At 52.8% G+C, this 57,671-nt stretch carries 53 protein-coding genes, 3 tRNA genes and 1 pseudogene (2 of these 57 only partly in view); 33 read left to right on the top strand and 24 right to left on the bottom strand.

Translation table 11 applies throughout. The features are described from left to right. Window positions 1-924 carry the 5' portion of a thymidine phosphorylase gene (deoA, locus tag E6P06_RS07365; protein WP_003845626.1) on the bottom strand. The gene continues 399 nt to the left of window position 1, outside the view, so only the first 924 of its 1,323 coding nucleotides appear in the window; its start codon is at window positions 922-924; its stop codon lies off the left edge, out of view. A gap of 112 nt (window positions 925-1,036) precedes the next feature. Continuing rightward, window positions 1,037-1,816, bottom strand: a complete 780-nt coding sequence (deoC, locus tag E6P06_RS07360; RefSeq protein WP_003019042.1) for a deoxyribose-phosphate aldolase — start codon at window positions 1,814-1,816, stop codon at window positions 1,037-1,039. Window positions 1,817-2,077: 261 nt separating this feature from the next. Here deoC and E6P06_RS07355 point away from each other — a divergent pair, with 261 nt between their 5' ends. Next, on the top strand, window positions 2,078-3,628 hold the full coding sequence (locus tag E6P06_RS07355; RefSeq protein ID WP_139935083.1) for a YjjI family glycine radical enzyme: 1,551 nt from the start codon (window positions 2,078-2,080) through the stop codon (window positions 3,626-3,628). Then, window positions 3,600-4,463 (top strand): YjjW family glycine radical enzyme activase, encoded by an 864-nt coding sequence (locus E6P06_RS07350; protein WP_139935082.1) that lies wholly within the window; start codon window positions 3,600-3,602, stop codon window positions 4,461-4,463. Before E6P06_RS07355 ends, E6P06_RS07350 begins: the two co-directional genes overlap by 29 nt. A 36-nt stretch (window positions 4,464-4,499) precedes the next feature. On the opposite strand, the gene E6P06_RS07345 is transcribed toward E6P06_RS07350, so the two are convergent. The 8 genes from E6P06_RS07345 to holD form a co-directional block, all read right to left on the bottom strand. After that, on the bottom strand, window positions 4,500-5,276 hold the full coding sequence (locus tag E6P06_RS07345) for a metal-dependent hydrolase (protein WP_139935081.1): 777 nt from the start codon (window positions 5,274-5,276) through the stop codon (window positions 4,500-4,502). Beyond that, window positions 5,273-6,346 carry a patatin family protein gene (locus E6P06_RS07340; protein ID WP_003019052.1) on the bottom strand — a complete coding sequence of 358 codons (1,074 nt, stop codon included), beginning with the start codon at window positions 6,344-6,346 and terminating at the stop codon, window positions 5,273-5,275. The genes E6P06_RS07345 and E6P06_RS07340 overlap by 4 nt, the downstream gene beginning before the upstream one ends. Before the next feature lie 121 nt (window positions 6,347-6,467). Then, on the bottom strand, window positions 6,468-6,629 hold the full coding sequence (locus E6P06_RS07335; protein ID WP_003019081.1) for a DUF1328 domain-containing protein: 162 nt from the start codon (window positions 6,627-6,629) through the stop codon (window positions 6,468-6,470). 127 nt (window positions 6,630-6,756) lie between these two features. Continuing rightward, complete coding sequence (gene osmY / locus E6P06_RS07330; RefSeq protein ID WP_003837258.1) at window positions 6,757-7,374, bottom strand: molecular chaperone OsmY; 618 nt, start codon at window positions 7,372-7,374, stop codon at window positions 6,757-6,759. 308 nt (window positions 7,375-7,682) lie between these two features. Beyond that, a complete protein-coding gene (prfC, locus tag E6P06_RS07325) occupies window positions 7,683-9,272 on the bottom strand; it encodes a peptide chain release factor 3 (protein ID WP_139935080.1) in 1,590 nt (529 codons plus the stop codon). A gap of 92 nt (window positions 9,273-9,364) precedes the next feature. Next, window positions 9,365-10,045, bottom strand: coding sequence for a pyrimidine 5'-nucleotidase (yjjG, locus tag E6P06_RS07320; protein WP_003019088.1), 681 nt, complete (start codon window positions 10,043-10,045; stop codon window positions 9,365-9,367). Between the two features lie 14 nt (window positions 10,046-10,059). Beyond that, the gene (rimI, locus tag E6P06_RS07315; RefSeq protein ID WP_003019092.1) at window positions 10,060-10,506 is read right to left on the bottom strand and encodes a ribosomal protein S18-alanine N-acetyltransferase; all 447 of its coding nucleotides are present in this window, start codon (window positions 10,504-10,506) and stop codon (window positions 10,060-10,062) included. Further along, the gene (holD, locus tag E6P06_RS07310; protein ID WP_003837254.1) at window positions 10,475-10,888 is read right to left on the bottom strand and encodes a DNA polymerase III subunit psi; all 414 of its coding nucleotides are present in this window, start codon (window positions 10,886-10,888) and stop codon (window positions 10,475-10,477) included. The genes rimI and holD overlap by 32 nt, the downstream gene beginning before the upstream one ends. Window positions 10,889-10,991: 103 nt before the next feature. Here holD and rsmC point away from each other — a divergent pair, with 103 nt between their 5' ends. The 4 genes from rsmC (at window position 10,992) to E6P06_RS07290 (ending at window position 12,563) form a co-directional block, all read left to right on the top strand. After that, on the top strand, window positions 10,992-12,023 hold the full coding sequence (gene rsmC / locus E6P06_RS07305; RefSeq protein WP_139935079.1) for a 16S rRNA (guanine(1207)-N(2))-methyltransferase RsmC: 1,032 nt from the start codon (window positions 10,992-10,994) through the stop codon (window positions 12,021-12,023). 221 nt (window positions 12,024-12,244) lie between these two features. Next, window positions 12,245-12,331 (top strand) — tRNA-Leu (locus E6P06_RS07300). Window positions 12,332-12,359: 28 nt separating this feature from the next. Then, window positions 12,360-12,445 (top strand) — tRNA-Leu (locus E6P06_RS07295). A gap of 32 nt (window positions 12,446-12,477) precedes the next feature. Beyond that, window positions 12,478-12,563: transfer RNA gene (locus tag E6P06_RS07290), tRNA-Leu, on the top strand. A 40-nt stretch (window positions 12,564-12,603) separates the two neighbouring features. Here E6P06_RS07290 and E6P06_RS07285 read toward each other — a convergent pair. Continuing rightward, window positions 12,604-12,840 carry a DUF1435 domain-containing protein gene (locus E6P06_RS07285; protein ID WP_003845617.1) on the bottom strand — a complete coding sequence of 79 codons (237 nt, stop codon included), beginning with the start codon at window positions 12,838-12,840 and terminating at the stop codon, window positions 12,604-12,606. A 255-nt stretch (window positions 12,841-13,095) separates the two neighbouring features. Here E6P06_RS07285 and E6P06_RS07280 point away from each other — a divergent pair, with 255 nt between their 5' ends. Both E6P06_RS07280 and fhuF read left to right on the top strand, forming a co-directional pair. After that, window positions 13,096-14,172, top strand: coding sequence for a diguanylate cyclase (locus E6P06_RS07280; RefSeq protein WP_003845616.1), 1,077 nt, complete (start codon window positions 13,096-13,098; stop codon window positions 14,170-14,172). 108 nt (window positions 14,173-14,280) lie between these two features. Then, complete coding sequence (gene fhuF / locus E6P06_RS07275) at window positions 14,281-15,069, top strand: siderophore-iron reductase FhuF (RefSeq protein ID WP_139935078.1); 789 nt, start codon at window positions 14,281-14,283, stop codon at window positions 15,067-15,069. Between the two features lie 29 nt (window positions 15,070-15,098). Here the strand turns inward: fhuF and E6P06_RS07270 are convergent, their stop codons facing one another. Continuing rightward, window positions 15,099-16,442: a PTS cellobiose transporter subunit IIC gene (locus E6P06_RS07270; protein WP_003829998.1), complete on the bottom strand. Its 1,344-nt coding sequence runs from the start codon at window positions 16,440-16,442 to the stop codon at window positions 15,099-15,101. 366 nt (window positions 16,443-16,808) lie between these two features. Between E6P06_RS07270 and E6P06_RS07265 the strand changes: the two genes are divergently transcribed. Further along, window positions 16,809-17,267 carry a YbaK/EbsC family protein gene (locus E6P06_RS07265; protein ID WP_003019114.1) on the top strand — a complete coding sequence of 153 codons (459 nt, stop codon included), beginning with the start codon at window positions 16,809-16,811 and terminating at the stop codon, window positions 17,265-17,267. Between the two features lie 57 nt (window positions 17,268-17,324). Here E6P06_RS07265 and bglJ read toward each other — a convergent pair whose 3' ends face one another. Both bglJ and E6P06_RS07255 read right to left on the bottom strand, forming a co-directional pair. Further along, window positions 17,325-18,002, bottom strand: coding sequence for a DNA-binding transcriptional activator BglJ (gene bglJ, locus E6P06_RS07260; RefSeq protein WP_048216856.1), 678 nt, complete (start codon window positions 18,000-18,002; stop codon window positions 17,325-17,327). Continuing rightward, the gene (locus E6P06_RS07255) at window positions 17,963-18,688 is read right to left on the bottom strand and encodes a response regulator transcription factor (RefSeq protein WP_003837239.1); all 726 of its coding nucleotides are present in this window, start codon (window positions 18,686-18,688) and stop codon (window positions 17,963-17,965) included. The genes bglJ and E6P06_RS07255 overlap by 40 nt, the downstream gene beginning before the upstream one ends. Before the next feature lie 462 nt (window positions 18,689-19,150). Here E6P06_RS07255 and E6P06_RS07250 point away from each other — a divergent pair, with 462 nt between their 5' ends. The 6 genes from E6P06_RS07250 (at window position 19,151) to opgB (ending at window position 24,879) form a co-directional block, all read left to right on the top strand. Next, window positions 19,151-19,927 (top strand): threonine/serine exporter ThrE family protein, encoded by a 777-nt coding sequence (locus E6P06_RS07250; RefSeq protein WP_103849259.1) that lies wholly within the window; start codon window positions 19,151-19,153, stop codon window positions 19,925-19,927. Continuing rightward, entirely contained in the window at window positions 19,918-20,391 is a 474-nt protein-coding gene (locus E6P06_RS07245) for a threonine/serine exporter (protein WP_003019127.1), read from the top strand. Before E6P06_RS07250 ends, E6P06_RS07245 begins: the two co-directional genes overlap by 10 nt. A gap of 123 nt (window positions 20,392-20,514) precedes the next feature. Further along, window positions 20,515-21,054, top strand: coding sequence for a primosomal protein DnaT (dnaT, locus tag E6P06_RS07240; RefSeq protein WP_003019130.1), 540 nt, complete (start codon window positions 20,515-20,517; stop codon window positions 21,052-21,054). Window positions 21,055-21,056: 2 nt separating this feature from the next. After that, entirely contained in the window at window positions 21,057-21,794 is a 738-nt protein-coding gene (gene dnaC / locus E6P06_RS07235; protein WP_003019133.1) for a DNA replication protein DnaC, read from the top strand. A 70-nt stretch (window positions 21,795-21,864) separates the two neighbouring features. Further along, complete coding sequence (locus E6P06_RS07230; protein ID WP_049016543.1) at window positions 21,865-22,356, top strand: DUF2501 domain-containing protein; 492 nt, start codon at window positions 21,865-21,867, stop codon at window positions 22,354-22,356. 231 nt (window positions 22,357-22,587) lie between these two features. Further along, window positions 22,588-24,879: a phosphatidylglycerol--membrane-oligosaccharide glycerophosphotransferase gene (gene opgB / locus E6P06_RS07225; RefSeq protein ID WP_139935077.1), complete on the top strand. Its 2,292-nt coding sequence runs from the start codon at window positions 22,588-22,590 to the stop codon at window positions 24,877-24,879. A 43-nt stretch (window positions 24,880-24,922) separates the two neighbouring features. On the opposite strand, the gene E6P06_RS07220 is transcribed toward opgB, so the two are convergent. Further along, window positions 24,923-26,368, bottom strand: a complete 1,446-nt coding sequence (locus tag E6P06_RS07220; RefSeq protein ID WP_139935076.1) for a tagaturonate reductase — start codon at window positions 26,366-26,368, stop codon at window positions 24,923-24,925. Between the two features lie 13 nt (window positions 26,369-26,381). Beyond that, window positions 26,382-27,404 (bottom strand): zinc-binding alcohol dehydrogenase family protein, encoded by a 1,023-nt coding sequence (locus E6P06_RS07215; protein ID WP_003837229.1) that lies wholly within the window; start codon window positions 27,402-27,404, stop codon window positions 26,382-26,384. A gap of 136 nt (window positions 27,405-27,540) precedes the next feature. Here E6P06_RS07215 and E6P06_RS07210 point away from each other — a divergent pair, with 136 nt between their 5' ends. From E6P06_RS07210 to E6P06_RS07200, 3 genes are all read left to right on the top strand, one after another. Continuing rightward, a complete protein-coding gene (locus E6P06_RS07210) occupies window positions 27,541-28,455 on the top strand; it encodes a GntR family transcriptional regulator (RefSeq protein ID WP_003019148.1) in 915 nt (304 codons plus the stop codon). A gap of 213 nt (window positions 28,456-28,668) precedes the next feature. Then, a complete protein-coding gene (locus E6P06_RS07205; RefSeq protein WP_046670879.1) occupies window positions 28,669-30,030 on the top strand; it encodes an MFS transporter in 1,362 nt (453 codons plus the stop codon). Window positions 30,031-30,082: 52 nt separating this feature from the next. Next, window positions 30,083-30,598: a GNAT family N-acetyltransferase gene (locus E6P06_RS07200; protein WP_046670877.1), complete on the top strand. Its 516-nt coding sequence runs from the start codon at window positions 30,083-30,085 to the stop codon at window positions 30,596-30,598. Between the two features lie 85 nt (window positions 30,599-30,683). Here E6P06_RS07200 and tsr read toward each other — a convergent pair whose 3' ends face one another. Further along, entirely contained in the window at window positions 30,684-32,345 is a 1,662-nt protein-coding gene (tsr, locus tag E6P06_RS07195) for a methyl-accepting chemotaxis protein (RefSeq protein ID WP_003837223.1), read from the bottom strand. A 248-nt stretch (window positions 32,346-32,593) separates the two neighbouring features. Between tsr and E6P06_RS07190 the strand changes: the two genes are divergently transcribed. The 9 genes from E6P06_RS07190 (at window position 32,594) to symE (ending at window position 44,551) form a co-directional block, all read left to right on the top strand. Then, window positions 32,594-33,142 (top strand): hypothetical protein, encoded by a 549-nt coding sequence (locus E6P06_RS07190; RefSeq protein WP_003845610.1) that lies wholly within the window; start codon window positions 32,594-32,596, stop codon window positions 33,140-33,142. A gap of 242 nt (window positions 33,143-33,384) precedes the next feature. Next, the gene (gene btsT / locus E6P06_RS07185) at window positions 33,385-35,535 is read left to right on the top strand and encodes a pyruvate/proton symporter BtsT (protein ID WP_003845609.1); all 2,151 of its coding nucleotides are present in this window, start codon (window positions 33,385-33,387) and stop codon (window positions 35,533-35,535) included. A gap of 110 nt (window positions 35,536-35,645) precedes the next feature. After that, on the top strand, window positions 35,646-35,840 hold the full coding sequence (locus E6P06_RS07180) for a YbdD/YjiX family protein (protein ID WP_003830038.1): 195 nt from the start codon (window positions 35,646-35,648) through the stop codon (window positions 35,838-35,840). A 12-nt stretch (window positions 35,841-35,852) separates the two neighbouring features. Then, window positions 35,853-36,809 (top strand): GTPase, encoded by a 957-nt coding sequence (yjiA, locus tag E6P06_RS07175; RefSeq protein WP_049016539.1) that lies wholly within the window; start codon window positions 35,853-35,855, stop codon window positions 36,807-36,809. Between the two features lie 183 nt (window positions 36,810-36,992). Further along, window positions 36,993-38,159, top strand: coding sequence for a restriction endonuclease (locus tag E6P06_RS07170; protein ID WP_139935075.1), 1,167 nt, complete (start codon window positions 36,993-36,995; stop codon window positions 38,157-38,159). Between the two features lie 95 nt (window positions 38,160-38,254). Then, entirely contained in the window at window positions 38,255-40,684 is a 2,430-nt protein-coding gene (hsdR, locus tag E6P06_RS07165) for an EcoAI/FtnUII family type I restriction enzme subunit R (RefSeq protein ID WP_139935074.1), read from the top strand. A 74-nt stretch (window positions 40,685-40,758) separates the two neighbouring features. Then, complete coding sequence (locus E6P06_RS07160; RefSeq protein ID WP_139935073.1) at window positions 40,759-42,228, top strand: type I restriction-modification system subunit M; 1,470 nt, start codon at window positions 40,759-40,761, stop codon at window positions 42,226-42,228. Next, entirely contained in the window at window positions 42,228-43,991 is a 1,764-nt protein-coding gene (locus E6P06_RS07155; RefSeq protein ID WP_139935072.1) for a restriction endonuclease subunit S, read from the top strand. Before E6P06_RS07160 ends, E6P06_RS07155 begins: the two co-directional genes overlap by 1 nt. A 215-nt stretch (window positions 43,992-44,206) precedes the next feature. Then, a complete protein-coding gene (gene symE / locus E6P06_RS07150; protein WP_139935071.1) occupies window positions 44,207-44,551 on the top strand; it encodes an endoribonuclease SymE in 345 nt (114 codons plus the stop codon). An 86-nt stretch (window positions 44,552-44,637) separates the two neighbouring features. On the opposite strand, the gene E6P06_RS07145 is transcribed toward symE, so the two are convergent. The 4 genes from E6P06_RS07145 to E6P06_RS07130 all read right to left on the bottom strand — a co-directional run bounded on the left by E6P06_RS07145 (window position 44,638) and on the right by E6P06_RS07130 (window position 47,540). Beyond that, complete coding sequence (locus E6P06_RS07145) at window positions 44,638-45,702, bottom strand: DUF2955 domain-containing protein (RefSeq protein WP_102190663.1); 1,065 nt, start codon at window positions 45,700-45,702, stop codon at window positions 44,638-44,640. Continuing rightward, entirely contained in the window at window positions 45,692-46,759 is a 1,068-nt protein-coding gene (locus tag E6P06_RS07140; RefSeq protein ID WP_003837201.1) for an HlyD family secretion protein, read from the bottom strand. The genes E6P06_RS07145 and E6P06_RS07140 overlap by 11 nt, the downstream gene beginning before the upstream one ends. A 6-nt stretch (window positions 46,760-46,765) precedes the next feature. Then, a complete protein-coding gene (locus E6P06_RS07135; RefSeq protein ID WP_003019178.1) occupies window positions 46,766-47,230 on the bottom strand; it encodes a MarR family winged helix-turn-helix transcriptional regulator in 465 nt (154 codons plus the stop codon). A 145-nt stretch (window positions 47,231-47,375) separates the two neighbouring features. After that, a complete protein-coding gene (locus tag E6P06_RS07130; protein ID WP_003019180.1) occupies window positions 47,376-47,540 on the bottom strand; it encodes a DUF1127 domain-containing protein in 165 nt (54 codons plus the stop codon). A gap of 177 nt (window positions 47,541-47,717) precedes the next feature. Here E6P06_RS07130 and E6P06_RS07125 point away from each other — a divergent pair, with 177 nt between their 5' ends. Beyond that, window positions 47,718-49,130, top strand: a complete 1,413-nt coding sequence (locus E6P06_RS07125; protein WP_003019183.1) for a PLP-dependent aminotransferase family protein — start codon at window positions 47,718-47,720, stop codon at window positions 49,128-49,130. Window positions 49,131-49,181: 51 nt separating this feature from the next. Here E6P06_RS07125 and E6P06_RS07120 read toward each other — a convergent pair. After that, a pseudogene (locus tag E6P06_RS07120) lies at window positions 49,182-49,583 on the bottom strand (ISNCY family transposase); the annotation flags it as partial. 185 nt (window positions 49,584-49,768) lie between these two features. Here E6P06_RS07120 and E6P06_RS07110 point away from each other — a divergent pair. The 3 genes from E6P06_RS07110 to mdtM all read left to right on the top strand — a co-directional run bounded on the left by E6P06_RS07110 (window position 49,769) and on the right by mdtM (window position 52,850). Next, window positions 49,769-50,584: an AraC family transcriptional regulator gene (locus tag E6P06_RS07110; protein ID WP_139935070.1), complete on the top strand. Its 816-nt coding sequence runs from the start codon at window positions 49,769-49,771 to the stop codon at window positions 50,582-50,584. Window positions 50,585-50,632: 48 nt separating this feature from the next. Beyond that, window positions 50,633-51,283, top strand: a complete 651-nt coding sequence (locus tag E6P06_RS07105; RefSeq protein WP_054528022.1) for a LysE family translocator — start codon at window positions 50,633-50,635, stop codon at window positions 51,281-51,283. A 325-nt stretch (window positions 51,284-51,608) separates the two neighbouring features. Beyond that, window positions 51,609-52,850, top strand: a complete 1,242-nt coding sequence (gene mdtM / locus E6P06_RS07100; protein ID WP_139935069.1) for a multidrug efflux MFS transporter MdtM — start codon at window positions 51,609-51,611, stop codon at window positions 52,848-52,850. An 80-nt stretch (window positions 52,851-52,930) separates the two neighbouring features. Here mdtM and metC read toward each other — a convergent pair whose 3' ends face one another. After that, on the bottom strand, window positions 52,931-54,121 hold the full coding sequence (gene metC, locus E6P06_RS07095) for a cystathionine beta-lyase (RefSeq protein ID WP_003019195.1): 1,191 nt from the start codon (window positions 54,119-54,121) through the stop codon (window positions 52,931-52,933). A gap of 30 nt (window positions 54,122-54,151) precedes the next feature. Continuing rightward, window positions 54,152-55,384 carry a dicarboxylate/amino acid:cation symporter gene (locus tag E6P06_RS07090; RefSeq protein ID WP_003019196.1) on the bottom strand — a complete coding sequence of 411 codons (1,233 nt, stop codon included), beginning with the start codon at window positions 55,382-55,384 and terminating at the stop codon, window positions 54,152-54,154. A gap of 219 nt (window positions 55,385-55,603) precedes the next feature. Between E6P06_RS07090 and E6P06_RS07085 the strand changes: the two genes are divergently transcribed. Then, window positions 55,604-56,530, top strand: coding sequence for a LysR family transcriptional regulator (locus E6P06_RS07085; protein WP_003845596.1), 927 nt, complete (start codon window positions 55,604-55,606; stop codon window positions 56,528-56,530). A 75-nt stretch (window positions 56,531-56,605) separates the two neighbouring features. Next, on the top strand, window positions 56,606-57,671 hold the 5' portion of the coding sequence (locus E6P06_RS07080; RefSeq protein ID WP_048233973.1) for a DUF445 domain-containing protein. Its footprint extends 215 nt past the window's final position; the window shows 1,066 of its 1,281 coding nt (coding positions 1-1,066); it begins with the start codon at window positions 56,606-56,608; the stop codon falls past the right edge of the window.

The raw sequence follows: 57,671 nt of genomic DNA, 5'->3' as shown, positions 1-57,671 counted from the left end.
TTTACCGTTATCCAGCACCGTCTGCAATTTCGCACGGGCTTCGGCGTCATCTTTCGCCAGGTTGCCGGAGATCAGCATTTCCACGCACAGCGCCATGGTGACGTCTAACAGACGTGGATTGCGGTATTCACCGGTCAGGAACTGCACCGCTTCGCGGACTTCGACCGCGTTACCTGCGCTGGAGGCCAACACCTGGTTCATATCAGTTAACAGCGCGGTGGTACGTACACCCGCACCGTTTGCCACGCCGACAATCGCTTCAGCAAGGGCTTCAGAAAGCTCGTAGGTCGGCATAAAAGCACCGCTGCCCACTTTCACATCCATCACCAGCGCATCCAGCCCTTCCGCCAGTTTTTTCGCCAGAATGGAACCGGTAATCAGCGGGATGGAATCCACCGTCGCGGTAATATCGCGGGTGGCATAAAAACGTTTATCCGCCGGTGCGAGCGAGCTGGTTTGCCCAATAATCGCCACACCCACGTCTTTAATAATTTCACGGAAACGCGCGTCGTCCGGGAAGATGTCAAATCCAGGAATCGCTTCCAGTTTATCGAGCGTACCGCCGGTATGCCCCAGGCCACGCCCGGAGATCATCGGAATATAGCCGCCGCACGCAGCAACCATCGGGCCTAACATCAGTGACGTTACGTCACCTACACCGCCGGTAGAGTGTTTATCCACAATCGGGCCGTTCAACTGCAGGCTTTTCCAGTCCAGCACGGTTCCTGAATCACGCATTGCCATGGTCAGCGAAACACGCTCAGGCATTGTCATATCGTGGAAAAAAATGGTCATCGCCAGGGCGGCGATTTGCCCTTCAGAGATGGTATTGTCGCGAATGCCATTGATAAAAAAACGAATTTCTTCATCGCTCAGCGCATGACCATCACGTTTTTTACGAATAATTTCTTGTGCGAGAAACACGGTAACCCCCAGGGGAAAAGAGTAGAAGGCCGTTGTAAGCCGGGTAAGCAACGCGCCACCCGGCAGTCGTCTTAATGCCGGATGGCGGCTGCGCCTTATCCGGCCTACGGGCTTAGTAGCTGCTTGCGCTCTTGCCGTCGCCGTGACCCAGCGCTTTCAGCAAGCTAGCCAGCAGGCTGGATGCGCCAAAACGGTAGTGACGAGAATCAGCCCAGTCAGCGCCAAACAGTTCATCGGCAATCGCCAGGAACTGCTGTGCATCTTCTGCAGTACGCACGCCGCCAGCCGGTTTGAAACCTACAGTTTTAGAAACCCCCATGTCACGGATCACTTCCATCATGATGCGTGCGCTTTCCGGCGTCGCATTGACCGGCACTTTACCGGTAGACGTTTTGATGAAATCAGCACCGGCTTTGATGGAGATTTCAGACGCTTTGCGAATCAGTGCTTCTTCTTTCAGCTCACCGGTTTCGATGATCACTTTCAGCAGCACGTTTGCCGCCGCACACGCGTCTTTGCAAGCTTTAACCAGATCAAAACCAATCTGCTCGTTACCGGCGATCAGCGCACGGTACGGGAACACCACGTCAACTTCATCGGCACCGTAGGCGATCGCCGCGCGGGTTTCCGCCAGCGCAATCTCGATGTCGTCGTTGCCGTGCGGGAAGTTGGTGACGGTTGCAATGCGGATGTCCGGCGTACCCTGCTCTTTCAGAGTCTTACGCGCAATAGGGATGAAACGCGGATAGATACAGATTGCGGCAGTGTTGCCAACCGGGGTCTTCGCCTGATGACACAGCGCGATCACTTTTTCATTGGTGTCGTCGTCATTCAGGGTGGTCAGGTCCATCAGTTTCAGTGCACGCAGGCTGCTTGCTGTTAAATCGGTCATAACATTCTCCAACGGCATCGCCGTATAAAATTTCACCTTGCGAGTTTGTTAGTATTCTAACATCCGCTCGCTATTACACTTCGATATACATCACAGTTAATGAAAACCACATACAGATTTGCATTACTCTAATGAGATCTACTTCAAATAAATTACCTTTTCTAAAGGGATGCCGTGGCATCAGGCGCATCCGGATCAAAGGTTGTGGCGGCGTTGCTTTCTACAATGGCGTTACACCTTCGGGACAAAAAGGAATCAACGATGCCCACTTCAAGCGAACTCGCGCTGCAACAGCGTTGCCAACAAATCGTGACCAGCCCGGTGCTCAGCCCTGAGCAGAAACGCCACTTTCTGGCGCTGGAAGCTGAAAACGCGCTGCCTTATCCGCAACTACCTGCACAGGCACGTCAGGCGCTGGATGATGGGGTAATCTGCGATATGTACGAAGGTCATGCCCCGTTCAAACCGCGCTACGTTTTACCCGATTACGCGCGTTTTCTGGCCAATGGTTCATCGTGGCTGGAGCTGGAAGGCGCCAGCGATCTTGATGATGCGTTATCCTTACTCACCATCCTGTACCACCACGTTCCGTCAGTGACGTCGATGCCGGTTTATCTCGGCCAGCTCGATGCGCTGCTGCAACCGTATGTTAGAATTCTAACACAAGAAGAGATCGATATTCGAATAAAACGTTTCTGGCGTTATCTCGACAGAACCCTGCCAGACGCGTTTATGCATGCCAATATCGGCCCCGCCGATACTCCAGTTACCCGTGCAATTTTACGCGCAGATGCAGAATTAAAGCAGGTTTCGCCTAATCTGACATTCATTTATGACCCGCAAATCACACCTGACGATCTGCTGCTCAGCGTGGCGAAAAATATCTGCGAGTGCAGTAAGCCACATATTTCCAATGGCCCTGAAAATGATAAAATTTTCACAAAAAGTCAGTATGGCGTCGTCAGCTGTTACAACTCTTTGCCGCTCGCCGGGGGTGGTAGCACGCTGGTCAGGCTTAATCTGAAAGCCATCGCAGAGCGCAGCGCCTCTGTCGATGACTTCTTTACGCGCACCCTACCGCACTATTGCCAACAGCAAATCGCCATCATTGATTCACGATGTGAATTCCTCTATGAAAAATCACATTTCTTTGAGAATAGCTTCCTCGTGCAGGAAGGGTTGATTGATCCCGAACGTTTTGTGCCTATGTTCGGCATGTATGGCCTGGCGGAGGCGGTGAATCTACTGTGCGATAAGGCGGGACAAAATGCGCGCTACGGAAAAGATGAGTTCGCCAATCAGCTTGGCTATCGCATCAGCGCCCAATTGGCGGAGTTTGTCGAAAGCACCCCGGTGAAATATGGCTGGAAGCAGCGCGCGATGCTGCATGCACAGTCGGGGATCAGTTCTGACATCGGCACCACACCGGGTGCACGCCTGCCTTACGGCGATGAACCAGACCCGATCACTCATCTGCAAACCGTCGCGCCACATCACGCGTTTTATCACGCCGGGATCAGCGACATTCTCACGCTGGATGAAACCATCAAACGTAATCCTCAGGCGCTGGTGCAACTGTGCCTCGGCGCATTTAAAGCCGGGATGCGTGAGTTTACCGCCAACGTGAGCGGCAACGATCTGGTTCGCGTTACCGGCTATATGGTGCGTCTGTCGGATCTGGAAAAATATCGCGCCGAAGGTTCTCGCACCAACACCACCTGGCTTGGCGAAGAAGCCGCGCGTAATACGCGCATTCTGCAACGACAACCTCGCGTGATTAGCCATGAACAGCAGATGCGCTTCGGTAAGTAAGATTATCCCTTTCTCCTGCGTCGACGGGCCGGGCAGTCGCCTGGCTCTGTTTCTGCAGGGATGTAATCTGCGCTGTAAAAACTGCCACAATCCGTGGACGATGGGACGCTGCAACGACTGCGGGGAGTGTGTGCTGCATTGCCCGCATGAGGCGCTGAGCCTGAGCGCGGGGAAAGTGTGGTGGCAGTCTGATTTGTGTCAGCAGTGTGACACCTGCCTTCATATGTGCCCCCAGCAGGCCACGCCGATGGCGCAGACCATGAGCGTTGATGAGGTGCTGCAACATATTCGCAAGGCAGCACTGTTTATTGAGGGAATTACGGTCAGCGGTGGCGAAGCGACAACCCAGCTACCGTTTATTGTGGCGCTGTTTCGTGCGATCAAAACCGATCCGCAACTGCAACACCTGACCTGTATGGTCGACAGCAATGGCATGCTGAGCGAAACCGGCTGGCAGAAGCTGCTGCCGGTGTGCGACGGCGTAATGCTGGATTTAAAAGCCTGGGACAGCACGTGTCATCGTCAGTTGACCGGTCGCGATAACACGCTGATTAAACAAAGCATTACCTTTCTGTCCGGGCAAGGGAAACTTGCGGAACTGCGCCTGCTGGTTATCCCTGGTCAGGTGGATTATCTACAGCATATTGATGCGCTGGCGGCATTTATCAGAGGTTCAGGTGACGTGCAGGTACGGCTGAATGCCTTTCATGCGCACGGGGTGTATGGCGAAGCGAAGGACTGGCCGGGCGCCACGCCGGAGGATGTGGAACACCTGGCGCAAAGATTGCGCGAACGCGGAGTGGATAATTTGATTTTCCCGGCGCTGTACCTGTGATGGCCGGATGCGATGCAATAGCGCCGCATCCGGAATTCAAAAATCAAACAACGCCGTGGTATTACGATACAGCGCGTCAGCGATCACGTCCGCAGGTTCCGGGCGCAGTTCGCATAAGACGTCAAAGACTCTGACTACCTGCTCAGGGCGATTAGGCTGCCCCTGAAAGCCGTTGAGCGGCATATCCGGCGCGTCGGTTTCCAGCAACAGCGACTCGAGCGGCAACTGCGCCATTACCTCGCGGGTTTTACTGGCGCGCGGATAGGTAATGGTGCCGCCCACGCCAATTTTGTATCCCAGTTGCACAAAGCGTTCGGCCTGCTGCACGCTCCCGGAAAACCCATGCACCACGCCTGTTCGTGGCAAAGCATGGCGTTTAAGGTACATCGCCAGCTTGTCATGCGTGCGTCGCGAATGCAGGATCACCGGCAGTTCGTACCGCTTCGCCAGCTTAAGTTGCGCTTCCAGCACCCGCTCTTGCTTGTCGAATTGCGGAACGTCGCGATACAGATCCAATCCAATCTCACCTACCGCCACCAGCTTTTGTGGGCGCTTATCCAGCACCTGTTGCAACTGGTCCAGGCAGTCATCACTATGTTGTTCAATAACAATGGGATGTAGACCAAGCGCGGCAAATAATGGAGGATGATTTTCCGCTAACGCCAGTACACGGGAAAAATTCGCCGCCTGGGTGGCCGGAACGATAATGCTTTGTACACCAACCTCCGCCGCGCGCTGAATGCTGGCAGGTTCATCGCCGGTAAACGGCGGGAAATCAAAGTGACAGTGCGTATCGATAAAACGAAAACTCACGCCAAATCCTCATTATTAAACGTTGTATCGTTGGCCTGAGGCGCATTGGCCACCACCGGCGCGTGGGCATCGTTGGCCACCGGCGCGGGAGGAACCACCACCGGTCCCGGCACCACAATCTTCGGCGTCTGACGAGGCAGCGGCACGTTTTTCCCCAGCAGTTTGCCGACGGTAGCGAGGAAGTAACGACCGCACAGGCGTCCGGTTTTGTAATCTTCCCGCAAGGCCGGAATACGGCTTCCCAACGCCATGCTGTGGAGCGGTTTGGGCGGGTAGATCTCAAAGATACGCAGCTTGCCCGGCGGTTTCTCAATAAAGCTCTGAATCGCGCGATAGGTGGCTTCATGGTGCTGCACCAGATTCAACAGTGGTTGCAGGCTGCTTTCACCCAGCCAGCGTTCCATACGCTTGAACCACTGCGGGGTGTAGTACATTTGCGAAGGCACAGTGCGGATAACCACCAGCGTTTTCGCACCCTGCTTCGCCGCTTCCTGCACGGGAATGGCGTCGCTGACGCCCCCATCCAGGTAATTCACGCCGTCCAGCGCAACCCCTGTGCGGTAGAACCCGGGAATCGCGCTGGAGGCACGAATAAGATCGAGCCAGTTTTGCCGGTTCGGCGAAAAATAGCCCGGCGTGTAGTCATCACCCCGACAGGCGCACATATAAAACGCTTTCCCCGCGGCAAACAAGCGCTCAGCGTTGTCCATCGCCAGCGGCATTTGGGACGAGGTCGAATCCACCAGCCAGTCGAGATCGATTAAGTTTCCCCCGCGCACAAAGCGCACAGGGTCAAAAAACTCACGTCGGGTAGTGTAACGCATGATGACTTTACGACCGTAACCGGGCTGGTTACAGAGATAAGCTGAAAGGTTTTGCGCACCAGCGGACGTCCCGTAGAAGAGATCAAAGGGATTGAACTGCGCGCGCATGAATTCATCCAGTACGCCTGCGGTGAAGATGCCTCTTTGTCCCCCGCCCTCGCACACCAGCGCCATACTGCCTGGTTGAAACGGACGTAACGATAACGGCGCGATATTACCGAGCGTGACGGGTATTCTCTGCCCCACCTCTGCCTTCCTGTTGTTTTTGTAATAGGACAACAAAGTAACGCAAATTGCCTACAGCTAAAACCGTAAAAGCCAGTCCGCTGGACTGGCTCAGTAGCAAGTTATCTTTACGGTTTACGTACTAGGGTCGTTTACGCCCGGTGAACAGGCTGACCAGAAACAGAATGATACCCACCACAAAAACAATTTTCGCTGCGCCTGCAGCGGTACCCGCCAGTCCACCAAAACCCAGTGCAGCGGCAATTAACGCGATAACCAGAAATATGATGCCCCATCGAAACATATGCTTCTCCTTTACCATAGTTAATTTCACCGCTTGATATGAGCGCTCAGGCTACCCATCGGCGATATTTTCAGTGTGGTGCACAATACGCCTCCCGACAAACGTCAGGAGGGCGAATTAAGTCTAATTAGTGAGTTTTGAGATCGTTTTTGACGCTTTTCACGCCATCAATCGCTTTGGCGATGCTCTCAGCGCGATCGCTTTGAGCTTGTGAATCGACAGAGCCTGAAAGTTGCACAACGCCATCGGTGGTCTCAACTTTCACCTTGCGTGAAGGGACAATATCATCGGCCAGCAGCTTGGCTTTTACTTCACTGGTGATTGCCGTATCGCCCGCATAGCCTTTAACGGAGGTTTCTTTACTATCACGCACGTGCAGTTTGTCGCTAACGGAGGTCACACCCTCAACGCCTTTCGCCACTTTCACCGCTTCTTCAGCCTGCGCCTGGCTTTCAACAAAGCCGCTTAGCGTTACTACTTTCTGATCGGTCTTGACGGAAATATCGGTGCTCTTAATGCTATCGTGGTCCACCAGCGCGGCTTTTACTTTCGCGGTGATGGTGCTGTCATCCATGAAATTACCGACTTTGTTCATAGAGCTATCGACTTTCTGCCCCGCACTTTCGACGCCGGATTGCGCTTTATCCGTCGTGGCGTTTTCTGCATAAGCAGAACCCGTTGCAACAGCGGAGGTCAGCATCACGGCCAGCAGCGTTTTAGAAATCTTAAGTCCTGTCATTGTCATCGATGTATTCCTGTATGTTTTGCTAAAAGCCAGGCTCTGCCGTTACACGGCCTGAACCAGCAACTAATTTTGTAAGTGGAATAAATATCAGCAATAGAAGCTGCAACAGGCAGCCTAAAAAGCATTTAACGCCGATATTTATGTCATCACATTGTTAAATATAGTTCAGGATTTCGTGATCGCTGCCCGAGTTGACTAAAAAACAGGCAAACAAAAGAAAAACACGAAGTTTTAAGAACATTCCGCAAGGGATTTAAAAGACAGGGAAAGTTGCAGGGCACGGCGGATACCGTGCCCTGGAAGGTCGATTAGTGTTCGCGTGTTTTACGGAACTGAACGCCCGGATAACGTTCCTGGGTGAGATTCAGGTTAACCATGGTTGGCGCGATATAGGTGAGGTTATCGCCGCCATCCAGCGCCAGCTGAATTTCGTTCTTACGCTTAAATTCTTCGAATTTCTTCACGTCAGAACATTCTACCCAGCGTGCAGTCGCCACATTGACGGATTCATAAATCGCTTCAACGTTGTACTCGCTCTTCAGACGTGAAACCACCACGTCAAACTGCAGCACACCCACCGCACCGACGATCAGATCGTTGTTGGCGATCGGACGGAATACCTGCACGGCACCCTCTTCTGAAAGCTGAACCAGCCCTTTCAGCAGCTGTTTCTGCTTCAATGGATCCTTCAGGCGAATACGACGGAACAGCTCCGGCGCGAAGTTCGGAATACCGGTGAACTTCATCATTTCGCCTTGGGTAAAGGTATCGCCGATCTGGATTGTGCCGTGGTTATGCAGGCCGAGAATATCGCCCGGATACGCTTCTTCCACATGAGAACGGTCACCGGCCATAAAGGTGAGTGCGTCGGAGATCACCACGTCTTTACCAATGCGCACCTGGCGCATTTTCATGCCTTTCTCATACTTGCCGGATACCACACGCATGAACGCCACACGGTCACGGTGTTTCGGGTCCATGTTGGCCTGAATTTTAAACACGAAACCGGTGAACTTCTCTTCTGAGGCTTCGACGACGCGGGTGTCGGTTTTACGCGGCATCGGCGCAGGCGCCCACTCCACTAAGCCATCCAGCATATGGTCAACGCCGAAGTTACCCAACGCGGTACCGAAGAAGACCGGGGTGATTTCGCCCGCAAGGAACAACTCATGGTCGAACTCGTTGGACGCGCCCTGCACCAGCTCCAGCTCGTCACGCAGCTGCTGCGCCAGGTCTTCACCCACGGCAGTATCAAGTTCCGGGTTGTTAAGACCTTTAACAACACGCACTTCCTGAATGGTGTGGCCTTTACCGGTCTGATACAGGTAAGTTTCATCTTTATAAAGGTGGTAGACACCTTTGAACAACTTACCGCAGCCAATCGGCCAGGTGATCGGCGCACAGCCGATTTTCAGTTCGTTCTCAACTTCATCCAGCAGCTCCATCGGATCGCGGATGTCACGGTCGAGTTTGTTCATAAAGGTCAGGATCGGCGTATCGCGCAGACGGGTAACTTCCATCAGCTTACGGGTACGATCTTCAACGCCTTTTGCAGCATCGATAACCATCAGACAGCAGTCCACCGCCGTCAGAGTACGATAGGTATCTTCGGAGAAGTCTTCGTGCCCCGGGGTGTCCAGCAGGTTCACCAGGCAATCATGATACGGAAACTGCATCACAGAGGTGGTAATGGAGATACCACGTTGCTTTTCCATTTCCATCCAGTCAGATTTTGCATGCTGGCTGGAGCCACGGCCTTTTACCGTACCGGCGGTCTGAATGGCCTGTCCGAATAACAGTACCTTTTCAGTAATTGTCGTTTTACCGGCATCCGGGTGAGAAATAATGGCAAAAGTGCGGCGTTTGGCCACCTCTTGCAAATAAGGAGACAACGTCATAGTCAAATCTTCTTAGGTAAGCACGGCAACGGGCCGGGCAAGTTGAATACGAAAAATTGCGGCTATTTTACCCATCAACGGGGGGGAGGCAATCAGTGTTTACACAGGAGCTGCTCCAGTTCGCTTAATGACGCTACGGTCCAGGTCGGCTGAATGCCCGCTGGCTGCTCGCGGTGGTGCGTATTTAGCCAGCAGGTGGATAGCCCGGCGTTAATGCCGCCAAGAATATCGGACTCTGCGGTGTCACCCACCATTAGCACGCGAGAACGGTCAGGATTGCCCGCCTGCTCCAGCGCATGGTCAAAAATACGGGAATCAGGTTTTGCCACCCCAACCTGCTCAGAAATCACCAGCAGATCGAAATAATCGCGCAGCCCCGTCCGCTCAAGGCGGATTTGCTGCAACGCGGTAAAGCCGTTAGTAATGATGCCGATTTTCGCTTTATCACGAATCGCATTGAGCAGAGAAACCGCCCCCGGCAACGGCGAGCAGATCTCCGCCATCGCATTGATGAATGCATCATTAAGCTGGCCCGGTTCAACCTTCAGGCGTTCGGCCCAGCTCTGAAAACGGGCATGCTGCAGTTGTAATGAGGTAATCGCGCCGTTTTGGTAATCCACCCACAGCGGTTTATTCACGGCCTGGTAGTCCTGAAAATCTTCAGCGGTAAAGGTAATGCTATAGTCGAGAAACATCCGCTGTAAGCCGGTAAACGAGTCAAATGTAAACAGCGTTTCGTCGGCATCAAAGAAAATCCAGTCCCACTTCTTCATCATTACACCTTGTCTTACATGCTGATTGGCAACGCCATGATGATGGCGTCTTCGTGACCATCAGCCGTTGGATAGTAGTTGCGACGGATCGTCGCCTCGTTAAAGCCTAAGCTTTCGTACAGCGCGATAGCGGCCGCATTCGAGGCGCGCACTTCAAGCCACAGCGTCAAAATGCCACGCTTTTCCAGCTCATCGATCAAATGCTCCAACAGCTCACGCCCCAGCCCACGGCGCTGAAAGTCAGGATCGACGGCAATATTGAACAGCGTAGCTTCATCCAGCACGACCTGCGTAATCGCAAAAGCCGCCATCACGTCATCAACCCTCAACTGAAAATTGAGATAGCGATCGCCCTGGTTGCTGGCAAATGTTTTTTCACTCCACGGAAAAGCGTGGGCGCGTTTTTCAATATGAAATGCTGCGGGTAAATCAGTCGGTTCGAGGGAAGAAATCGTGTTCATATGCGCAGATTTGTTGCCATAACGCGGCGCGTGCCGCTGGGTTTTCCCGTAATTCATTAAACGCAGGACTCTCGACCTGAGCGCCCTCCAGCAGCAGCGGCTCTTCGGTTCCCAGCCGCCAGCTATTACAGCGACTGCCTTGCGGCAGCATGGCGACACGGTCAGGCGTCAGTTGTAAAACCTGATCCGGGCTGACGGTTAATGCGCGTAAAATATCGCTCATCAATGGTTCGGTTAGCGCGGGTAACTGTGCAGCAACCATCACCAAACGGACATGCGCAGGAATGGAAATCGCGATCTCGCCCTGCAGTGCGCCAGGACGACGCAACGACCACTGCGTAATGCCCAGTTGCTGTAACTGCCAGTCTCGTCGGGATGTCATAGCGAAACACTCCTGTCTATCAGGGGCGCAAATATAGCAAATTTGTCGAATCCGTGCCATCAAACAACTATAATCCCCCGCTGTACAATTTAAGGAGCATTCCATGTCTGCTTTTACCCCGGCAAGTGAAGTCTTGCTGCGCCACAGTGATGATTTCGAACAAAGCCGTATTCTGTTTGCCGGTGATTTGCAGGATGACCTGCCTGCCCATTTTGAAAGCGCCGCCAGCCGAGCGCACACTCAGCAACTTCACCACTGGCAGGTGCTTAACCGCCAGATGGGCGACAACGTCCGCTTCAGCCTCATCGCGCAGGCCGATGACGTTGCCGATAGCGATACGCTGATCTACTACTGGCCGAAGAATAAGCCGGAAGCCCAGTTCCAGTTGATGAACATTCTGTCGCTGTTACCGGTTGGCACCGATATTTTTGTTGTCGGTGAGAATCGCAGCGGCGTACGTAGCGCAGAGCAGATGCTGGCCGAATACTCACCGTTAAACAAAGTCGACAGCGCACGTCGCTGTGGCCTGTACCACGGTCGTCTGGAAAAACAGCCGGTCTTTGATGCAGAAAAATACTGGGATGAATACCAGACAGAAAATCTGACCATCAAAACGCTGCCGGGCGTCTTCAGCCGTGACGGCCTGGATGTTGGCAGCCAACTGCTGCTCTCCACGCTGACGACGCACACCAAAGGCAAAGTGCTGGATGTCGGCTGTGGCGCAGGCGTTCTCTCCGTCGCCTTGGCCAGCCACTCGCCGAAAGTGCGCTTAACCCTGTGCGATGTTAGCGCCGCCGCCGTTGAAGCAAGCCGCGCAACGCTTGCAGCCAATGGCATTGAAGGTGACGTCATCGCCAGTAACGTCTTTTCTGACGTAACGGGCCGATTTGATATGATCATCTCCAACCCACCGTTCCACGACGGAATGCAGACCAGCCTTGATGCCGCGCAAACGCTGATTCGCGGCGCCGTGCGTCATCTGAACAGTGGCGGTGAACTGCGTATCGTGGCAAACGCCTTCCTGCCTTATCCGAAGGTTCTGGATGAAGTGTTTGGCTTCCACGAAGTTATCGCGCAGACCGGGCGCTTCAAGGTCTATCGCACCATCATGACGCGCCAGGCGAAAAAAGCCTAACCGCTGTAGGCCAGATAAGGCGTTTACGCCGCCATCTGGCGTGACACCGAGCAACGCCGGATGGCGCTATCGCTTATCCGGCCTGCATAAAACGCCAAAGCCGAAGAAACGCCTTTTTTTTCGGCAATCACGTTAAGTTCGATAATTAACAGTTGACGCCCTGCATAAAATCTCTAGAATTCGCCTCCGTGGTAACGATACTTTTTGAGTGTCGATGGTATGCGAAGGTGGCGGAATTGGTAGACGCGCTAGCTTCAGGTGTTAGTGTCCTTTCGGACGTGGGGGTTCAAGTCCCCCCCCTCGCACCATAATCCACGTTGATATTGCTCGCACTGGGCGAAGGTGGCGGAATTGGTAGACGCGCTAGCTTCAGGTGTTAGTGTCCTTAGGATGTGGGGGTTCGAGTCCCCCCCCTCGCACCAACGAGGCGATATCAAACAAATAAGATGACTGTGCGAAGGTGGCGGAATTGGTAGACGCGCTAGCTTCAGGTGTTAGTGTCCTTAGGATGTGGGGGTTCGAGTCCCCCCCCTCGCACCAATTATCTTATTTCCCTCTCGATTTCCTTCTCTAGTTTTGTTCATCCCTGATTCCAGTTCATTATTACCAGAACAATGCCACCAATCAGCGCCGCGCATGAAGGTAACAAAACAAAGTGACGTAAACGCTTGTGGTACAACATGAGCGAAGTCAGTAGTAATCCTAATACAATCATCACCTTCCATACGTAGACCGACAGGTCGCTATATGCCATCCCGGCAATCAGCATTCCCGGCAGCAGAACACCCCATCCACTGCCCAGCGTACGTTGCAACATGATTCCACCTATGACACTGATAATGATAACCAATATCATATGATAAAATTTCTCATTTGTCAGCCGTGAAGCACTATCAATTATATGAGTTTTACTTAACGATTGATGACATGAATAACCCAAGGTGATAAATTGCTCACCGGTTAGCTCTTCAACTAAAAACAATAAAAACCTCTGCGAATGATACCCCGTTCGTTATTTGTTTTATTTACCAACACACCTTCGTACATTGCAGATAACTAACAATATTTACCTATGACAGTACAATCCTGGCGAACTCTGCGCACCAAAAAATACCAACTCTCTTTACGACTGTTTCTGCTGCTCAACGCAGTCTCCGCGCTGTTTACGCTTTTTTTCCCACTGTTTGCGGTCAAAGCCTTATCAGTATCGGCGTTGCTGATACTGGTGATGAGTACACTGCTGCTGGTATGGCATGGGAAATACGCAGATAAAAGAATTAATCTCCCTTTTATTTCAATCGTTTTTGGCTTGTTATGGGCGTTACACATATTATTGAAATATAATGCTTTAGGTCAGAATGATTATTATTTCCTGTTAATAGCGCTTCTCAGCGTACTGTTTATTGGCTCTATCGCTTTTGCCAATAATATCATCGCGTTTACGCTCCACTCACTCCCCTCCGTCGCCGTTTGTTTATGGCTTAACGGCAGCGAGCATGGTTTGCGGATTTTCTATTTTATGGCGCTGCCTATGGCCGGTATCGCCATCCAGCATGTGATACAAAAGCGCTACGATGGGTTCGCTCAGCAACTGATGTACAAACTGCTGGAAGAACGAGAAACCCTGAACGGGCTCAGCATGCTCGACCCGCTAACCGGTTTGTATAATCGTCGGGGGCTGCAACACCGGCTCGATACGCTGTTGGCCCTAAGTAATTCGAGACACTTCGTTCTGCTGCTAGATATCGACCATTTCAAATCCTATAACGATCATTACGGACATATGATGGGCGACCAGGCGTTGATCCGTGTTTCTGCCGCCATCCGAGACTCCGTCCGCTCCAGGGATGTGGTGGCGCGTTTTGGCGGTGAAGAGTTTATGATTTTGCTGACCGCAGTCGATCCACAGCAGGCCCAGGCTGCCGCCGAACGTATCCGCCAGAAAGTGTACGACCTTAAAATCCCTCACATGTTTAATGAGAGCGTGGCAACCAACGTAACCGTCAGTATCGGCATTGCACCTCTGGTCGAACAGGATATTGATGCTGCTATTGCCAAAGCGGATAAAGCCCTTTACGAGGCCAAGAATCTTGGGCGTAACAATACTCTGGTCAGCGATGAGCTACGGGTAAACTGCCCTTCTACCTGAGCTTTCTGTGCGGTGCCACCCGAGATGGCGACAAAGATCTTGCTATCGCCTAACACCAATTATAGGATTAGCAATCATTATCATTAAGATTAACATCCTTATATCGACATGGCTTATCGTTCCGCACCGATCGTTGAAGATGTCATCTGGCGTAGCCATCTCCCCTCAGAGATGCCCTCGCTGGCTGCTGCCGTACGCGCAACGATAGCCAAAACTCGCGAGCACTTGCTGGACTTCATTCGTCTTGACGAAACGCCTGTGCCAGGTGCAATGACGCTGCATGAATGGACGCAACCGACGACGCTAAGTTCATTGCTCGCTGTTTATTCAGACCATATCTATCGCAACCAGCCCACGCTGCCCCGCGAAAATAAGCCCCTGATATCTCTTTGGGCGCAATGGTATATCGGCCTGATGATGCCTCCGTTAATGGTGGCCCTGCTGACGCAAAAAGAGGCTATAGACGTCTCTCCTGAACACATGCACGTAGAATTCCACGAAACGGGCCGAGCAGCCTGCTTCTGGATCGATGTCCATCAGGATCATCTGGCTACAGCACTGTCTCCTCAACAACGCATGGAAACACTGATTCTCTCAGCGCTAACGCCGGTTGTGCAGGCGCTGGAAGCAACGGGTGAGATCAACGCAAAGCTTATCTGGAGCAACACCGGATACTTAATTCACTGGTATTTAACGGAAATGAAGCCGTTGTTAGGTGAAGAACTGCTGACCACGCTGCGCCAGACCTGCTTTTTTGAGAAACAACTTTCCTGCTGTCAGGATAATCCTTTATGGCGTACCGTTGTTCCGCGTGAAGGGCTGTTAGTGCGCAGAACCTGCTGCCAACGCTATCGCCTGCCTGACGTTCAGCAATGCGGAGACTGCACGCTGAAGTAAGCGAGGAGCCGTAGCCCCTCGCCAGATATTTATGCAACCTGCTGGTTTTCCTCTTCCATACGCTGCGCTTCTTCTTTTTCCTGCGCTAATAGCTGCTTTTCGTAGACCTTAAAGAACGGGAAGTAGATAACGGCCGATACCAGCGCCAACAGCACCACCAGGATAGCCGCACGATAATCCCAACCTAACGCCCATGCGGCGCCAACCGGTGCTGGGGCCGTCCAGGGAACTACTGAAATTACCCGCCCAATTAAATCCAGTTTCATCGCCGCCCACGCCAGTACCGCATTCACCATCGGAGCCAGCAGGAAGGGGATAAAAAACACCGGGTTCATGACAATCGGCGTACCGAATATCACCGGTTCGTTAATATTAAAAATGCTGGGGACCACGCTCAGACGCCCAATCGAGCGTAGATGAGCGGAACGACTCCGCAGATAGCAAATCACCAACCCCATCGTCGCGCCGGAACCACCAACCACAATGAAGAATGTCCAGAACGCTTCCATAAAGATATGCGGCAACGGCGCACCCTGCGCCAGCGCCGACTGGTTCATCCCGAGATTGGTGAGCCAGAACATTTGCAGCATTCCCGACACAATAGCCGCGCCGTGAATACCGGCAAACCACAGCAGATGGCCGATCAATACCGCCAGCAGGATCGCTGGGAGAGAATCTGCAGCCGACACCAGTGGTTTGAAAATGGCCATAATGGCCTGCGGGATCAGCATGTCAAACTGCGACTGTATCACCAGGCTTAGCGGGTACAACGTTAGCACCACCACCAGCACCGGGATCAGCAGATCGAAAGAGTTTTTGATCATCGGCGGCACCTGATCGGGTAAACGGATGCCAATGTTGTGCGCCTTCAGGAAGCGCATCATTTCAACGCAGTAAATGGCTACCAGGATGGCGGTGAAAATCCCCGTTCCTCCCAGACTATCAACCGGCATCGTGCCTTTGGTTTTTGGCGCGGCAATCAGCAAAAAAGCCATGATTGATAGCATCGCACACATAAACGGATCTAACTGATGCGACTTCACATAGTGCTTGCCCAGGTTATAAGCAATAGCCGCACATATGTAGACCGACATGATCCCCATCGTCATATCAAACGGTGTGAGGATTTGGCCTTCAAACTGTTTTGCCAAATCCAGCCACGCACGGGCGAATCCCCAGGTGGTATCGGGAGAAAACGGCGGATAGGCAAAAACCAGCAGAAAAGAGCCTACAATCATAAAAGGCATCGCCGAAATAAAACCGTCACGAATAGCCATGACATGACGTTGTGAAGAGATGCGCCCGGCAACAGGGCTAACATAGTTTTCAACAAAGCGGAAAATCACGTTAAACACAGCATGGTTAGTAGACATAGCCGTTCTCCCGTTGTGCAAAACCTTGCAACCGTGTTGGCATCAACACCACCACGTAAATCCCATTACCACTTTTCGCAACCGTGCCGGGGGGAACACCAGCACTACCGCTATTCGAGTTAAGTTTCATAGATGGCTCTTATTATGTGATACAGAGGAAGTGACAACTTCAGTATTAATCGTCATTTCAGCATTCTGCAACCGGTTACTGTAACCGGTTTCTTTGATTGTGAAGACGATCGAAAAACTGCTAATGTTGCTATATTGTTACAATAAAATATTTACAGTGCGGTTGCCCCTATGACAAATTACATCCTGCATGTTTTCTGCTGTGCAGGGTTATCTGTAAGCGATAGGGAGAGAAGAATGAGTTTGCAATCAGTACGTCAATTCCTGGCGCAACATGCACCAGATATTGAGATTATCGAATTAGATCAGAGCACAGCAACCGTTGATCTGGCAGCAAAAGCCCATAACGTTGAACCTGGCCAGATAGCGAAAACACTTTCGCTAAAGGTGAAGAACGACATCATCCTGGTCGTGGCAAAAGGTGATGCCCGACTGGATAATAAAAAGCTAAAGAGTACGTTCGGTGCCAAAGCCCGTATGTTGAGTAGCGATGAGGTCGTGAGCGCGACGGGGCATCCCGTTGGCGGCGTTTGCCCCTTCGGATTAGAAACACCGATTTCAGTGTACTGTGATGTTTCTCTGAAGCACTACGCTGAAGTGTTGCCTGCCGCAGGTGCCATCCACAGCGCGGTTCGCATCACGCCTGAGAGGATGGCTGAACTGACTTCTGCCACCTGGGTTGACGTGTGTCAGTAATGCTTCACGCGCCAAATCGGCGACCAAACCCGGCACAAAGCACGTCAACGTTGCCTGTCACGAAGCCGCCTGCATAAAAGGCGCTGGCTCGCCAGCACGCAGGTACAGCAGGATATCGGCAGCATCCAGTAACCCGGCATCTGAGCTTACTCCCAGTTTGGACATCACATTAAATTTGTGTGCCCGAATGGTTTTAATGTTCCGTTCAAGCTGAGCGGCAATCTGCGGCATCGAATAGCCATTTGACATAAAGCGCAGTATTTCTCGTTCTGTCGGACTGAGCATGCGGCTTTGATTAATATACCAATGGTTTTTCGTGCTTTCGGTTCCTCGGCTTGGGCAGCTTAACGCCGTAAATAAAGCGTCCTGTAGCACCGTTAATGAAGAAGCTTTACTCACAACGCCATCCAGCGGCAAGGGGGACAAGGAGCCAATTAAACGCGCTTCAGCGTCATCATCGGCAATCACCACACGGCGAATCCGTGGAAAATTTATCGCCAGTTCCGTTAAATAGGCCAACCCAGCTCTGCGATCGCTTCTGATTGCAGAGAGAGAAAAAATAACTGCCGAAAACGACATCTTTAACATTGCCTGACTAAAAGTGGGCTGGCTAGAAAAGAGATGAAGTTTATATTGGTCATCTGGCATGGTATTAAATAAACTATTAATACCTACACTGCTCATTGTACACTTTTCTACCAGTGCAACGTTTCTTTTGATGATTCTGCTTTCCATTCCGTGGTTTCTCCATAAACTGAAGGTAAATTAAGTTCTCGCGATCCTTGAGAACTATTTATCCAGGCATACATTTCTGCATTGCTATTTATCGACAAGCGACGCATAGCGCTATTCTTTTGGGCACTGATTGTTTTATTGCTTTTCTTCAGCAACATCGCAATCTGATTAATTCCCCAGCCTTTCCCAAGGAGGCGCAGCACTTTCCTTTCAGAGAGAGTGAGGACTATTGAGCGCGCGCTATGATCTAACAATTGCGGCATGGCAGGTGGAGAAAGTAGTGTCTTACTTATTCTTTCTGCTCGCGCATTTCCTGCGTGAATGACGCTCACTAAACTTTCTATCGGCTCTGCATCAGAGAGCAGCGAACTGACAGGACACATCAGTAGCTCAATAGCCAAAGGATAAAAAATACGAGAGACGAGAAAGACCCAGTGAATATCACGGTATTGAGATAATAAAGAATAATATTGTTCGCAGACTGAACGAGGATAATTGCAGTCTCCAGTTAAATCAGCAATCACCAAATCAGCGTACCGTAGTTGTAATAATGTTAGTTCTTCAACAGAACAACAGTATGTAAGTTCGTAATCGGCAAACTGCGCCTGTATTATACCTTTAAGCCCGGTCTGTATAATCGGTGATTTACTAATAATAATTGCGTTTTTGCAGCGTCCTTGCAACATATCCCCTCCACACTCACCAGTCCGTAATCGTACTTAATTCAGTTCTCCCGAATAAATTAATAGCCATTAATTCACGGGAAAATACTCCGAACAATAAACGGGATGAATTGCTTATCCTTGGCGTTTATTAAAATAAAAGTATTGGCACTACAATCCAGATAAAGCCAAACTGTCAAGCTATTATTACATGATTACGCATAAATACGTTATTTGTAAAATTAAAATAACTACAATAGATCGTTAGCATGGCTTATGTATTTGCCATCCGGGTAAATAACGCTACATTACAGTCATGCGCCCTCTCATACCTCGGCGAGTGGGGAGTGTTAATATGCCATAACCGTATCGTCGGTGTCTTTTTTCGACACAAAGATTGATCTTAGCCAGAGCCAGCGGGCTCATGCTTCATGATAAAAGTAAACATTCGTCACTCAAAGAGATCCTTTTCAGTCAGAGCGAACCATGCAAACAGAGCAGTCGTCACAGCGAACGGTTACACGGTTATGTATTCAATGCGGTCTTTTTTTACTTCAGCATGGGGCAGAAAGCGCGCTGGTTGACGAGCTATCCACCCGCCTCGGGCTGGCACTTGGCATGGATAGTGTAGAAAGCGCTATCTCCTCTAACGCTATCGTCCTGACCACCATTAAAGACGGGCAATGCCTGACATCAACGCGAAAAAATCAGGATCGCGGCATTAATATGCACGTCGTGACGGAAGTGCAGCACATTGTCATTTTGGCGGAACATAAACTGCTGGATGTTAAAGGCGTAGAGAAACGCTTTAGCCAGATTAAACCACTGCGCTATCCAAGATGGCTGGTCGCCCTGATGGTCGGTTTATCCTGCGCCTGTTTTTGTAAACTCAATAACGGCGGATGGGATGGTGCGGTGATCACCTTTCTTGCCAGCATGGTGGCGATGTATATCCGCCAGATACTGGCATCCCGGCATTTGCATCCGCAAATCAATTTTTGCATCACCGCCTTTGTGGCGACCACCATTTCAGGTTTGCTGCTGACGTTGCCGACCTTTAGCAATACTCCGACTATCGCTATGGCCGCCAGCGTGCTACTGCTGGTTCCGGGCTTTCCGTTGATCAACTCCGTCGCGGATATGTTTAAGGGACACATTAATACCGGACTCGCTCGCTGGGCTATTGCCAGTCTGCTTACGTTGGCGACCTGTATTGGCGTGATCGTGTCGATGACCTTATGGGGGCTGCGCGGATGGGCGTGATCGATTTCATACTGGCGCTAATGCAGGATATGATCCTGTCGGCGATCCCGGCGCTTGGCTTTGCCATGGTATTCAATGTCCCCCATCGGGCGCTCCCATGGTGCGCATTACTCGGTGCACTCGGTCACGGCTCACGAATGGTGATGATGACCGCAGGGTTTAATATTGAATGGTCAACATTTATGGCGTCGCTGCTGGTCGGCTGCATTGGGATCCAGTGGTCGCGCTGGTATCTGGCGCATCCGAAAGTCTTCACCGTCGCGGCAGTGATCCCCATGTTTCCCGGGATCTCCGCCTACACCGCCATGATCTCAGCAGTAAAAATCGGCCATTTCGGTTACAGCGAAGTGCTGATGATTACCCTGCTGACCAACTTCCTGAAAGCCTCATCGATTGTCGGTGCGCTCTCCATCGGTCTGTCCGTGCCAGGATTATGGCTGTATCGCAAACGTCCACGCGTTTAACGGTGCACTTTCTTTAATACCGTGCAGAGAGGGGAATCTCCCCTCACCTGCTGCTCTCCTTCTTCTCTGTGTTACTATAAAAGCAGTCCCCTTCTCGGTTGTTGTTCAGTATTGAGAAACATTATGCCCTGCAAAATTTTGACGCCAGACGTCACGAGCATTGACGCCTTATTACACGATCACCACGCTGTGCTGGCCAAGTCTGCGGGTGGCGCCGTAGCCGTATTCGCTAACAATGCACCAGCGTTTTACGCGGTGACGCCTGCGAGACTGGCTGAGCTGTTGGCGCTTGAGGAGAAACTGTCACGCCCGGGAAGCGATGTGACATTGGATGATCAATTTTATGAAGAGCCGCAAACCGCTCCCGTTGCCGTGCCAATGGGGAAATTTGCGATGTACGCTGCCTGGCAGCCTGATGCCGACTTTCAGCGTCAGGCCGCTTTATGGGGCGTAGCGTTGCGAGAGCCGGTTACTGCTGAAGAACTGGCCTCATTTGTTGCCTACTGGCAGGCTGAAGGCAAAGTCTTTCACCATATTCAGTGGCAGCAAAAACTGGCGCGCAGCATTCAGATTGGACGGGCCAGCAATGGCGGAATGCCAAAGCGCGATGTGAACAGCGTCAGTGAACCTGACAGCCACATTCCACCGGGTTTTAGAGGATAACGATGAAAAACGTTGGCGACCTGATGAAACGTCTGCAAAAAATGATGCCACCTAATGTCGAGCCCGCCTTTAAAACGGGCGAGGAGCTGCTGGCATGGCAAAAAGAGCAAGGTGAAATTCGTGCCGCAGCGCTGGCCCGCGAAAACCGGGCCATGAAAATGCAGCGCACATTCAACCGATCCGGTATCCGTCCGCTGCATCAGAACTGTTCGTTCGAAAACTATCGGGTAGAGTGCGAAGGTCAGATGAACGCCCTGAGCAAAGCCCGCCAATACGTTGAAGAGTTTGACGGCAACATCGCCAGCTTTATCTTCTCCGGCAAACCCGGCACCGGCAAAAACCATCTGGCCGCCGCCATCTGCAACGAACTGCTATTGCGCGGCAAGTCGGTACTGATCATTACCGTGGCCGATATCATGTCGGCGATGAAAGAAACGTTCAGCAATCGTGAAACCAGCGAAGAACAGCTGCTCAACGATCTGAGCAATGTGGATCTGCTGGTGATCGACGAGATCGGCATGCAGACCGAATCCCGCTATGAAAAAGTGATTATTAATCAAATTGTCGATCGCCGTTCATCCTCAAAACGTCCGACCGGCATGTTAACTAACAGCAATATGGATGAAATGAACAAGCTGTTGGGCGAGCGCGTGATGGATCGTATGCGCCTTGGCAACAGTCTGTGGGTCATTTTTAACTGGGAAAGCTACCGTAGTCGGGTCACCGGTAAAGAGTATTAACGTATTAGGACCACTCCTAAGACTGCCAGCGCTATACTGCGCTGAAAAGGCATAACACGAGTTGCATATAATGATGAAAACTACCAAACGTCTGCTGTGCTGTGCGCTTGCCGCCAGCACGCTCATCTCCACCAGCGTTTTCGCCGCCTCCTGGCAGGATTCGCTCTCCAGCGCGGCCAGTGAGCTGAGCAAACAAAACTCCGGCTCGCAAAGCAGCTCGTCGCTCTCTTCCCTGACCAGCCTGCTGAATGGCAGCAATCAGTCGTTGACCTCCAGCAGCATGAATAACGCCGCCGGGATCCTGGAATATTGCGCGAAACAGAAGCTGGCCTCGGTCACCGACACGCAAAACGTCAAAAACCAGGTGCTGGATAAACTGGGGCTCAGTGCTCCTGAGCAGAAGCAAGACACCAACTATATGGACGGGATTCAGGGTCTGCTCAACGCCAAAGATGGTCAACAGCTGGACCTGAACACGATTGGCAACAGCTCGCTGGCGAAGCAGGTTAAAACCAAGGCCTGCGATCTGGTGTTAAAACAGGGCATGAACTTCATTTCCTGACGCACGACATGCCGCGTATAACCTGCGCGGCATCTATTTTTTACCCCATTACATTCACACGTTAAATAACCAGTAAATCCCCTGCAAAAAACACACATATCTAAACCAATTCTGAATAACAACGTAATTTAATGTCACTACAATTGCAGCAATATAACATCGCTATTACATTGTGCTTTCCCCTAATGATTAGCCTGCCAGGCATGTGCCCGGTTTATTGAGGATCGACCGTTGTCAGAATTAATCTCCATCACTCTGTTTCTCGCTTCAGTGCTGATTTACGCCTGGAAAGCGGGTCGCAACACCTGGTGGTTTGCCGCCACGTTAACGGTGCTGGGGATTTTTATTGTCCTGAATATCACGCTGTACGCCAGTGACTATTTCACCGGCGACGGGATCAATGACGCGGTACTCTACACGCTGACCAACAGCCTGACCGGCGCGGGGATTGGAAAATATATTTTGCCGGGGGTCGGCATCGCGCTGGCGCTGACGACGGTTTTTGTCGCGCTCGGTTGGATCCTGCGCCGCCGTCGCCATCACCCGCATCATGTGGGTTACAGTCTGCTGGCCCTGCTGCTGGCGCTAGCCTCCGTTGACGCCAGCCCGGCGTTTCACCAGATAACCGAACTGGTGAAGTCGCAGTCGCGCGATGGCGATCCGGATTTCACGACGTATTATAAAGAGCCATCGAAAACCATTCCCAACCCGAAGCTGAACCTGGTGTATATCTACGGCGAGAGCCTCGAGCGCACCTATTTTAATAATGACGCGTTCCCGGAGCTGACCCCGGAACTCGGCGCGTTAAAAAATGAAGGTCTGGATTTCAGCAATACCATGCAACTACCGGGTACTGATTACACCATCGCTGGCATGGTCGCCTCCCAGTGCGGTATTCCGCTGTTTGCGCCATTTGAAGGCAACGCCTCGGCGTCGGTCTCAAGTTTCTTCCCTAACAATATCTGTCTGGGCGACATCCTGAAAAACTCCGGCTATCAGAACTACTTTGTGCAGGGTGCCAACCTGCGCTTTGCCGGCAAAGACGTGTTCCTAAAATCTCACGGCTTTGACCATCTGTACGGTGCGGAAGAGTTAAAAAGCGTGGTGGCAGACCCGGCCTATCGTAACGACTGGGGCTTCTACGACGATACCGTGCTGGACGAAGCATGGAAAAAATTCGAAGAGCTTTCGCGCTCGGGCCAGCGTTTTTCACTGTTTACCCTGACCGTGGACACCCATCATCCGGATGGATTTATCTCACGTAGCTGCAACCGTAAACGTTATGACATCGACGGGAAGGCCAACCAGTCGTTCAGCGCGGTCAGCTGCAGCCAGGAAAACATTGCCGAATTTATCAATAAAATCAAAGCATCGCCGTGGTTTAAAGATACCGTTATCGTTGTTTCTTCCGATCATCTGGCGATGAACAACACCGCATGGAAGTATCTGAACAAGCAGGATCGTAACAACCTGTTCTTCGTGCTGCGCGGCGACCAACTGCAACAGGACACGCTGGCGGTAAAACGTAATACGATGGATAACGGCGCAACGGTACTGGATATTCTCGGCGGCGATAACTTTATCGGTCTTGGCCGTAGCAGCTTGTCGAGCGAATCCGTGTCGGAAGTATTCCTGAACATTAAAGAAAAAATGCTGGCGTGGAAGCCCGATATCATTCGCCTGTGGAATTTCCCGAAAGAGATGAAAGAGTTCACCGTCGACCAGGACAAAAATATGATCTCCTTCTCCGGCAGCCATTTCCGCCTGCCGTTGCTGCTGCGTGTATCGGACAAACGCGTCGAGCCGCTGCCGGAAAGCGAATACTCGGCCCCGCTGCGCTTCCAGCTGGCGGATTTCGCCCCGCGCGATAACTTTGTCTGGGTCGATCGCTGCTACAAAATGGCGCAACTGTGGGCGCCGGAGCTGGCGCTTTCTACCGACTGGTGCGTTTCACAGGGTCAGTTAGGCGGGCAGCAAATTGTGCAGCACGTCGACAAAGCCAAATGGAAAAGTAAAACCGTATTTAAAGATACGGTGATCGACATGGAGCGCTACAAAGGTAACGTCGATACGCTGAAAATTGTCGATAACGACATTCGCTACAAAGCAGATAGCTTCGTTTTCAACGTGGCGGGCGCGCCGGAAGAGGTGAAACAATTTAGCGGTATTTCACGCCCCGAATCCTGGGGACGCTGGTCCAATGCGCAGCTCAGCGAAGAAGTAACCATCGAATACAAAGCCCCGCTACCGAAGAAATTCGATCTGGTCATTACCGCGAAAGCCTTCGGCGACAACGCTAATCGCCCTATTCCCGTACGCGTTGGCAACGAGGAACAGACGCTGGTGTTAGGCCATGATGTCAGCACCACCACCTTGCATTTTGATAATCCGTCGGACGCCGATACGCTGGTTATTGTTCCACCCGATCCGGTCGCCACCAACGAGGGCAATATTCTCGGCCACTCGCCGCGTAAGCTGGGGATCGGGATGGTTGAAATCAAAATAGTGGCTGCTCAGGGATAAAAAAAACAGCGCCCAACACCACACCGGGCGCTGCATGGCAACCTTATTCCAGACCGTTCACCGCCTGGCGCATACCCTGCACCAGAATCATCTCCAGGTTGGCCGTCACCTGCCCGGCAAGCCCAGGTAACAACGTCAAATCCTCTCCCCAGTGCTCCGCATCGCCAAGCACTGCATCCACCAGTTCACGCAGCGTTAAATCATTGCCAACTCGCGGCCACAGGCTGGCATAGAGGCTTACCCACTGCTCATCATCCTGTATCGGATAGCGTTCCCCGTTACGCTCTGCGCGATAAAACGCCAGCAGCGCAGCGAGGGCAAACGTTAACCGCACTGGCCAGCGTCCATTTTGCTCACCCGCCAACAGTTGCGGCAAAATTCGGGTACGGAATTTAGTCATCCCGTTAAGCGCAATGGAAAGCAACTGGTGGCGAATGTAGGGGTTCTGAAAACGCCCGCTCACCGCGTCGGCAAATTCTCGCAGTTCGTCCGCCGGGAGATCCAACACCGGAATAATCTCCTCACTAATCGCCCGCTCGACAAAGCGGCGGATATCAGCATCCTGCATCGCCTCGCCAACGGTCTCCAACCCGCACAGCCACGCCACCGGCACCAGCGCCGTATGCGCGCCATTGAGAATAGCGACTTTGCGCTCTTTGTACGGTTTGATATCGCTCACTACACGGATATTCAGCGGACACTGCGCCAGCTTCAGCTCCTCAGCCAGCCACTGCGGCCCCTGGATCACAAACAGGTAAAAATGCTCCGCGGTATCGAGAAACGCATCGTGATAGCCAAGTGTAGCCTCCAGCGCTGCGGCTTCTTCGCGCGGGTAGCCGGTGACAATACGGTCAACCAGCGTGGAACAGAACGTGTTTGCCGTCTCCACCCAGTCGGCAAATGCCGGAGGAAGATGCCACTCCTGCGCATACCGCAGTACCAGGGTTTTGAGCGCCTCACCGTTATAGTCGATAAGCTCGCACGGAATAATTACCCAGCCCTTATCCACCGCGCCCTCAAAGTGGTTAAAGCGCTCCATCAGCAGGCGCGTCAGTTTGGCCGGAAAGCTCACCGGCGGCGCATCATCCACACAGTCTGCCGCGTGATAGCTAATTCCGGCTTCGGTAGTATTTGAAAACACAAAACGGATATCCGCATTGTGCGCCAGCGTCAGATACGCCGCGAAATCCTGGTACGGGTTGATTTCGTTATTCACCGACCGGATAAGCCGCGCCTCACTCACCGCCTCACCCTGCTCGTTTAGCCCGCGAATAAGCGTGGTATACAGCCCGTCCTGGGTATTCAGCGACGGCGGGAAATCGGTATTAATTGGCCGAACGATGGTCACGCCAGCGTTCAGATCGGTATGCTCGTTGAGGATATCCAGTTGCCAGTCGACAAACGCCCGCAGAAAGTTACCTTCTCCAAACTGGATCACACGCGTTGGGTAGCTGGCTCCCGGAAAATCACGTCGATTCAATGTTTTCATCCTGTTTTCCCTCTCAGAACGTGATCACGCCTTTAATCAGTTCACGGTTGTTGATCACATCCCGCTCGTAGATTTCAGCCAGTGTGGCAAACGCGTAACGGTGCGTAAGCATCATGTCGGCGGTCAATTTGCCTTCCGACATCAGGCGGCCCACTTTGGCGAAATCTTCCGGCGTGGCGTTGCGACTGCCCATCATGGTGGTCTCTTTCTTGTGGAACTCAGGGTCAGAGAACTGCAAATCGCCTTTAAACAACCCAACGAAAACGATGCTGCCGCCATGACGAATCAAATTCACCGTGTTATTCATAGCATGCTGATTCCCCGTGGCATCAATGACCTTTTGCGCCAGCGAACCGCCAAACTGAGCGCGCAGCTGCGCATCAAAATCTTCAGCGGATGGGTCGATAACCGGAAGTCCCAGGCGGGAAACCACATGGTCTCGGCGTGCGGGACTGGTATCGGCGACCACCACCTGTGCGCCATCGGCTTTGGCAATCGCTGCAGCCCCCAGGCCAATCGGACCAGCGCCGACCACCAGCACCTGCTCACCCGGCGCCACCGCCGCCCGGCGTACCGCATGCGCGCTGATGGCATAAGGCTCAATCAGCGCCGCCGCCTGCGGGTCAATCCCCTGCGCATCCAGCAGGTTGGTCACCGGAACGGACAAATATTCACTGAAACCGCCATCCTGGTGCACGCCAATTACTGAAATCTTCTCGCAGCAGTTGGTGCGTCCGCTCAGGCATGCCGGACACTGCTGGCAGGCCACGTAAGGAATAACCGCCACCTGCTGACCATTTTTCAGATTCTGTATATTCTTACCCAGCCCGACAATTTCCCCACATATTTCATGCCCTAATACACGTGGGTAGCTGAAAAAAGGTTGATTGCCACCCCAGGCATGAATATCGGTACCACAAATCCCTACCGATTTAATTTTTATTAATGCTTCGCTCTCACCCGGAATAGGTATTTCGCGTTCTTTCCAGACTAATTTTTTAGGTTCCTGGCAAATCAACGTATTCATCGTAGACATGATTCTGCTCTCCTGTTTTTTGTTGCCTCAGATATCAACGAAAATAAAAAAGACGGAGAAAGCAGAAACACAATCTGTGAATCCCAGCGCATAAAAATGTTTTAAATCGGGTTTTAATAGATGAAAAGGAGAAGCCATGAGCCGTTCGCAGAACTTACGCCACAATGTGATTAACCAGATTATCGATGATATGGCGCGTGGTCATATCCCTTCCCCTCTCCCGTCGCAAAGCGCATTAGCGGAGATGTACAACATCAGCCGCACCACTGTGCGTCATATGCTGAGCCACTTAGGCGAGTGCGGCGTTCTGACCCAGGTCGGCAGCCACTATGTTATCGTGCGTAAACCCGACCATGACGACGGTTTTGCCTGCACCACCGCCTCCATGACTGAGCAAAACAGGATTTTTGAGCAGGCGTTTTTCACCATGATCAACCAGCGCCAGCTGCGTGCAGGCGAGAGCTTCTCCGAACTGCAGCTTGCCAGAGCCGCGGGCGTCAGTCCGGTAGTCGTACGGGAATATCTTTTAAAATTCGAACGTTACAACCTGATCAAAAACGAAAAACGCGGTCAGTGGAGCATGAAGCAGTTCGATCAGGCCTATGCGGAGCAGCTGTTTGAACTCAGAGAAATGCTGGAAACCCATTCCCTGCAACATTTTCTCAATCTGCCCGACGATGACCCACGCTGGCTGCAAGCGAAAACGCTGCTGGAACGCCACCGGATCCTGCGCGACAGCATCGGCAGCAGCTTTCGTATGTTCTCGCAGTTAGACCGTGAGTTTCATGCCTTGCTGCTCTCTGCTGCCGATAATATATTTTTCAATCAATCACTTGAAATCATCTCCGTGATTTTCCACTTCCACTATCAGTGGGATGAGAGCGACCTCAAACAACGCAACATCATTGCCATCGATGAGCATATGACCATCCTCAGCGCGCTGATCTGCCGCAGCGACCTGGATGCCACCCTGGCGCTTTGTAACCATTTGAATTCAGCCAAACAATCAATGATTCGTTCCATCAACCAGAGTCATAGCGCCGCCCATTAAGTACCGATAAAAAATAGCAAATCATTACCGGGAGCACGATTTTATAAAAATAAAAACGCCTGAAAAATACCTCTTGCCTATGCTCACGCTAAGTCGACTGCATTAAAAACTTTTGTGAGCGGTGATGAGCAAATTGATTCATCACCGGTATTTTTTCAATACTGCACAGTCCTGCTGTGTGAAAAATAAATTATTGAGGTTCAGGAGTCCGGCGTGGAAAAAAATAATATTACCCTCGACCCGAGTTCTTCGTTTGGCACGTCATCATCTGCGGATATTAATGTTCCGCCTGAGGGCATGGTGCAACGCAGTAGCCGAATAAAACGTATTCAGACCACGGCAATGATTTTATTATTTTTTGCTGCGGTTATTAATTACCTCGACCGCAGTTCTCTGTCGGTCGCCAACTTAACGATTCGTGAAGAACTGGGGCTAAGCGCCACGCAAATCGGCGTGCTGCTGTCGGTATTTTCTCTCGCTTACGGTATTGCGCAATTGCCCTGCGGCCCGCTGCTGGATCGCAAAGGTCCGCGCATTATGTTGGGACTGGGGATGTTCTTCTGGTCGCTGTTTCAGGCAATGTCTGGCATGGTACACAGCTTCACCCAGTTTGTGTTGGTGCGTATCGGGATGGGGATCGGCGAAGCGCCAATGAACCCGTGCGGCGTAAAGGTCATCAACGACTGGTTTAACATCAAAGAGCGCGGCCGCCCGATGGGATTATTCAACGCCGCCTCCACCATCGGGGTTGCCATTAGCCCGCCGATTCTGGCTGCCATGATGCTGGTAATGGGCTGGCGCTGGATGTTCATCACCATTGGCGTGCTGGGTATTTTCCTCGCCATCGGCTGGTACATGCTGTATCGCAACCGCGAGCAAATTGAGCTGAGCGCCACGGAACAAGCGTACCTGAACGCTGGTAGCGTCAATGCCCGCCGCGATCCGCTGAGCTTTGCCGAATGGCGCAGCCTGTTTCGCAACCGTACCATGTGGGGCATGATGCTGGGCTTTAGCGGCATCAACTATACCGCATGGTTATACCTGGCCTGGCTGCCGGGCTACCTACAAACCTCCTACAACCTGGATTTAAAAAGCACCGGATTAATGGCGGCGATCCCGTTCCTGTTTGGCGCAGCCGGCATGTTGATTAACGGTTTTGTCACCGACTGGCTGGTAAAAGGCGGTATGGCGCCGATTAAGAGCCGTAAGATTTGTATAATCGCCGGGATGTTCTGCTCTGCAGCCTTCACCTTCGTTGTGCCGCAGGCCACAACGTCGATGGCCGCCGTGTTACTGATCGGTATGGCGCTGTTCTGCATCCACTTCGCCGGTACCTCGTGCTGGGGCCTGATCCACGTCGCCGTCGCCTCACGCATGACCGCTTCCGTGGGCAGTATCCAGAACTTTGCCAGCTTTATCTGCGCGTCGTTTGCGCCGATCGTCACCGGATTTATTGTTGATACCACCAACTCTTTCCGCCTGGCGCTGATCATCTGCGGCTGCGTCACCATGGCGGGGGCCCTTGCCTACATCTTCCTGGTTCGCCAGCCCATTAGCGATCCACGTAAAGATTAATCCTCCAGATGCCCGATAACACCGTGCTTATCGGGCATGTTATGCTCCTCGTATGAACATCACCTTACGCGCTACTACTCTGGCAGACGCAGCCGCTCTTCCCGCCATCGAACGATCTGCGGGGCAACGTTTTTTACAGATCCCGGAACTGGCGTGGATTGCTGATGACCAGATTATATCGGCTGCTCAGCATCAGGCATTTGCCGCCACTGGCTTGAGCTGGCTGGCGCAGACCGATGAGCATCCAGTCGGCTTTTTAGTCGCCGAAACGCTGGATTCATCGCTGTTTATTGCAGAACTGTCGCTGCATCAGGAGTGGCAGGGAAAAGGAATTGGCCGCCGATTAATTTGCTATGTTGCCGAACAGGCGCGCGAGAAAGGTTACACGTCGCTTACGCTGACCACCTTTCGCGATGTGCCGTGGAATGCGCCATGGTACGCGCGTCTGGGATTTGAAATGTTGGCTGAAGAGACGCTGCCTGCAAAGTTGCGCCAGAAAAGAGAAGAGGAAGCGGCGCATGGACTGGCGTATGAATCACGCTGCGCCATGCGCCTGATGTTGCGCTAATTGCCCGATGGCGGCTACGCCTTATCGGGCCTACGTAACATTCCCGTAGGCCGGATAAGCGATAGCGCCATCCGGCATCACAGTCTTAGAACGTTTCCCAGTTATCCCCGGCATCCGCTACCGCGGCTTTACGCGGCTGGACCGTTGAAACCGGTTTAGCGGCCGCAACGTCACGCGCGCGCTGTTGGTCATGCTGAATACGGAACACGGCAACGGCTTGAGTCAGGCGGCTGGCCTGCTCTTCCAGCGCGGCAGCGGCAGCGGCGGATTCTTCCACAAGCGAGGCGTTCTGCTGCGTCACACGATCCATCTCGGCAACGGCCAGACCAACCTGATCAATACCGCGGCTCTGTTCATCAGAAGCAGAGGCGATTTCACCCATGATATCGGTCACGCGGGTCACCGCATTGACGATCTCATCCATGGTTTCACCGGCGCTTTCAACCAGCGTTGAACCAACATCCACACGGCTGACCGAGTCTTCAATCAGGCTCTTAATCTCGCGCGCGGCCTGCGCACTACGCTGGGCCAGGTTACGTACTTCACCCGCAACCACCGCAAATCCACGGCCCTGCTCGCCCGCACGTGCGGCTTCTACCGCGGCGTTGAGTGCCAGAATATTGGTCTGGAAGGCAATGCCGTCGATGACGCTAATAATGTCGGCGATCTTCTGCGAACTGGAAGCGATATCACGCATGGTTTGTACCACGTTGTCCACCACTTTGCCGCCTTTCTGCGCGGTTTCCGACGCACTCAGCGCCAGATGGCTGGCCTGACGCGCGTTTTCGGCGTTCTGCTTCACGGTTGCCGTCAGTTGTTCCATGCTGGCTGCGGTTTCTTCCAGAGAGGCCGCCTGCTGTTCGGTACGGGAGGAGAGATCGTTATTGCCCATCGCAATCTCGCTGGCCCCGCTGTAAATTGCGTTGGCGCCGTTACGCACGTCACCCACGGTATTCATCAGCTCACCCTGCATGTGACGCAGGCTTTCCGCCAGTTGCCCAATCTCGTTGGAACCTTCCACCTCAATACGCTTCACCAAATCGCCGCTGGCGATATGACGAATGCTGTCGATCAGACGGTTCATTGGGGAGATAAGGGTCAGTTTGATACCAAACCACACCGCAATAATCGCCGCCAGTACGGTAATCAGCACGCAGATCAGCACCCACATCGCCTGGCTGTAAGAACTGTTGTTATCTTCCACCGCGATGTCATACAGGCGATCGTTCTGCTGCATATAACTCATATACTGCTTCTCAAAGCCATCCTGATAGCTCTGCGTCGGTTGATCAAAGAACGCGTTGATCTTCCCGTCACCCAGTAACTGGATCAGCTCCGCCAGCGCACCGTGATAGATGTCATAGGTGCGGTTGATCTCCTGGAAAGCGGCTTCGCTTTGGCGCGGATCGCGCGGGAGCGACTCGTAAATCGCCCAGTTTTTTTCCGTCAGCTTCAGCGCCGTACTCGCCACCTGCATCAGCTCGGCAACGGTCGCGCCGCTGCCGATATTGCTCTGATCCATCATGTAGCGAATGCCCGCCCGGTTCAGGGTGTTACGCGTTTGCAGCAGCTCAACCCAGGTAGCGTTCAGCGCAGACTGTTGCTGGCGAATGGTTTGCAGAACGGTAAAGTTCTCTTTGTCATTCTTAAGTGAGTTAAAAAACAAGCCGCCCGAGGCGAGCTGTAAAAGGCCAAACAGCGCCAATACCAGCAGTAAGCTGGTAACAATCTTCATACGTTTTAACATGTTTTCTCTTTCCGCTAGACAGATGTCAGAATTTTCGGCCTGGAAAGGGAAAACTTTATGGATATCGTTCGAAAAGCCGGTGTTCTGGCAATATCTCTCGCTGAAAAAAGCAGCAAACACACTCGGCACATACCACGCAAAAGTTGCCGTAGTGGCTTCCCCACCTTTTCAGAGGGCTTTTCATTTATACGCACTTCGATTACCAATGGAAGTCCTGTCACCCGTCTCTAAAACAAGGAAGTCCCTTTGTGAAAAAGAAATTTTTCGATTTATTATCTAATGCTGCTCCCTTCTTACTGCTGGGAGGCATTTTAGGATTAATGACCCCCATAGTGCCAAAGCTCCTTATCCCGGAGATTTCAGGCATCTTAATGGAGAGCATCGCACCTAAAAGCATCATGTTTCTGCTCATTATAGATGCGTTATTTACTGTAATTTTACTCAGGCTATGTGGTGTATTCGATTCAAAAAAAGAAAAATCTGCTTTTATCTATGAAAGATTTTTATTTAAATTCAATGAATTGGGAAAATCCATTACCGCAGCCACGTTTGGTACACTTTTCGGGCTTACGCTGGCAATGCTTCCCTATAGCGAATTTCGCATGGCGGGAGTCGGCCTATATTTTTCTGCGATGTTGATCGTGATATGGGCCCTATTTGACTTCCTGAGCCACATGAGTAAAAACGCGGTTGGCAAAACTGAACGATGTACCTTTTATACCGTGGTTATCGCCATTTTCGCCTACTACCTCTACCTTATAGCCACTCAAATACAGGCGTCCACTCCCGTCGCGTGAACCTCATACCGGTAATTATGTGATTTTAATCACATAATTACCGGTCTACCCCCCATATTAAAACCGCTCGCTGACACTTGGGACCGCTTAAGCTGACATACAACCGCTCACTTATTTACCTTACTTTACGCGCGTAATTCTCTGGCAAGATCCCCCCAACATAGCAGTCAATTTACCTCCTCAAACACAAGATCAAACCCACGCGGCTTCGGCCAATTATTAATTAGATACCAGGTTTTACTATGGATACGAAAAAGATATTCAAGCACATACCCTGGGTGATTCTCGGAATCATCGGTGCATTCTGCCTCTCGGTAGTGGCATTACGTCGGGGTGAGCACATCAGTGCCCTGTGGATCGTGGTCGCCTCAGTTTCTGTTTATCTGGTGGCTTATCGTTACTACAGTTTGTACATCGCCCAAAAGGTGATGAAACTTGACCCGACGCGCGCCACGCCGGCGGTCATCAACAATGATGGTCTGAACTACGTTCCAACCAACCGTAACGTCTTGTTTGGTCACCACTTTGCCGCTATCGCAGGTGCAGGTCCGCTGGTTGGGCCGGTACTGGCCGCGCAGATGGGCTACCTGCCTGGTACGCTGTGGCTGCTGGCGGGCGTAGTGTTGGCCGGTGCGGTACAGGACTTCATGGTGCTGTTTATCTCTTCTCGCCGTAACGGCGCATCTCTGGGTGAGATGATCAAAGAAGAGATGGGCCCGGTGCCGGGAACCATTGCGCTGTTCGGCTGCTTCTTAATCATGATCATCATCCTCGCGGTACTGGCGTTGATCGTGGTGAAAGCACTGGCTGAAAGCCCGTGGGGTGTGTTCACCGTCTGCTCAACCGTACCTATCGCGCTGTTCATGGGGATCTACATGCGATTCCTGCGCCCAGGACGCGTGGGCGAAGTGTCGGTGATTGGTATTGTGTTGCTGGTTGCCTCCATCTACTTCGGCGGCGTGATTGCGCACGACCCGTACTGGGGCCCGGCGCTGACCTTTAAAGACACCACCATTACCTTCACCCTGATCGGTTACGCGTTTATCTCTGCGCTGCTGCCGGTATGGCTGATCCTTGCCCCGCGCGACTATCTGGCTACCTTCCTGAAAATCGGCGTTATCGTCGGTCTGGCGGTGGGGATTGTTATTCTCAACCCGGAACTGAAAATGCCGGCGATGACCCAGTACGTTGATGGTACTGGCCCGCTGTGGAAAGGCGCTCTGTTCCCGTTCCTGTTCATCACCATCGCGTGTGGTGCGGTATCTGGCTTCCACGCGCTGATCGCTTCCGGTACTACACCGAAGCTGCTGGCCTGTGAAACCGACGCGCGTTTCATTGGTTACGGCGCGATGCTGATGGAATCCTTCGTGGCGATTATGGCGCTGGTTGCTGCGTCCATCATCGAACCGGGTCTGTACTTCGCAATGAACACCCCGCCTGCGGGCCTTGGCATCACCATGCCGAACCTGCATGAAATGAGCGGTGAGAACGCCCCGCTGATTATGGCGCAGTTGAAAGACGTTACCGCACACGCAGCGGCAACCGTCAGCTCCTGGGGTTTTGTGATTTCGCCTGAGCAGATCCTGCAAACCGCGAAAGACATCGGCGAGCCGTCTGTTCTGAACCGCGCAGGTGGCGCACCGACGCTGGCCGTTGGTATCGCCCACGTGTTCCATAAAGTGCTGCCGATGGCTGACATGGGCTTCTGGTACCACTTCGGTATCCTGTTCGAAGCGCTGTTCATCCTGACCGCACTGGACGCCGGTACCCGTTCTGGCCGCTTTATGCTGCAAGATTTACTGGGTAACTTCGTTCCGTTCCTGAAGAAAACCGACTCTCTGGTTGCGGGTATCATTGGTACTGCGGGCTGCGTAGGCCTGTGGGGTTACCTGCTGTATCAAGGTGTTGTTGACCCGCTGGGCGGCGTTAAGAGCCTGTGGCCGCTGTTCGGTATCTCTAACCAGATGCTGGCTGCCGTGGCGCTGGTTCTCGGCACCGTGGTGCTGGTTAAAATGCAACGCACCAAATACATCTGGGTTACCGTGGTTCCGGCAGTATGGCTGCTTATCTGCACCACCTGGGCGCTGGGTCTGAAACTATTCAGCACCAACCCGCAGATGGAAGGCTTCTTCTTCATGGCGAATCAGTACAAAGAGAAGATTGCTAACGGCGGCGAACTGACCGCACAGCAGATTGCCAATATGAACCATATCGTCATCAACAACTACACCAACGCAGGCCTGAGTATTCTGTTCCTGGTGGTGGTGTACAGCATCATTTTCTACGGGTTCCGTACCTGGCAGAAAGCCCGTACCATCAACGGTCGCTCTGATAAAGAGACACCGTATGTACCGGTGCCGGAAGGCGGCGTGAAAACCTCTTCACATCATTAAGCCGTAATTGCCGGATGGCGCTGCGCTCATCCGGCCTACAAAATGTGCAGTATGTAGGCCGGATAAGGCGCAAGCCGCCATCCGGCTTTATTCATTAACAGGACGGCAGAATGTTTGGTACTTTAGGTCAGGCAAAAAAATATCTCGGTCAGGCGGCAAAGATGCTGATTGGCATTCCGGACTACGACAACTACGTCGAGCACATGAAGACCAACCATCCCGATAAGCCGTACATGACCTACGAAGAATTCTTCCGCGAGCGCCAGGAAGCCCGCTACGGTAGCGGCGGAAGCAGTTGCTGTTAGAAGGAGAAGTGAATGACCCCGATTGCAGTTACCCTACTCACCGGTTTTCTTGGCGCGGGTAAAACCACCCTGCTGCGCCATATTCTCAACGAGCAGCACGGTTACAAGATTGCCGTTATCGAAAACGAATTCGGCGAAGTCTCGGTGGACGATCAGCTGATTGGCGATCGCGCAACACAGATCAAAACCCTGACCAACGGCTGCATCTGCTGCACCCGTTCGAGCGAACTGGAAGACGCGCTGCTCGATCTGCTCGACAACCTCGACAAAGGCACCATCAATTTCGACCGTCTGGTGATCGAATGCACCGGCATGGCCGATCCCGGCCCGATTATTCAGACCTTTTTCTCCCATGAAGTAATTTGCGAACGCTACCTGCTGGACGGCGTGATTGCGCTGGTTGACGCGGTGCATGCCGACGAGCAGATGAACCAGTTCACCATTGCCCAGTCTCAGGTGGGCTACGCCGACCGCATCCTGCTGACCAAAACCGACGTAGCAGGTGAAAGCGAAAAACTGCGTGAGCGCCTGGCGCGCATCAACGCCCGTGCCCCGGTGTATACCGTCACGCATGGCGATATCGACCTCTCTCTGCTGTTCGACACCAACGGTTTCATGCTGGAAGAGAACGTGGTCAGCACCAAACCGCGCTTCCACTTTATCGCCGACAAGCAAAACGATATCTCCTCGATCGTCGTCGAGCTGGATTACCCGGTGAACATCAGCGACGTGTCCCGAGTGATGGAAAATCTGCTGCTGGAATCCGCTGAGAAGCTGCTGCGCTACAAAGGTATGCTGTGGATTGAAGGCGAGCCAAATCGCCTACTGTTCCAGGGCGTCCAGCGCCTGTACAGCGCCGACTGGGACCGCCCGTGGGGCGACGAACAACCGTACAGCCAACTGGTGTTTATCGGTATTAATCTGCCGGAAGACGAGATCAGAGCCGCGTTTGCGGGGTTGAAGAAGTAATCCCCTGCTGAATTGCCCGGTGGCGCTACGCTTACCGGGCCTGGAAATCCTGCTCCTTGTAGGCCGGTTCAGGCGCAGCCGCCATCCGGCATGGGCAGTTTTCATTCCGATAAGTGATTCATCCCATGGAATTTTTCATCTGGTATGGCAAGCTATTGCCATTGCACTCGTTAAGGGACCAACGTGAAAAATTACAAAGTGATTACCCCGCTTTTTCCAACCTACGCCCAGGTAAAAGCGATGATGAAAGCCGTTTCAAGCTATTCCCTGAAAGCCGTGCGCGATATGATTACCGCCATTCACGAGCAAACAGGAACCCCGCAACAACCCGTTGACTGGTCAGAACCAGATCTGTGGATCAGCGAGCGCTTGTCAGGTGAAGATGCCGAAATCGCCCGCCGTATCTGGGATAGCGATAACCATATTCTGAACCCACGCCACAGCTACGGCTGCTATTTATTCCTCAACTACCCGCAGTTCGACCTGATGAAAAGCACGCCAGATGATGCCTGGCAACCCACTCCTCGTGGGCAACAATTTCTGCATGATGACGAAAAGACATTGCGTTCGCTTGACGATCAGGAAGGCATCCTGCAGCTTCTGGAACTACTGGCAGGCCGAGAAATGTCGCGTCGCGCGGATTTACTTCCCGAATGGCAAGCCTTTTTGCACCAGCACTCTAAATTCGCTTCTGCCAGTTCCGTTAAGAGCACGCTCTACTCTCGCCTCAATAACCTGATCGACCGCGAAATGGTTAACCGCGAAGGCATGAGCTATCGCATCACCGATGCCGGGCGAGCCTGGCTTGGCAAAGCGCTGCCGGCCCGAAAAAGCGATCCGCGTAAAGAACTTTTGGACGCCGTGAAGCGCTATAACGAACAACAAAAAGAGCTGCTACGCGAGCAAATCAGCACCATGAATCCGTACAAGTTTGAGCATCTGGTTGGGCAATTGCTGGAAGCGATGGGCTACGAGCAGGTTGAAGTGACCAAAGCCTCCGGCGATAAAGGCGTGGACGTGATTGGTCAGGTTCAGGTGGGCATCACCACCATCACCGAAGTCGTACAGGTGAAGAGGATGCAAAATACCATTACTCGCCCATACATCGATCAGTTGCGCGGCGCGCTTCCCTATCACAAAGCCATTCGCGGTACGCTGATCACCACCGGCAAGTTTGCCGCCAAATGCGCGGAAGCAGCACTGTTTCCGGGAGCCGCCCCTATCACGCTGATTGACGGCGATCGCCTGCTTGAAATGTTGATTGAAAATAACGTCGGGATTCGACGCAGCAATGCGGTCGAGCTGCTGGACGTGGATTTACAGCTGTTTGATGAGCTGGAGATTGAGTAACGTGCAAAGCGCGGTAGCAAAGCCATTTCTGTTCATGGCTTGCATAACAATATTGTGTAAAATCAGAGCAATCCCATTATCGGTAGAGAACGGACATGGCTGACCTGAACCTGAGTACCCTGACGGAAGCAGACATCATCACCAAACGCGTTATGCCCGCCATCCTTGATGCTGGCTGGAACGACACAACGCAAATCAGACAAGAGGTCAAACTCCGGGACGGTAAGGTCATCGTGCGCGGCAAAGTCGCGGCGCGTAGAACGGTGAAATCTGCCGATATCGTGCTGTATCACAAGCCGGGGATTCCACTGGCGGTCATTGAAGCCAAAGCCAACAAACACGAAATCGGCAAAGGGATGCAGCAAGGCATCGAGTACGCGCGCCTGTTGGACGTTCCTTTCGTCTTCGCCACTAACGGCGACGGTTTTATTTTCCGTGATGCCACGGCAACTGAAGGCGAGCTGCTCGAAAAACACATTACTCTGGATGAGTTTCCATCCCCAGCCGAACTTTGGCACAAGCTCTGCGTCTGGAAAAGCTACACCGAAGCTCAGCTCCCGGTGATTACTCAGGACTACTACGACGACGGCAGTGGCAAAGCACCGCGTTATTACCAGCTACAGGCCATCAACAAAACCATTGAAGCCGTCTCCGCCGGGCAGAACCGCGTTCTGCTGGTGATGGCGACCGGAACGGGAAAAACCTATACCGCCTTCCAGATTATCTGGCGCTTATGGAAAGCGAAAAGTAAGAAGCGGATCCTGTTCCTCGCCGATCGCAACATTCTGGTCGATCAGACCAAAAATAACGACTTCCTGCCGTTTGGCACGGCAATGACCAAGGTCACCGGGCGCACCATCGACCCGGCATTTGAAATCCACCTCGCGTTGTACCAGGCCATCACCGGCCCGGAAGAAGATCAAAAAGCCTTTAAACAGGTAGCGCCGGATTTCTTTGACCTGATTGTGATTGACGAATGCCATCGCGGCAGCGCTTCGGAAGACAGCGCGTGGCGCGAAATCCTCGACTACTTCAGCGCCGCCACGCAGATTGGCTTAACCGCCACGCCGAAAGAGACCCATGAAGTCTCCAGCACCGATTACTTCGGCGACCCGGTGTATATCTACTCGCTGAAAGAAGGTATCGAAGACGGCTTCCTTGCCCCATACAAAGTAGTGCGCGTCGACATCGACGTCGATCTCCAGGGCTGGCGCCCGACCAAAGGCCAGACGGATAAAAACGGCGAGCTGATCGACGACCGCATCTACAACCAGAAAGATTTTGACCGCACGATGGTGATTGATGAACGCACCGAACTGGTAGCGAAAACCATTACCGATTACCTCAAGCGCACCAACCCGATGGATAAAACCATCATCTTCTGTAACGACATCGATCACGCAGAGCGGATGCGCCGCGCGCTGGTCAACCTCAACCCGGAACAGGTCAAAAAGAACGACAAGTACGTGATGAAAATCACCGGCGATGACGACATTGGCAAAGCCCAACTGGATAACTTTATTAATCCCAAAAAGGCCTATCCGGTGATCGCCACTACCTCCGAACTGATGACCACCGGCGTGGATGCCAAAACCTGCAAACTGGTGGTGCTGGACCAAAACATTCAGTCGATGACCAAATTCAAGCAGATCATCGGCCGCGGCACCCGCATCGATGAACGCTACGGCAAGCTATGGTTCACCATCCTCGACTTCAAAAAGGCCACCGAGCTGTTCGCCGACGAACGCTTTGACGGCATCCCGGAAAAGGTGATGGACACCACGCCGGAAGATATCGCCGACCCGGACTCCGATTTTGAAGAGCAGTTCGATGAGCACGACGAAGAAGTTGAGGACGTTGTTACCGGTGCCGATGAAGATCCCGCGCCGTATACCGTTACCGGTACAGACGATGTCGGCCCGCTGCCGGAAGACGACGAGAACAAAGTGCGCAAGTTCCACGTCAACGGCGTGGCCGTCGGCGTGATCGCCCAGCGTGTGCAGTATTACGATGCCGACGGCAAGCTGGTCACCGAATCCTTCAAAGACTACACCCGCAAAACGCTGCTTAAAGAGTACGCCTCGCTGGATGATTTCACCCGCAAATGGCAGGACGCCGAGCGCAAACAGGCCATCATCAAGGAACTGGAGCAGCAGGGGATTATCTGGGAAGTGCTGGCGGAAGAGGTCGGTAAAGAGCTCGACCCGTTCGACATGCTGTGCCACGTGGTGTATGGTCAGCCGCCGTTAACCCGCAAAGAGCGGGCGGAGAACGTGCGCAAGCGCAACTACTTCACCAAATACTCCGACGCCGCGCAGGCGGTGCTGAATACGCTGCTGGATAAATACGCCGACGCGGGCGTGCAGGAAATAGAGAGTATTCAGGTGCTGAAGCTCAAGCCGTTCGACAGCATGGGTACGCTGCCGGAGATCATTAAAAGCGGATTCGGTGACCGTAACGGGTATAATCAGGCCATCAGCGAGCTGGAGAGCGAAATCTACCACTTACCGCCCCGCTCCGCGTAACCACTCCCCTTTTGCGCCTTCTGCTGCCACCGCGTCGCAGAGGGCCTTATTGTTAATGAAACATGGAACACATCATGTCAATCAGCTCAGTTATCAAGTCATTACAGGACATTATGCGCAAAGACGCCGGCGTGGACGGCGATGCGCAGCGCCTCGGCCAGCTCTCCTGGCTGCTGTTTCTGAAAATCTTTGACGCCCAGGAAGAGGCGCTGGAACTGGAGCAGGATAACTATCAGTATCCGATCCCGCAGCGCTACCTGTGGCGCACCTGGGCGGCAAACGCCGAGGGCATTACCGGCGATTCCCTGCTGGAGTTCGTCAACGACGATCTGTTCCCGGCGCTGAAAAACCTCACCGCATCTATCGATAAGAACCCGCGCGGCTTTGTGGTCAGACAGGCGTTCAGCGATGCCTATAACTACATGAAAAACGGCACCCTGCTGCGTCAGGTGATCAACAAGCTCAACGAAATCGACTTCACCAGCGCCAGCGAACGCCACCTGTTCGGCGACATCTACGAACAGATCCTCAAAGATCTACAATCGGCGGGCAACGCCGGTGAGTTCTATACCCCGCGCGCCGTCACCCGTTTTATGGTCGATCGCGTCGATCCGAAGCTTGGCGAGTCGATTATGGACCCGGCCTGCGGCACCGGCGGCTTCCTCGCCTGCGCATTCGATCACGTAAAAAACAAATACGTACAGAGTGTGGCCGATCACCAGACGCTGCAACAGCAGATCCACGGCGTGGAGAAAAAGCAGCTCCCGCACCTGCTGGCGACCACCAATATGTTGCTGCACGGCATCGAAGTGCCGGTGCAAATCCGTCACGACAACACCCTCAACAAGCCGCTGTCGTCGTGGGATGAACAGCTGGATGTGATCGTCACCAACCCGCCGTTCGGCGGCACCGAAGAAGACGGCATCGAGAAGAACTTCCCGGCAGAGATGCAGACTCGCGAGACGGCGGATCTGTTTCTGCAACTGATTATTGAAGTGCTGGCGAAAAACGGCCGTGCGGCGGTGGTGCTGCCGGACGGTACGCTGTTTGGCGAAGGTGTGAAAACCAAGATCAAAAAGCTGCTCACCGAGGAGTGCAACCTGCACACCATCGTGCGCCTGCCGAACGGTGTGTTTAACCCGTACACCGGCATTAAAACCAACCTGCTGTTCTTTACCAAAGGCCAGCCGACGAAAGACATCTGGTTCTACGAGCACCCGTACCCGGCGGGCGTGAAGAACTACAGCAAAACCAAACCGATGAAGTTTGAGGAATTCCAGGCCGAGATCGACTGGTGGGGCAACGAGGCCGACGGCTTCGCCAGCCGCGTCGAAAACGAGCAGGCGTGGAAGGTGAGCATCGACGAGGTGATTGCCCGCAACTTTAACCTCGATATCAAAAACCCGCACCAGGCGGAAACCGTCAGCCACGACCCGGATGAACTACTGGCGCAATATGCCAAGCAGCAGGAAGCAATCCAGACCCTGCGCCACCAGCTGCGCGATATCCTCGGCGCGGCGCTCTCCGGTAAGGAGGCCAACTAATGGCGGTAGAAAAACTGATTGTCGACCATATCGATACCTGGACCACGGCGCTGCAAACCCGCTCCACGGCAGGGCGCGGCAGCTCGGGCAAGATCGATCTGTACGGCATTAAGAAGCTGCGCGAGCTGATTCTGGAGCTGGCGGTGCGCGGCAAGCTGGTGCCGCAGGATCCGAACGATGAACCGGCGTCGGAACTGCTCAAACGCATTGCGGCGGAAAAGGCCGAGCTGGTGAAACAGGGGAAAATTAAGAAGCCCAAGCCGCTGCCGGAGATTAGCGAGGAGGAGAAGCCGTTTGAGCTACCGATGGGGTGGGAGTGGACGAGATTAGGATTTATTTCAAACTATGGTTTTTGTGATAAAGCAGAACCTGAAGACGTAACGCCTGAAACATGGATCCTTGAATTAGAGGATATAGAGAAAGTCACATCAAAGCTTCTCAATAAGGTAACTTTTGCAGAAAGACCATTTAAAAGCTCTAAGAATCGATTCTCACAAGGTGATGTACTTTATGGAAAATTACGTCCGTACCTGGATAAAGTGATCGTTGCTAATGAACCGGGTGTATGTACTACTGAAATTATCCCAATAACAAGCTATGGTAATATTTACCCAGAGTTCTTACGTCTATTGCTGAAAGCACCAAATTTCATTACTTACGCAAATAGCTCTACACATGGAATGAACTTGCCCAGGCTTGGTACAGAAAAAGCTCAGCATGCCGTCATCGAATTAGCTCCTATCCAGGAGCAACTGCGAATTGTTTCACGTGTTGATAAACTTATGTCCCTCTGCGACCAACTGGAACAGCACTCACTGACCAGTCTGGACGCGCATCAACAGCTGGTTGAAACCCTGCTAACCACGCTAACCGACAGCCAGAACGCCAATGAACTGGCCGAAAACTGGGCGCGTATCAACGAGCATTTCGACACGCTGTTTACCACCGAAGCCAGCATTGACGCCTTAAAACAGACCATTCTGCAACTGGCGGTGATGGGCAAACTGGTGCCGCAAAATCCGAACGACGAACCGGCCTCCGAACTACTCAAACGTATTGCGCAGGAAAAAGCGCAACTGGTGAAAGACGGGAAAATGAAAAAACAAAAACCGTTGCCACCGATTAGTGATGAGGAAAAACCGTTTGAACTGCCGGATGGATGGGAATGGTGTCGCCTAGGTTGTATTGGAAATCCAATGGATTCCGCCATCGTTGATGGCCCTTTTGGTTCATCAATAAATACAAAAATTGATTACATAGATAATGGATGTCCTGTAACAAGAATGGGAAATATTAGACCATTTGAATATATAAATGAAAACATGAAATATGTTACCCCAGAGAAACTCCATTTATTAAAACGGCATAATATTTTGCCGGGTGATGTTCTGATGGGCAAAGTTGGAAGTATTGGCAACGCTACTCTATACCCAGAATATATGCCTGAGGGTCTAATTGCCACTACAGGAGTGGCAAGATTTAGAGTCGGGAAAATAATAAACAATAAATTACTATGTTATAATATTAATGCTATGGCTCCGATGCTCAGAGCAATAGCATCAGAAGCAGTACAGCCATTTTTAAATATGAAAACTATAAATAACTGCATCATTGGACTTCCACCTTTTGACGAGCAGGAAAAGATCATTAATACTCTCGATAACTTATTCTTAATTTTTGAAAAAATAAAATCCCGTATTAAATCCGCCCAACAAACCCAGCTCCACCTGGCCGACGCCCTCACCGACGCCGCCATCAATTAACCCGCCCCCAGAAACCAATAAAGCGGCTAAATAGCCGCTTTATTCCCATCACCAGAAATAATCCATCCCCGCATCCACGCCGTTATTTTCATTCATTTTCAGCTGGACTTTCCTTCTTTTCCCTGATGATATATCCAGGTATTTTTCGCAAGACGCCCGTGCTGCAACACGAGCGCCTTGCTAATCACAATCCCTATTAACAAGGAATAGAGACCATGACTACCCCGCATTCTATTGCAGAATTCACCGATCCAGAAGTCTCCCCGGCAAATAATCGCCTGGGTACCGTCAGCTATGCGAGCCGTTATCCGGATTACACGCATGTTCCGGCAATTATTATGAAAGGCCAGTGGCTGGAAGCCGCCGGTTTTACCACCGGAACCCCATTCGATGTCAGAGTGATGCCAGGCTGCATTGTGCTGACGGCAAAACTGCCGGAGCCGGAAGAACCGGTGTTATTGCAGTCGCTGCGTCGGGTGTGCAAGCTGTCCGCGCGTAAGCAACAGCAGGTGCAGGAGTTTATCGACGTAATTTCAGCCAAGACACGCAGACAGGGATAATCCCCGCGCGCTGCGCTTACCGGGCCTACAAACCTTCTTCTGTAGGCCGGATAAGGCGCAGCCGCCATCCGGCACTGGCCCCCCACTCACTCGGTGATCACAAATCGTGTCGCCGCAAAGCAGTTCAAAACGCGGTGCACCAAAAATACCATCGTTAACGTGGCCAGCAGCGCGACGGTAACGGAAGTGATGCGATAGAGATCGCTGAACACCAGGTCCTGATCCGGATGCAGGTTCTGGCCGAACATAATGCCGATGGTGGTGATACTGGCAAAACCCACGCCCGCACCGACTTTTTCCATCACGTGCAGGCGGGCGCTGAACGCCAGTCCAAGGCCAATCAGCGGCATCATCAGCACCATGTGGTTGCTGAAATCATACACCAGCAGTTGCACCAGCAGAATGTACAGACAAGCCAGAACCACGCCGACCACGCGCCAGAGAGAGCTCAACACCGCGCCGCGATAATGCATCGGAAACAGGATCAAAATGCCCGCCATCAGCGCCGACAGCGAATCGCTCAAGTCGCAAATCTGAAAGACCACAAAAATCATTGTCGCCACCGAACCAGAAAGCAGCGACTCGTGGCGAACCCGGGCGTCATCTTTCTCAATGCGCGGCGGCGGCTGGCGGGGTTCCACGTCCGGGATCAGATAATGCAGCAACGCGCTTAGCGCCACCGCCATGACGCAGGCTTCCATATTGGAGAACATCAGCGTATGCCAGTTGGTGGTGGGATAGCTCATAAAATTGAGCATCGTGCTCTGGCACACCACGCCCATTGAGCCGAACAGAAACAGCGGTCCTTTGCTCATCAAACGAAAACGCACCACGTACAGGCCAAATACCACCAGCGTCATAATCAGCGGCCATTGTGAGAGATAGCCGACAATCAGCACCATTTCGACGCAATTCACCGCCGCGCTGAACACAAACTGTTTGGCCACATGGCGGTTGAACACCGGTACCAGCGACAGCAGCATCAGCGGATAAACCACAAAGAACACGCCGTACTGCACGTTATAAAAGGTCGAGATACTCAGCGCGATTGTCCCGGCAACCGAGATACGCAGGGTCTGGCGAAAATCATTGGCGGTGTAGACAATATTCCCGTGCGGCGTAAAGACGTGAGCCAGGGTGTTAATAGACATAATGCAGCCAGCTAACAAGGTGGATCTGCGCCCCGGCAAAAGTGCGAGCGAACATCCCTTCGCTGTTATACAGCTGTACCGTGGCGCGCGCCCCGGTCGGTAACGGCGTGTCGAGCGGTTCGTTCAGCGCGACGTGAATACGCATACGCTGGGCGTCGCGCACCCAGCGGGTAGACTGTTCCGGTTGCGACAACTGGCCATTAACCTGCTCCTGACCCGCCAGAATACCGGCATCGCTGCTGGTGACGCGGGCAGAGAAAACCTTGCCCGGCATGGCGTCGAACACTACGGCGGCATCGGTATCCACCCGGGTGTGGCGCAGGCTTTTCTCGCGAAAGTCGGCCACGATATCGGTCTGGTGGCTGACCAGCGCCAGTAGCGGCGTGGCGGCGGTGGCATAAAGTCCGGGACTAAGCTGGAGATTGCTCACCGTACCGTCGGTCTGGGCATATACTTTGCTCCAGCCGAGGTTCAGTTGCGCCTCTTCCAGCGCGTTACGGTATTTTTGCAGCGTCACGTTGCGGTTTTCATCGCGCTCGCCGCGTTGGATCAGCAGGTTCTGAATACTGGCATTGAGCGCCGACACCGACTGCTCGCTGGTTTGCCAGGCGGTGCGCACCTTGTCGAGATCGGCTTGCGACACGTTCTGCATGGCGCTCAGGCGCTGATAGCGGTCAAAGGTGGTCTTGTCGTTCCGGGCGTTAAATTGCGCGGTGCGCAGGTTGGCACGCACAGAGGCGATCTGCGCATCCAGCTGTTGGTTGCTCAGCTTTGCCTGCTCAAGGGCGATTTGCGCAGCCTCGACCTTATTGATAAATGGCGTCGGATCCAGTTCGTACAGCAAGTCGCCCTTTTTCACCTGGCTATTGTTATGTACATGCACCTGCGAGACGTAGCCGGATACGCGTGAGGAAACAGGCGTTACCACGCGCATCACCGTGGAGTCCGGCGTCAGCGGGATCCAGATATCAGCAACGATAAACCAGGCGAATATAACCAGGAAAGCGGCAATACTCACCCTTACCCAACGGGCAAATTTTTGTTCTGGGGTCATCATAGTTTTTTAGTGTTGATTGTCTTCTTCGCGGATTGTCCGCAAATTGCAGGCAAGTTGATTTAAGGTCGAGCTGAAGGCGGCAAGCTCCGCTTCGGGGATGGTACACGTGACGCGATGTTGGTAGTTCTCAATCACCCGGTTTAGTTCTTCCAGCCTTGCGCGGCCTTGCTCGGTCAGCGTGAGCAGGCGAATGCGTTTGTCATAAGGCGATGTGGAACGCAGCAGATAGCCGTGCTTTTCCAGCTGTGAGAGAGTGCGCATCAGCGGCGGCAGTTCAATACCCTGCACCTCCGCCAGTTCACTGACCGAGACGTTGTCTCCCAGTTGATACAGCTGCATCAGTACCGTCCAGCTTGACTGCGTCAGGCCAGTGTCGGTAATGGCTGCATCAATAATGGCCCGCCACTGGCGCACCACCATTGCCATGCGCATCCCCATCGGACGGCGGGCAAACAGTTCATCTTCAGTCATGTATCCTTCCCCTCATCGCTGAGAAGAAAATAATACTTATCAGGGTAAGTATCAAGAAACACTGCATTCAGAAGCATGAATTGATAAATCTCATGAATACAAAAGAGGCCGGGCGATAACCCCAGCCTCTGTCGATGAAAGAAAATCACTCCACCTGATCGCGTCGCAGTCCGACGTCCCGCAGCCGCTCGTCGCTCATCTGTTGCAATAGGCGCCGCGTTTGCGCTCGCAGCCGCCACGCCTTGTATGCCCGCCAGATCAGTACAAACCCAATAAACGGCTGTTTTGCTTTATTCTCGTGAAATTCCATACCTTGCCTCCCCGCCTTGCCAGAGGCTTTATCTTCACGGATTTGGCCCAAAACAATACAGACTCACAAAGTACTTTTATTTAACATACAGATTGGTTAAAAAGAGTTCTGCATCGCTTTTTTCACGCCAATCTGTACCGGTTTGTTAATCTGTATGGTACCCATGAGGGATACAGCATGACGCGTTACCAACATCTGGCCAATCTGCTGGCCGAACGCATTGAGCAAGGTCTGTATCGCCATGGCGAAAAACTGCCTTCGGTACGCAGCCTGAGCCAGGAGCACGGGGTCAGCATCAGCACCGTCCAGCAGGCATATCAGACGCTGGAACAACTACGGCTGATCACGCCGCAGCCGCGTTCCGGTTATTTTGTCGCACCACAAAAAGCACAGCCGCCGGTGCCGCTGATGTCGCGCCCGGTCCAACGTCCAGTCGAGATAACCCAGTGGGATCAGGTGCTGGACATGCTTGCAGGTCATGCAGACAAATCGATAATCCCTTTTAGCAGTGGCGTGCCCGATATCAATCAACCCAGCCTGAAACCGCTCTGGCGCGAGCTAAGCCGCGTGGCGCAGCATAATCTCAAGGCGGTTCTGGGCTACGATGAATTACCAGGCTGTCGCGAATTGCGTCAACAGATTGCCCGGCTCATGCTGGACGGAGGTTCGGTCATCAATGCGGATGATATTGTGATCACCAGCGGGAGTCAGAGCGGGATGTCACTGGCGCTGCTGGCAGTCTGCCAGCCAGGAGATATCGTCGCCGTAGAATCGCCCGCCTATTACGGCACGATGCAGCTGCTACGCGGATTAGGGATCAAAGTTATAGAGATCCCAACCGATCCGGATACAGGGATCAGCATTGAAGCGCTGGAACTGGCGCTGGATCAGTGGCCGATTAAAGGGGTGATTCTGGTTCCTAACTGCAATAATCCCCTCGGATTTATTATGCCGGATGCACGTAAGCGGGCGGTCCTCGCCCTCGCCCAGCAGCACGATATTGTTATTTTTGAAGATGATGTGTACGGAGAGCTTGCCACGGAATATCCCCGTCCGCGCACAATACACTCCTGGGACAGCGATGGTCGGGTGCTACTGTGCAGTTCATTTACCAAATCCGTGGCGCCGGGGTTGCGCGTCGGTTGGGTTATTCCCGGTCGTTATCACGATAAATTTCTGCATATGAAATATGCCGTCATCGGCACTAACGTTCCTGCTACGCAGCTGGCGGCCGCCGCTTTCGTGCGCGAGGGGCATTATCATCGGCATGTTCGCCGTATGCGTCAGATCTACCAGCGGAATATGGAGATCTACACCTGTTGGGTACGGGAATACTTCCCCTGCGGGATCTGCGTCACCCGACCGAAAGGCGGCTTTATGCTGTGGGTCGAGCTGCCGCACCAGGTCGATATGGTCTGTGTCGCTAAGCAGCTCTGTCGCCTCAAAATCCAGGTTGCGCCGGGTTCGCTGTTCTCCGCATCAGGAAAGTATCGCAACTGCGTACGCATCAATTGCGCGTTGCCGCCAAACGAGAAGCATCGGGAAGTGATGCAAAAACTCGGGGAAGCAGTAAAGGTGGCGATAGAGTAAATCAGACCACCCGGTGCTACCGGGCTGGCGATTGTACGGATTAAGTTATTTCTAATGGCTTACGCCCTGAATATCTTCAACGGAAAGTCGGGTAATTTTTTGCACCGTGCTGAGATCAGTACCGTCGGCCAGCATGGTGCGGGCAATACGCAGCGCCTCGGTGCGTTGCCCCTCAATTAAACCTTCTTGTTTACCTTCCTGCTTACCTTTTTGCTGGCCCTCTTGCAGACCCTCAAGCCACCCTTTTTGAAATCCAGCCTCATGCAATCTGTCTGCGATCGTCATTAAATGCTCCTTATGCTGCGGTGAACGTTCAGCAACCCCACGAATAAACTCACTGAAGCGAGGTGCATCGCCAGTTTGCAAAATATAATTAAACAGCGTCTTTATCTGGCTGTCATTAGTCACTCCAGTAAGTAGCAAGGAAACAATTTGCTCAACAAGCCCCATAAGGAAGCCACACCCTCACCTGCAACTTTCTCTGTTTGCGAGACGATTTCCGGGATAAAAACGTCCCTATGTAACGTCTGCATTTGTCTGGAACCCGTCACGCAGAATCACGACCTCAATGCACATACCCACTTTTTCACCACTCGGCCTGTGCTATAACGAATCATTACTTTCAGGGAGGACGCGATGTGACGCACACCCGGGATATTCCACAATCGTTCTGGCGTGATGAACTGCTCCCGTGGCTGGAACTGCGCAGCACCTGGCAAAGCCTGCAGGCCTATAAGCGGCATCACCACTCTCAGCTCTCGATTGGGGCAATTCTCGAGGGGGAAACGTGCTGCCTGTGCGATGGCAAGGAATACCATCTGCAGGTGGGCGATCTGATTGTGATCCCGCCGCTGGCACCTCACAGCTGTAATCCTGTTAACGGACAGTTTCGCAGCTATCACATGCTTTATCTTGATGCCCGATGGTGCCTTGCCCATCTGCCTGCACTGAACAACAATCAGCGGCTTTGCACGCGCGATCCCGTTATCCGCAATCGGCAATTGTTCCAGCACTATGTAAACCTCGTGGCACTTATGCAGCAACGGCAAACGACGCGGGTAACGGATGCCGCACAAGCATTGCTGCGTTCGCTGCCGTTGCAGTCGGTCACACAAGACAACCTAAGCGCCACCAGCCAGTATCTGCGCGAACGGTTGCAGTCCAGCCTGCTCACGCCGCCCTCACTCGATGAGCTGGCACATGAGTGTCACATGCGTAAAGAAACGCTGATCCGTACCTTTAAGCAGGACACCGGGCTGACGCCTGGAAGCTATCTGAACATCATTCGGATTGACTATGCCCGCCAGCTGCTGCGGGCCGGGGACGAAATTGCCGATGTCGGCTATCAGAGCGGGTTTGCCGACCAGAGCCATTTCCATCGCACCTTTGTTCGCTACACCGCCGCCACACCGCGCCAGTACGCGTTGGGGCGATCAATATCAGACAATAATTAGCGCTGCGTCAGGTGTACGGTGATCTCAGATTCATTGTCTGAGGTCGCTATGTCGCTGCTTTCTGTACTTTTTCCGTCTGCTTTTCCCGCGCTGGCGCTGGCACATTTTGTCGCACTACTCAGCCCCGGTCCGGACTTCTTTTTACTGGTCGGTTATGCCGTACGATACCGGATGCGCGACAGCACCGGGCTGTGCGTGGGTATCGCCGTCGGCAATGGGCTATATATCCTGCTGGCAATTATCGGTTGGGGGATCCTGCGCCAGCTTCCCCTGCTGTTTACCATTATTGAGCTGCTGGGCGCGCTCTATTTATTGTGGATAGGCAGCCTGCTGATACGCAGTCGCCCGCAAACTCTGACCGGAGCAGATGCCCGGTCTACCTGTCCAGGATTTGGTAAACAGCTGCTGCTGGGATTGGGTTCGTCACTGCTTAACCCAAAAAATGCACTGTTCTATCTGGCACTAATGACTGCCCTGCTCGGCCCGTCGGTGACGCTGCTACAACAAACCATGAGCGGGATCTGGATGACCAGCGTGGTGCTGTGCTGGGATCTGCTGATCGTGATGTTCATCGGTTTACCGCAGATCCAGAGGCGGTTAACCAGAGGGATCCTGTGGGTAGAGCGTATCGCTGGCGGTGTATTGATTATCTTCGGCTGTGCTATCGCGCTGCGGTTTTTGCAGAGCATCGTAGTCTGATTTGCGGTGCGATTTTCTACACATAAACAGGATAAACTCGTTTAATTAATATCCAATCCGCATTACACTGCGGATGGTTATTACCCGTTCAACTTACTCTTCCTGAGGTGCGATGTGCTGATTGTTACCTGTAATCGTTACGTTTTCTGACCCCGCGTTAGTGAGCGTTTCTCCTGTTTGCGCTTCACGCAGGCAGCGTTTTTGATTACATGAAATTCAGTACATTTGCAGTCTGCTTTTATTCTGTCATCGGCCTGACGTCTCAAAGACGGTATTGAATTTCGCTATTCCCGTTGAGGGTTTTCTCCCGACAAGGAGCTGTTTTATGCAACGGATTCTCGCGTTTTTCTCCCAACGCGCTACGACGCTATTTTTTCCTATTGCGTTGATTTTGTATGATTTCGCCGCCTATCTGTCGACGGACTTGATTCAGCCCGGCATCATTAATGTCGTACGCGATTTCAACGCCGACGTCACCCTGGCGCCCGCTGCGGTGAGCCTCTATCTGGCAGGCGGCATGGCGCTGCAATGGCTGTTGGGGCCACTTTCCGACCGGATTGGCCGTCGACCGGTGCTGATTGCGGGGGCGTTAATCTTTACCCTCGCCTGCGCTGCCACGCTGTTTACTACTTCAATGACGCAATTTCTGATCGCCCGATTTGTGCAGGGCACCAGCATCTGCTTTATCGCCACTGTGGGATATGTCACGGTGCAGGAGGCGTTTGGGCAAACGAAGGCCATTAAGTTAATGGCGATAATCACTTCCATTGTGTTGGTTGCACCGGTTATCGGCCCGCTCTCCGGAGCGGCGCTAATGCACTTTGTACACTGGAAGATCCTGTTTGCCATCATTGCCGTCATGGGGCTTATCGCCCTGATTGGGTTAATGCTAGCCATGCCGGAAACCGTCCAGCGCGGCGCGGTGCCGTTCAGTGCACGCGGCGTACTGCGTGACTTCCGCGACGTTTTCCGCAACCGGGTATTCCTGTTTGGCGCAGCCACGCTATCGCTAAGCTATATCCCGATGATGAGCTGGGTGGCGGTCTCACCGGTGATACTGATTGATGCGGGCGGCATGACTACATCGCAGTTTGCCTGGGCACAGGCCCCGGTGTTTGGCGCAGTGATCGTCGCCAATATGGTGGTGGTTCGTTTCGTGAAAGATCCGACCCGACCACGCTTTATCTGGCGGGCCGCACCTATACAGCTGAGCGGGCTGGCGGTGCTGATTGTCGGCAATTTACTGTGGCCACACGTCTGGCTGTGGTCAGTGCTGGGGACCAGCCTGTATGCGTTTGGCATTGGGATGATCTTCCCAACGTTATTCCGCTTTACGCTGTTTTCCAACAACTTACCGAAGGGTACGGTTTCCGCATCGTTAAATATGGTGATCCTGACGGTGATGGCGGTTTCTGTCGAAATTGGACGCTGGCTATGGTTTAACGGTGGCAGGATTTCGTTTCATCTGCTGGCGGTGGTGGCAGGTATTGCCGTCGTGTTCACGCTGGCAGGCTTACTCAAACGGGTACGCCAACATGAGGCAACGACGTTAGTCACTGAAAACTAACCTGCCCGCTTATCCGGCCTACGACAACTATGTAGGCCGGATAAGGCGCTTGCGCCGCATCCGGCTACGCTCACATCACCTTACGCAATGCGTGCAAATCCCGCTTCGAGATCGGCAATCAGGTCGCCAATATCCTCCAGGCCAATATGCACCCTGACCAGCGTGCCGCTGAAATCCACCTCTCCAGCCGGGCGGATGCTGTTCAGCTCTTCCGGCTGGTTCGCCAGAATGAGCGACTCAAATCCACCCCACGAATAGGCCATATGGAACAGCGAGAAATTATCGAGGAAATTCGCCATCTGTTCGTCGGTCAGTCTCTTTTTCAGCACAAATGAGAACAGACCTGAGCTTCCGGTAAAATCACGCTGAAAATACTCATGGCCCGGACATTCCGGTAACGCCGGATGGTTCACCCGCGCCACTTCCGGTCTTGCCGACAGCCAGCGAGCAATATGGATACTGCTCTCCTGATGCTGCTTAAGGCGTACCGCCAGGGTGCGCAATCCGCGGCTGCCGTTGTAGGCGGTATCGGCATCCAGCGTTTGCCCCATCAGGTAGGAGTTCTCGCGCAGACGATCCCAACAACGAGCGTTAGATACCGCCGTGCCCAGCATGCCGTCCGAATGACCGATGGTGTACTTCGTTCCCGCCTGAATGGAAATATCCACGCCATAATCCAGCGCTTTGAACAGCACGCCCGCCGCCCAGGTGTTGTCGATCATAATGACAATCTCCGGATTCACCGCGCGGATAGCCTTCACCATCCCCGGCACGTCCTGGACTTCCATAGTGATAGAACTTGGTGACTCAAGGAATACAACCTTCGTTTCCGGACGCAGAAGATCGACGATACCTGCACCAATCAGCGGATCGTAATACGTTGTTTCAACATTGAATTTACTCAGGATCTTATTGCAAAAATCCTGGGTTGGCTCGTAGGCCGCGCCGGTCATCAGGATATGATCGCCACCCTGAACAAACGCCAGAATCGCATTGGTCACCGCCGCAGCACCACATGGGTACAGCGCGCAGCCAACGCCGCCTTCCAGTTCGCTCATTGCCTTCTGGAAGGCAAAGTGGGTATAGGTTCCGCGACGACCGTAAAACAGCTCACCGTTTGCGCGATTGGCGGTGGCAAATTTCTTGTCCTTCACGGTATCAAATACCAGTGAAGAGGCACGTTGGATAACCGGATTCACCGCTCCCTGGGTGTAGCGTTTGTCACGACCAGCAACAACCAGTTGCGTCTCAAGCTTCATTGCGTCTTTCATAACATCTCCTGTTCTTAATCCGTGTGAAACCTATACCACCGCAGCAGTAGAGTTTATTTCAGTGTTGGTCTGCTTTTTTCCAGCGAACCGTTCAACAATCTGCGCCGCATTCAAATCATGGATAACGTTAATCAGTGTGGCCGGCGCATCGGTAATGGTGCCCAGCACCACCAGCATCGGGATTGCTTCCATCGGCAGGCCCAGCGTGGTGACGATAAAGATTTCACCGAGGAACGCCCCGCCCGGCACGCCACCAACGATAATGGCGGAGAGCACCGCAATCAGCATCGTCAGGAAGAAGGTTTCGGTGGTGAATTCCATGCCCAGCACGGAATAGATAAAGACGATTTTCAGCGCGGCAATCATCGCCACACCGCCTTTGTTCAGGTTAACCAGCAGCGGAATGGAAACATCAACGATTTCCGGGTTAATCCCCATCGCCTTACCGGCACGCAGCGTCACCGGGAGCGTCCCCAGCGAAGAGCAGGTCCCCAGCGCAGTTGCAGACGGTTCAATCGCGTTACGCCAGAAGGCTTTGACCGCCGGAATACCGCCGCCAATATACGAATAGAGAATCGAGCCAAAAACAAAATAGACCAGCGTGGCAACCATAAACAGGCCGATGGCACGGGCAAAGGTTAACAGTAGTGCAGAGTCCTGACTGGCCATGGTGGCGGCGAAGTAGCAGCCCAGACCAATCGGCGCGACCTTCATAATGATCGAAACGATCTTCATGATCACAGTATTGGCGTCTTCCAGCAGCGACGCAATACGTTTACCGGCCTGATCCGACTGGCCAATCGCCACACCGGCGATGATCGCCATCACGATCAGTGCCAGAATATTGGACTTAGAGAACAGCCCAATAAAGTCGCTGGTGGTGATCATGCTGACAAAATCCATCTTGCCGCTGCCCGCCTGCACCGACTGCGAGAGATCGATAGTGACGCCCTGCGCCGGGTTATACCAGAGCGCCAGCGCGACGATCCCGGCCGCCGGAATAAAGGCCATCGCGATCGAAACAATAAAGATAATCGCCATAATACGCCCCAGCCTTTTCAGGTCGGTCATACTGGCGATCGAAGACATGACGCTGATCCCCACCAGCGGCACAATAATCATAAATAACAGGTTTAAGAATATCTGACCTATTGGCTGGAGTTTACTTGCAAACGATGGGGCATAAATACCTAATAAGCCGCCAATCACCAGAGCAACTAATAAAATAATCGACGATCTGTAGGGTTCGAGTCGTGACCACATAATCGGTACCTTTAGAATAATAATTAATGAGATTAAATTCACAATGTGATGAGTTTCCGTTTCGCCTCCTTTTAATTTGTGACGTAACTCACCTAAGTTGTTATTTTTTCATTTTGCCAGCAAGTTGTTTCCTGTGATTCAATAGTTGCATGTTTAAAAGGCGAATGTAACGGCCTATTCGTACCGTTTTTGCAAATCACTTGTGAATTTAAGGAAATTATGAGTACGCCGATTTCACTCAAGCATCTGGAGTTTTTTACTAAAATCGTCGACTGCGGAGGATTGTCAGAAGCCGCGGCGCAGCTCAACGTCTCGCCGTCTGCGGTCAGCAAAAGCCTGGCAGCGATGGAAGATACGTTAGGCACGACATTAATTAAACGCACCACCCGCAGTATTACTCTGACCGACGCCGGGCAATATCTCTTCAACCGCGCTAATAAGCTGTTGAAAGAATTCGATGAAACGCTGAATACCACCTCCGGTTATTACCATAGCCCGCAGGGTGAATTACGCATAACCTGCTCAATTGCGTTTGGTTATTCCCGGCTGGTGAACCTGGTGGATAAATATCGCTCCCAGTTCCCGGATGTGAATCTGTATATCGATCTCAACGATAACTTCGTCAATCTGAACGAAACGGATTTCGACATTGCCCTGCGAATTTCCACCGCGCCGCCGCAAAACTATGCGATGCGCAAGCTGGTGCCTGTTCGCTGGGCGTACTGTGCCTCACCCGGCTACCTCGCTAAAAAAGGCATGCCCCAGCGTCGCAGCGATCTGGTAGATCATGATTGCCTGGTTTACCCGGGCCTCACGCCGGTACTGAAGGTGGCAGATGAACAGGATCGACTGCATCAGTTGAAACTACATATGCCGATCCAGGCCAACAGCAGCCTGGTGCTGTTGAAGTCGGTGTTAGAAGATCAGGGGGTGGCATATTTGCCCACTTATTTGATTGGCGATCATATTCAAAAAGAGGAGATCACGCCGCTGATGCTCGACGGCACCATCACCTGTGAAACTCATGCCCTGTATGCGCTGTACTTTCCCAGCAAGTACAGCAATCCGAAGGTGCGATCGTTTATCGATTTTCTGGTCGCAGAACTTGGTCCCTTACCGGCGTGGGATAACTGGATCCCGGAGTAAACCCAGCCCACCTGAAAATGGGAGGCGCACCACATTTTTTGCGCGATCCCCCCGTCTGGCTCTATCCTTAAGCCTATGAATAAAATTGCTGAACTCAAACGTGCCAAGCGACTGGCGCTCTCTCTGCTGCTGATCGCTGCCGCGACCTTCGTCATCACGCTGTTTTTGCCGCCTAACTTCTGGGTACTCGGGATCAAAGCGATTGCCGAAGCGGCGATGGTGGGCGCGCTGGCGGACTGGTTTGCCGTGGTGGCGCTTTTTCGCCGGGTGCCGATCCCGTTTATCTCGCAACACACGGCTATTATCCCGCGCAATAAGGATCGGATCGGCGAAAATCTTGGTCAGTTTGTACAAGAGAAATTCCTCGATACCCAGTCGCTGATAGCCCTGATCCGCCGCCATGAACCGGCTTTGTTGATCGGCAACTGGTTCAGCCAGCCGGAAAACGCCCAGCGCATCGGCCAGCATCTGTTGCAGATCATGAGCGGTTTTCTCGAACTGACCGACGACTCGCGCATTCAGCGGCTGATCAAGCGGGCGGTGCACAAGGCCATCGACAAGGTCGATCTCTCCGGAACCAGCGCGCTGATGCTGGAAAGCATGACCAAAAACAATCGCCATCAGGTGCTGCTCGATACGCTGATCGCCCAACTGATCGCCCTGCTACAGCGCGACAGCTCGCGAGCGTTTATCGCCAGACAAGTAGTGCACTGGCTGGAAACCGAACATCCGCTGAAAGCGAAGATCCTGCCAACCGAATGGCTGGGCGAGCACAGCGCCGAGCTGGTGTCTGATGCCGTTAACTCCTTGCTGGATGACATCAGCCACGATCGCGCGCATCAGATCCGCCATGCCTTCGATCGCGCTACATTTAAGCTCATCGATAAGCTCAAACACGATCCGGAAATGGCCGCGCGTGCCGAAAGCCTGAAAAGCTATCTGAAGGAAGATGAAGCCTTCAACCGTTATCTTGGCGAGCTGTGGGCAGACCTGCGTCAGTGGGTGAAAACTGACATTAACGCAGATGATTCCCGCGTGAAGCAGCGCATCGCCAGCGCCGGCCAGTGGTTCGGCGAAACGCTGGTAGCCGACAGCGCCCTGCGTGCCTCACTAAATGGGCATCTGGAGCAGGCCGCGCATA

Source organism: Citrobacter sp. CF971 (assembly GCF_006385635.1).
Taxonomy (GTDB): Bacteria; Pseudomonadota; Gammaproteobacteria; order Enterobacterales; family Enterobacteriaceae; genus Citrobacter; species Citrobacter freundii.
Note: the sequence above shows the minus strand (reverse complement) of the source record. Positions and strands in the feature narration are given on the sequence as shown.

What these genes read in the sequence shown, in the direction of transcription:
- deoC (WP_003019042.1), bottom strand. Translation starts at nt 1,816, where the DNA reads ATGACCGATTTAACAGCAAGCAGCCTGCGTGCACTGAAACTGATGGAC.
- E6P06_RS07355 (WP_139935083.1), top strand. Translation starts at nt 2,078, where the DNA reads ATGCCCACTTCAAGCGAACTCGCGCTGCAACAGCGTTGCCAACAAATC.
- E6P06_RS07350 (WP_139935082.1), top strand. Translation starts at nt 3,600, where the DNA reads ATGAACAGCAGATGCGCTTCGGTAAGTAAGATTATCCCTTTCTCCTGC.
- E6P06_RS07335 (WP_003019081.1), bottom strand. Translation starts at nt 6,629, where the DNA reads ATGTTTCGATGGGGCATCATATTTCTGGTTATCGCGTTAATTGCCGCT.
- osmY (WP_003837258.1), bottom strand. Translation starts at nt 7,374, where the DNA reads ATGACAATGACAGGACTTAAGATTTCTAAAACGCTGCTGGCCGTGATG.
- prfC (WP_139935080.1), bottom strand. Translation starts at nt 9,272, where the DNA reads ATGACGTTGTCTCCTTATTTGCAAGAGGTGGCCAAACGCCGCACTTTT.
- yjjG (WP_003019088.1), bottom strand. Translation starts at nt 10,045, where the DNA reads ATGAAGAAGTGGGACTGGATTTTCTTTGATGCCGACGAAACGCTGTTT.
- rimI (WP_003019092.1), bottom strand. Translation starts at nt 10,506, where the DNA reads ATGAACACGATTTCTTCCCTCGAACCGACTGATTTACCCGCAGCATTT.
- holD (WP_003837254.1), bottom strand. Translation starts at nt 10,888, where the DNA reads ATGACATCCCGACGAGACTGGCAGTTACAGCAACTGGGCATTACGCAG.
- rsmC (WP_139935079.1), top strand. Translation starts at nt 10,992, where the DNA reads ATGTCTGCTTTTACCCCGGCAAGTGAAGTCTTGCTGCGCCACAGTGAT.
- E6P06_RS07285 (WP_003845617.1), bottom strand. Translation starts at nt 12,840, where the DNA reads ATGTTGCAACGTACGCTGGGCAGTGGATGGGGTGTTCTGCTGCCGGGA.
- E6P06_RS07280 (WP_003845616.1), top strand. Translation starts at nt 13,096, where the DNA reads ATGACAGTACAATCCTGGCGAACTCTGCGCACCAAAAAATACCAACTC.
- fhuF (WP_139935078.1), top strand. Translation starts at nt 14,281, where the DNA reads ATGGCTTATCGTTCCGCACCGATCGTTGAAGATGTCATCTGGCGTAGC.
- E6P06_RS07270 (WP_003829998.1), bottom strand. Translation starts at nt 16,442, where the DNA reads ATGTCTACTAACCATGCTGTGTTTAACGTGATTTTCCGCTTTGTTGAA.
- E6P06_RS07265 (WP_003019114.1), top strand. Translation starts at nt 16,809, where the DNA reads ATGAGTTTGCAATCAGTACGTCAATTCCTGGCGCAACATGCACCAGAT.
- bglJ (WP_048216856.1), bottom strand. Translation starts at nt 18,002, where the DNA reads ATGGAAAGCAGAATCATCAAAAGAAACGTTGCACTGGTAGAAAAGTGT.
- E6P06_RS07255 (WP_003837239.1), bottom strand. Translation starts at nt 18,688, where the DNA reads ATGTTGCAAGGACGCTGCAAAAACGCAATTATTATTAGTAAATCACCG.
- E6P06_RS07250 (WP_103849259.1), top strand. Translation starts at nt 19,151, where the DNA reads ATGCAAACAGAGCAGTCGTCACAGCGAACGGTTACACGGTTATGTATT.
- E6P06_RS07245 (WP_003019127.1), top strand. Translation starts at nt 19,918, where the DNA reads ATGGGCGTGATCGATTTCATACTGGCGCTAATGCAGGATATGATCCTG.
- dnaT (WP_003019130.1), top strand. Translation starts at nt 20,515, where the DNA reads ATGCCCTGCAAAATTTTGACGCCAGACGTCACGAGCATTGACGCCTTA.
- dnaC (WP_003019133.1), top strand. Translation starts at nt 21,057, where the DNA reads ATGAAAAACGTTGGCGACCTGATGAAACGTCTGCAAAAAATGATGCCA.
- E6P06_RS07230 (WP_049016543.1), top strand. Translation starts at nt 21,865, where the DNA reads ATGATGAAAACTACCAAACGTCTGCTGTGCTGTGCGCTTGCCGCCAGC.
- E6P06_RS07220 (WP_139935076.1), bottom strand. Translation starts at nt 26,368, where the DNA reads ATGAAAACATTGAATCGACGTGATTTTCCGGGAGCCAGCTACCCAACG.
- E6P06_RS07215 (WP_003837229.1), bottom strand. Translation starts at nt 27,404, where the DNA reads ATGTCTACGATGAATACGTTGATTTGCCAGGAACCTAAAAAATTAGTC.
- E6P06_RS07210 (WP_003019148.1), top strand. Translation starts at nt 27,541, where the DNA reads ATGAGCCGTTCGCAGAACTTACGCCACAATGTGATTAACCAGATTATC.
- E6P06_RS07200 (WP_046670877.1), top strand. Translation starts at nt 30,083, where the DNA reads ATGAACATCACCTTACGCGCTACTACTCTGGCAGACGCAGCCGCTCTT.
- tsr (WP_003837223.1), bottom strand. Translation starts at nt 32,345, where the DNA reads ATGTTAAAACGTATGAAGATTGTTACCAGCTTACTGCTGGTATTGGCG.
- btsT (WP_003845609.1), top strand. Translation starts at nt 33,385, where the DNA reads ATGGATACGAAAAAGATATTCAAGCACATACCCTGGGTGATTCTCGGA.
- E6P06_RS07180 (WP_003830038.1), top strand. Translation starts at nt 35,646, where the DNA reads ATGTTTGGTACTTTAGGTCAGGCAAAAAAATATCTCGGTCAGGCGGCA.
- yjiA (WP_049016539.1), top strand. Translation starts at nt 35,853, where the DNA reads ATGACCCCGATTGCAGTTACCCTACTCACCGGTTTTCTTGGCGCGGGT.
- hsdR (WP_139935074.1), top strand. Translation starts at nt 38,255, where the DNA reads ATGGCTGACCTGAACCTGAGTACCCTGACGGAAGCAGACATCATCACC.
- E6P06_RS07160 (WP_139935073.1), top strand. Translation starts at nt 40,759, where the DNA reads ATGTCAATCAGCTCAGTTATCAAGTCATTACAGGACATTATGCGCAAA.
- E6P06_RS07155 (WP_139935072.1), top strand. Translation starts at nt 42,228, where the DNA reads ATGGCGGTAGAAAAACTGATTGTCGACCATATCGATACCTGGACCACG.
- symE (WP_139935071.1), top strand. Translation starts at nt 44,207, where the DNA reads ATGACTACCCCGCATTCTATTGCAGAATTCACCGATCCAGAAGTCTCC.
- E6P06_RS07145 (WP_102190663.1), bottom strand. Translation starts at nt 45,702, where the DNA reads ATGTCTATTAACACCCTGGCTCACGTCTTTACGCCGCACGGGAATATT.
- E6P06_RS07140 (WP_003837201.1), bottom strand. Translation starts at nt 46,759, where the DNA reads ATGATGACCCCAGAACAAAAATTTGCCCGTTGGGTAAGGGTGAGTATT.
- E6P06_RS07135 (WP_003019178.1), bottom strand. Translation starts at nt 47,230, where the DNA reads ATGACTGAAGATGAACTGTTTGCCCGCCGTCCGATGGGGATGCGCATG.
- E6P06_RS07130 (WP_003019180.1), bottom strand. Translation starts at nt 47,540, where the DNA reads ATGGAATTTCACGAGAATAAAGCAAAACAGCCGTTTATTGGGTTTGTA.
- E6P06_RS07125 (WP_003019183.1), top strand. Translation starts at nt 47,718, where the DNA reads ATGACGCGTTACCAACATCTGGCCAATCTGCTGGCCGAACGCATTGAG.
- E6P06_RS07105 (WP_054528022.1), top strand. Translation starts at nt 50,633, where the DNA reads ATGTCGCTGCTTTCTGTACTTTTTCCGTCTGCTTTTCCCGCGCTGGCG.
- mdtM (WP_139935069.1), top strand. Translation starts at nt 51,609, where the DNA reads ATGCAACGGATTCTCGCGTTTTTCTCCCAACGCGCTACGACGCTATTT.
- metC (WP_003019195.1), bottom strand. Translation starts at nt 54,121, where the DNA reads ATGAAAGACGCAATGAAGCTTGAGACGCAACTGGTTGTTGCTGGTCGT.
- E6P06_RS07090 (WP_003019196.1), bottom strand. Translation starts at nt 55,384, where the DNA reads ATGTGGTCACGACTCGAACCCTACAGATCGTCGATTATTTTATTAGTT.
- E6P06_RS07085 (WP_003845596.1), top strand. Translation starts at nt 55,604, where the DNA reads ATGAGTACGCCGATTTCACTCAAGCATCTGGAGTTTTTTACTAAAATC.